Source organism: Desertibacillus haloalkaliphilus (genome assembly GCF_019039105.1).
In the GTDB taxonomy this organism is placed as follows: domain Bacteria; phylum Bacillota; class Bacilli; order Bacillales; family KJ1-10-99; genus Desertibacillus; species Desertibacillus haloalkaliphilus.
Genome location: NZ_JAHPIV010000015.1, coordinates 1 through 57,671, shown reverse-complemented (window position 1 = coordinate 57,671; position 57,671 = coordinate 1). Strand labels below are relative to the sequence as shown.

Genomic DNA, 57,671 nt, shown 5'->3' with positions numbered 1-57,671 from the left:
GAACTATCCAAGAACAGTCGGCTCACGATGAAAGAATTAGGTGAGAAAGTTCATTTGACTGGGCCAGCTGTTTCAACTAGAGTGGCGAAATTAGAGGATCAAGGAGTTATTGAGGGTTATTCCATTAAAGTTAACCAAGTTAAATTGGGATTTTATATACATGCTTTTCTAACGATTATTATACAAAGTACTAACCATCAGCCATATTTATCATTCGTTAAAATGCAGGAACAATATCTTGTTCGTAACTATAAGATCAGTGGAGATGGTTGTTATCTTCTAGAATGTAAGTTTCCATCCAATGAACGGATGAATCAATTTTTAGAGGAATTAAACGAGTACGCCAACTATAAATTATCCATTGTTATTGATAGCTAGTTATTAATTTAATAAGGTATTTATGAAGCAATGTACTTAAATTAATGGGAGCGTTTAATGAAACAATACATTAAAAATATCAATCTCTATAAGACCCTGTAATAAAAAGAAAACCAACATTCTGATCAATCTCTTTCAAAGTGTTGGTTTTATTATGGGCTAGTTTATAAGTGTTGAAGAAAAGCTTTTAATCAAACTAGGATACACTTAATGAATAAAGTCGTACCTACTTTAAAAATGAAAGAAGGTCATGGCTCTGAGATAGGGTGGGAGTGAATTCTCAACAATAACTGTCAGCAGACTATTGATTTATCATGAACAGTGTAAGTATTTTTCGTATAATACTTATTTTATGAATAATAGTTATTTAATATATGATACAATAAAAGCAGCTAAAATACTGAAGACTAGTGCTTTTAAAAATAAAAGGTTGCTTTTTTTAATAAATAACTTTCTAATATTGATCTTGTCAATGAGGTGAGGAGTTTGGAAGGACAAATCGAAAAAATACAAATCCCCCAAGATGCTAAGGCTATCGTTAGTACATCAAGTAAAGGTGACCAATCTAAATGGTAGTCAATAATAAATGGATTAAAGAGAATACGCGTGGATACGAAAATATGGCCGAATATGTGTCTTTTCTTATTTTAAAGAATTCAACGTTACCAAAGAATTCTTTTGTATCTTACACACCTTGTTTGATTGAAAAGCATGATGGTACTTGGACAGAAGGCTGCTATTCAAAAGATTTCCGTGGTTCTTTACAAGAAGTCACTCTTGAACGCTTATTTGAAGCACATTTTGAAACAACGGATGAAATTTTAACCAATGTACGCTACTCCACAGCTGATAAATTTAACGCCATTATGGATAAAATACACGATTTCACGGGGGTAAATGTTTCTCATCAGGTGGCACAAATGTTAGCTTTTGATGCATTTATTTTAAATGAAGATCGCCATACGAATAACATTCTGTTGCTATTTGACCCTTTAAAGGAAACTTGGCAGTTGGCTCCAATATTTGATCATGGGTTAAGTTTATTATCGGACATAAAAGATTACCCTCTTAACAAACCTATGAGCATTTTAAAAAGAAAAGTAAAATCAAAGCCTTTCAATTCTTCTTTTACAAAGCAACTTGATTTATATCAAGGGGAGCCTTTTATTAAGCGATCGGCACTTCTTAAAGATTTAGAAGACGTTCCCTACGATTTAGGTAGAGCGAAAGATGTTGTCTTATCACAATTACGCGATGTTCATTTGCAACGATTAATCATTGATTAAAGAAGGTGTTTTCATGATTGACTATATGAAATTTGATGTCATGCTATTTGATGACGTTATTGCACGTGTTGATTTAAAGCCAAATGGCAGTGATAATCCCTACGTGATTAACTATATTAAAGGGTTCAATAAACAATTTTCACCTAATCCAGAGGGATATATTACGAAAGATGAGTTAGAAAAATGGCTAAAGTGGCGTGTATTTCCTAAAACAAGAGCCAACGCGGATGAATTATTAGCTGCTCTTGGGTTAAACAGTTACAATCGTTGGGCCATTGTTCGGAAAACTCATGGTGTAATGGCTGACGATGAAATTTGGTTGCGTTTTAAAGGTGAAACATTGCGTCATCGTGATGTGACTCTACGCAAATCTCTTTTCTATCCTGACCAAACGGACTAATCAACAATATGATTTTCCTTGTCAGCGATACTAGTTTTCAGTTCAACTAACGAACATTGGTTCGTAAAAATTACATTATACGAAAAATAGGACAATAAATCACGGAGGTCATTATATGTCATCAAAACAACATGAATATTATGAACAGCGATTAATCAATCTAATGAACATCATGCCCCCGTATGTTGTTGAGTTTCTGGATTCAAGGTTAGATTATAGGTCCCCCCTCACCCTTTTTAGTTATGCTAGAGATTATCAAGAGTTTTTTAACTGGTTGATTTCTGAAGGTTTAACAGATGCAAAACAGATAAAGGATATACCGGTTGATGTACTTGCTACTCTATCATTAAAGGATGCTGAATCGTTCTTTAAGACGATGTTACGAAAGAAATATATCGTTTCTCGGAAAACCAATGAACAGAAAAAAGTCCAAGAACGTACGGTTAATCGAATGAAATCAGCTCTACGCAGCCTTTTTAAGTATTTAACCGTTGAAGCGGAAAATGAACATCATGAACCTTACTTTCATCGAAATGTGATGCAAAAAATCCAAGTGAAAAAAGTATCAGAAACCCTAAACGAACGTGCAAAAAACATCACAGATAAAATCTTTATAGACAACGCAGACAACGATTTCCTTCATTACGTTCAACATGAATATGAAAATACCCTTTCTAAAGGTCAATTAAGATATTACAAACGTGATAAAGAGCGTGATTTCACCATTCTCTCTTTATTTTTAGGCTCAGGTATCCGGCTAAATGAGTTATCAAACTTAAAGATCGGGGATATCGATGTTAAAGGCGGTGAAATTAGTGTGATCCGTAAAGGGAATAAAAAAGATTCCGTTGCCGTAACCCCGGAATCTTTAAATGATCTAGATGCCTATCTTGCTATTCGAAGTGAGCGTTATCAAGCTGATGATGATCCAAATGCTTATGTTTTTGTTACAAAAGGGAAAAATGGTTACTCTCCCCTCTCAAATCGTGCTATTCAAAAGATCGTTGAGAAGTATACCGAATCCTATGATAAACGGATGTCAGCCCATAAACTTCGTCATACGTATGCTACCAATCTAGCTGAACAAACGGGTGATATTCCATTGGTTATGACACAACTAGGACATACTTCACCTGAGACGTCATTACTCTATATAAATACTAGCAGAGAAAAAGCGCGAAAGGCTGCCGAACAATTAGGTAAACGTAGGAAAAGATAATGTAGGATACAATCTACATCATGACGAGACGTAGATAAAGAAAGTAAATAAGAATAATGGTACGCAGACAATTTTTAACTTCACATATAGGGAGTGAATCCAAAGGAGTTACAAAAAATCGAGTTGCAGAAAGTAAAAAAACAAAGTATGCCTGTTAACTAATAACATAATACATACTTTGGCTTTAAGTACCATTAGCACCCTAGACCCTACCTAACCTCATAATCCTTGCTGATGCATTTTATGTGTCAACGGATTACCTTCTTGGACGTAACAACGACCGTCCTGATCCAACCATCGGTTACTATAACAAAAAAGGCTTGAGTGACGAGGATATTGAGGATATTAAGAAATATATCGATTATATTCATTACAGATCGGGGCAAGAGAAGGAACATTCATAAGTAACAAGCACAGCTACATGGGGGCTGTGCTTGTTACTTAATGACAAAACTATAAATGGATTTCTAGGGTTTATCACCTAACGCAACGATTCTGACCGAGCGAATCTTTACATATCCCAAAAGTCACTCATTTTCTTATTCGGGTCAATTTTTCTTATAGCATTTAATATTTTTCTCATTGTTGATGGACCAGGTATGTAATCCTTATCATTGCAAACTTTTGATATCGTATTCTGACTCACTTTAGAAGCTTTAGCTAAATCCTTTTGCTCTAGACCTTTTTTATCAATCCACTTCCCTAACCGACTTCGTGGCTTTCCGATTCCCCACATCTCCCTAATCCTCCTTAAGTTTTTTAACCAGTTTGTCCACGAATCCAAATTTTATTCAATTGAATCTAAATTAATTTGTAATAGTGGACAAGCAGTATTCCATATCATTTATTAGACGTCGGACAGACGTCAATAACTAGGGGGGGAATCCGTTATGACAAAAGAATTAGCTATCTATCTACTAACAAGTAAGGACGTCTACCTGACGTCAGAAGGTAGGAGAATGCTTGAAGATATGATTCTTAAAAGGAAGGGGGGTGATGTCTAACTAATGGTTTATCGTCCAACGGTTAGATATTCAGAGGTTTATCGCGATTATGTAAATACACTTTTTCATAGTACTACTTTAGACCGTAACCAAATTATTAGAGTAGCATTATTCACTGCAGCACTGTCAGAGGAGTTTCAACAACTATTAAAAAGCTACCAAAAGAAAGACGTCCCTCTTCCCCTTCCTTTATGGGGACCCACTCAGCATGAACTATGGTTAGAACTGTCGGATAGAGGTGAAGGGAGGGACGTGAATCATGTCAAACCAAAAGGAGATCGAACAAGTAAAACAATTGTTAAAGCGGCTAGAGAAAATAACAAAGGAGAAAGACTCAGGTTTAGAAATCAAGGAGGAATCAGACTCACCATCCAATGAATCTGGTGAAATTGTTGAATGGGTTCCAGTAAAAGGAAGGGATCATGTATTGGAAAGAAGAACAAGAGAGCGATTTAACGTGGTAGATGTCTTAGTAGCTTGCAGCATTGCTTTCATAATATTTTTAGCAGTCACTTAGTGCTCCTATGTTTGTAGGAGCACATTTTATTGATTGAACTGTACTTGAGATTCACTCCCCTAAAGGGTCAAGCTGACTAATGTCTTTCCTAAAACAATAAAATCCCCCTCATCAATAGATGAAGGGGAATCCGAAAACTCTTGTGTGTCGACAAGGGTTTTTATTAAGTTAATTTAATTATAACCTCATCGTATACCTTAGTCAACTAGTATTTTAATAAATAGTATATTTACCAAATCATTGAATATATGATAAGATATTATTGTGTCGAAAGGGTTCGGGATAACTATATCCTCTTTAGGGATAAGTGTATCCATCTACCTTTATTTGACGCACACGCCTTCTACAGTGATGCGTTTTTTATTTTGAATTTTCACAACCGACACAATAAAAAAAGTTGATCGCTACCAACGACCAACTTTGAGATTTCAAAAAAATTGCCCGACAAAACTACCAATTTTGTTGGACATTTGATATAAGATCTACCAAATCTTATATCAAGGATAATAGTTTTTAAATCAAAAAACAAAACCAAAAAACTAACACAAAAACTAGCCCAAAACTAAATGAAAACTAACAACCAAATAAAAAATAACTTTCGAAAAAAATTTATTGTTCGAAAGCGTCTTTAGTATTGCCTTATTTAGTTATTATTATAGATTGTTTTCACTAAAATCGCAACTATACAATCGACTTATTTTCATTTCTTTAATAATTTAAGACAGGAGGGAATGTCGTATGAATCCAGGAATTAGATTACATAAAGCTACATTTAAAATGGACGGATTTCGCTTTTTTGTGCAGCATTATAAACGTTTAAAGCAGTGCGACCTTCCCTCGTCGGCTTGGACAGTTTTCTTAACCATGCTTTCAGAAGCTGATAGCAAAGGCGTGTTACGCGAATACTCTCTTTCCGAGTGGTCATCAGTATTAGGAGTCTCCTACCATACCCTTTATAGCGGCTTAAAATGGCTTGAACGCTGTCATTTTGTGGAGGAGATCATTATAAATGACATGCCGTACTATCGTATTTGCGAATATGAAGAGTTAAACTCGTCTGAAACGAAGTTTAACTACTTCAGAGTACCTCGTGCAATTTTAGACTCAAATGTATTCGCTAGATTTGTTCCTAGCAACAATGTGCGAGGTATCATTTTCATGCTTAATCTGCTCGATCGTTTTCGAGTCATGGTTTCACGAAACAAAAATAAGGATCAAAATGTTCTTCGTTATACAATGGGGACATTAAAAGAGAAGTTATACAAACGTGAAGCGAAGGCTGTTCGTGAAATGATAGATGTATTACAACCAATTTTTCATATTGAAGAAGTAGGCAAAGAAGTACGTGGAAATCAAGTCCGTGTAGCTAAGTATGATTTTAAACTAAGAACGGAATACCTAATTGATGTAGAGGATTTCAGTGTTCGCCAAATGATGGCAAAGTATGGGGAATCGCTCACTCAATTTTTAGATGCTATAAAAGTTCCCCATAAGAAAAAAGATACGAGGGATGTATTAGTTGCATTCCGACAAGAGGTTATCCGAAAAGTAGCCTTCTTAAATGAAAAGAAGAGTAGTCGCATTATCAGAGATGTGTTTATCGATTCACTTCAGAACATCGAGAAGCAGTATAAGGAAGTTCCAACATTTAAAATGAAATCAATTGGTGCTTACTTCCGAACAACCATGCGAGATCGGATTAAAACGATTTTCAAAGCGTCTACTACACGCGAAGAGCGTATTAATGCCTACGTTGATGAGTACAACCAAACGAAAAAGCAGCCTGATCTTTCTTTATATGAGCTAGATCAATACAAGCCTTTTTAAAAATCACGATAAAAAGGCTTATTCGTCGTTCTTTAAAAATGATATCATTTATAAATGAGTAAGAAGCAAAGTTGATTCTTTGCTTCTTTTTTTGTTTCTGTATAACTTTTAAGCAAATGCTAGAAAATAACCCGAGACTTCAAACTTATAGACTTTTATATGTATGGCTGTGAATATGTGTAATCTTTATAAAAACTCTTGTTAGTTTCTTAATTCTTTTAAATCATGGTGTATAGATGTTAATTATTGAATTAGCTAGAATGTGTATTGTTAATTATTTGATCTTGCCGGTTCTTAAAAACTCTCAAAACCCTAGTAGAAATAGTCTCTACAAAGGCTTTGAATTTCTCTTTATATTTATTGAATTCTTTATCTAAAATTGATCTTTTATATTTAATTAATTGATGTCTTTAAGATATATATGAATCTTTTATTATAAAAATGGTGAAGAAAAATTTATAATTTCATAAAATAAAATCTTCTGCTTCTAACATACAAACTGACCTTTTTAAAATCAAGTCTAGTAATCATTTGTATACAATGTTTACAAATGATTACTTAGTATACAAACGGTTACAATGTAATCAAACGTAATCAAATGATTACGTTGTAAACATTTGATTACACCTTCTTAATATATTTACCTTTGTTCTTTACTAATTTAACTAATGCTTTCGATTGCTTCTTCGTTACACCAGCACTCTTAGGTTTACTGAATAAACCCATATGGTAACCCCACCTTCATTTTTAAATGTTCGTTCTATTATGGTTATTATCATTATTAATTTCTCCCTATCTCGGTCATGCATCCCAAAAGTCATCAAAATCCACATCATAACCATTTTTCTTCAATGCTTTGATAATCTTTGAACCATTTTTCATTGAAGGTCTGTTTTCGTTTGATTTGGCAATACGACTTAAAGTATTTTTATTAACTCCACTCTCTTTTGCCATTTCTACCTGTGATATTGAATGTTTATCTAAAAATTTACCGAACTTTGAACGTGGTTTCCCCAATCCAAACACGTTAAATCCCTCCTCTTAAACTCTGTTAGGACTCCAGTATTGCCATTTTCCTGTCTATTAATCACAAAAGCGGTACTTTGTATAAAAAGTGTGGAATAGTGGACAAGCAATCGTCCATATGCTTTATCAAAGACGTCGAGGCGGCGTCCAAACAACAAGGAGGAAGGAGGAAGGTACAATGACTAAAGAAATAGCACTTTATTTGCTAGAAAGTAAGGACGTCTACCTGACGTCAGAAGGTAGGAGAGTACTTAAAGATATATTGAACCTAGCTGATAAGGCGGTGACGTCACAGTAATGGTGTATAGGCCCACGGTTCGCTACAATGAAACATTTCGCGAGTACGTAAACGCGTTATTTCATGCGACCACCCCCCTGTGGTCGCGGTAGGCACCGCACATGAAATCAAGTGGTGTCTACTTTTGTTTCGTAAATAAGAAGCTGTTAACCGCTTTTAATAATGCTAAAAAGCGAACCATTATGCACCAGGCACAACGGTTCGCTTTTCTAGTTTTGTTGGCTTTCCTTTATAAAGAAATCACTCAAATCCGGGTCATCAAATGGGTCATGGGAATCTGAATCATTGTCTTTTTCCTCAGGTTCGTTTGTAGCCACATGCTCAATATTTGATTGGTTTACTTGCTCATGATGGGAATCATCGGACTCAATCTTATGAGCGACTTTAACATTTCGTTCGTTATCCTCGTTTGTTTCTTCTACTTGTTTTGGTGAGAGGTGATTCGTTTCAACTTCATCGAATTCCTCTTTGTCGATCTCCACGCTTTGTGTTGCACTTACTTGTTGAGAAGGGGTTTGTTCACCTAAATATTTTTCATAAAGGTCATGAATGGCAGCATCTAAAATAGATTTTCTGCTAACATCCCCAATTGTATTTTCGTTAAAGTGATTAACTAAATGATCTAATTTATTTAATGTTTGTACCGGGAGCCTAGCCGATATAATTTTTGTTTTAGACATCTCCGTCTTCGAACCTCCTTTCAACACCGGTCCTTCTAGTTCAGTAGAAGGTAGCTAAGAGCTGTTTAGAATCTAACTTTTCACAGCATGATCGTGATGCTCTTTTAAGTCTTTAAAAATCTTGCTTGTGGTAAAGACATACAATCCTTCAGCATTTAAAGTGACAGCGTACTCAGTTGGTGTATAGAAGAGTTTAATCCCTCGATCTTCAACCATATCCTTTATATCTTCATAGAACGTTTCTACGATCTTTCTCATTAGAATACTTCCACCGCCATAAACACAAACAACATCTAGTTCATTTTTGACAGCATCGAGTTGTCTTTCTAAGAAGTCTAAGACATTCTCACATTCACTTCGCAGAAATGGTAGCATGCAAGTGACCGCGGAATCATGATATCTACTTGATGGATCTTTTAAATATCTGCTATAATCCTGTCTCGAGATTTTATCTAAACCTGGGTTGTCTTGTTTAAACTTCCCAAATGCTTCTTCAATCGCGTGTCCAGGACCGATTTTTTCTCCGTCTACTAATGATGATAAAAATTTAAACCCATCTAAAACGGGAGCTTCTGTTGTTCCATCCCCAATATCAAGTGGAATGACTCGTTTCTTTAAAAACCACTTTCCATCAACGTCATGAAGGTTGTACGTTTTAGCAAACTCGCTAAACATATCACTCTTTCTTACTTCACCATTGATGCCTTTTTGTAATGCAAAGACATAAGGGACACCCTCAGCTTGTACATAAACATATTCAAAGATGACTTTTACGTGAACAGGTGTATTATTCAAATGAACGGTCACCCTGTGTGAACCATCCATAAAGCGCTTTGCAAAGGATTCCGCATTTTCAGGGTTCCATTGCATCGCTGGCAAGGCCGTCGTCATATCAACTTTGACTGTAATATCCTCAACGATTTGATTCTTTTGCTGATAAGCGTCAATGACAGCTTGGCCACCAATTACACCAAGCGTATTAATGATTGGTAGCAATTCTCTATACTTTTTCCCTCTTCGGACTCTCATTGAAGTTGGATTCGCATGTTCTTTCATTGCTTTTTCTCCAATGACAAATGTTCCGCTTTTTCCACCATACACTTCGCTTGATTGCACAGTTACAATTAAGTTTTCTAGTAAGTTCGGTATTAATTCTTCAGGTGTTTTATTATCAACATATGGAAGCTGGTTTAGTTCTTTATAAACATTCGGCTGCTTAATTAAATGTCCATTTAGAATGATGTCATGCTCACTATTCCCATTGTCATTACCAGCTTTATAATTTAGTTCTACCACGTAAAATCCCCCTAAACATTCGTTTGTTTGTCTTTATATGCTAATATTTGTTCACCGTAATTAGTGAGGTGATAATAAAATGACCGATTATCCAGTGGATTTCTTTCTGTCGTTATTAAAACCGCACCTTCTAATCTTGCAATCTCCTTATGTACAAGGTTTTTAGAAATTGATAACAACTCTAGCAACTTCAAATAAGTTACGTTTTCGTTTCGATCAATCACATCTAATGTCTTCCAGCTTATTTCATTTAAATGCTTAGCTACATCCTTCATGTACTCTGAATCCACTAGCACTACCCCCAACTTGGTAAAATCAGCTATGTTAACCTTATTTTACATGATAGGACAGAAATATTCAAACTAGTTCAGAACTATCCTATATGATTGTATACAGATATTGAGTGCTATTTTATGTTTACAATGTAAACATTTGATTACGATGTTTACATTCGTATACAACATAATCGTTTGTATACAAATCATTCACTATGTTTTTATGGATGGTGTTTAGTAAATCTGAAGGTGGATCAACTCATTAATATCAGTATTAAAAACGCTATTATTATCAATGTTGCTTGCAACATTGATAATAATAGCAATAATAATAGCAATAATAATAGCAATAATAATAGCAATAATAATAGCAATAATAATAGCAATAATAATAGCAATAATCAAATAGCAATAATAATAGCAATAATAATAGCAATAATAATAGCAATAATAATAGCAATAATAATAGCAATAATAATAGCAATAATAATAGCAATAATAATAGCAATAATAATAGCAATAACAATAGCGATAATGAAATCAATATTAATATTGATTTCATTATCGCTATTAACACCCTTTACCCCCTTGAAATGAACGAGATCTTGAAGAGTTCAACATTTCATGACAAATACTGAATGATTTAAGTAAAAGACATGGAAATTAGTCATCATATTGAAGGCATGATTCACCAAATCTAGCAGTCAATCTATGCTATAGTTAAGGCAATAAATTAGTAGATTTTTCATTATATATTAGACTTCTTTTTAATAACCAAATGTTTGTCTATTTTAAAGTAAAGATATGAAAAGGTAAGGAGGTTTTTAAATGACGAAAATTATCACGGTAGGGTTACAAAAAGGCGGTGTTTCTAAGACAACAACGAGTGGCATCTTGTCATACATATTAAGTCAAAATCACAATGTGTTAGCGATTGATATGGATAGTCAAGGAAACTTATCACAGTTTCTAAGTGACGTTGATGATGTCTTTGAGGAGTTTGAAGATCAAACCGTATTAGAAGGAATCAAATCTGGGGATGTTAGGCCATTCATTCATAAGCTATCTGATACGATGCACCTTTTACCTGCAAATGATTACCTAGCAACTATTAGTCAATTTTTATATCGGAAGTATGAAGGAAACCCATCACTTGCACTTAAACAATCGCTTCAACCCGTTATGGATGACTATGACTACATCATTATTGATACTCCTCCTTCTTTAAGTGAACAAACGATAAACGCATTGTCAGCCAGTACACATGTATTGATTGTAACCGAAGCTTCTCAGTTTTCTTTTCGAGCGATTGATCGATTTTTAGATATGGTTGAGGGGGTAAAGGAACGTACAAATCCAGATCTAAAAGAATTAGGAATCCTAAGAACCCTAAATGATTCTCGACGTACAGACTCTAAAGCCATTGTTGAAATAATTGCTGAAGAATACGATGACCTATGCTTTGATACCATCATTCAGCGTCGTGCTGCTACAGGAAGGTTAGCTGTCTATGGTTTTTTTGATAATCCTGAACTTTCTCAGGCTATTAAGCAATACAAAAATTTTGTGAAGGAAGTGATTGAACGTGTCTAGAGTTGATGATATGAAGGAAAAAATGAAACGAAAAAGTCGGAAACGCCCTGTAGATGCTCTCATGGATGAAATGGAGCAATCAACGATTAATAATAGCAATATCGATAGCGAAATTGATAGCAATAAAAATAGTAATATTGATATTGATAATAATATTAATAATGATAGCAATATCAATATCAAAAATGATAGTGATATTAATACTGATAATAATAGCAATATTAATAACAATATCGATAGTAATACTGATAATGATAGTAGTGACGCTATCGATGACTTATTTGAAAAGAAAGATGAGCCCATTTTTAGAGGTTTTTACTTAGATAAAGATGTCGTGAAAGTGCTCGATAAAGTATCGAAGAGAGGTTCAAAAGGGATCAAATCTCAACTTGTGAATGAAGCGTTACGGAAGATTTTTATTGAAAAGGGATGGTTAAAATAATAGCGTAATTTCCATCAGTTATCTTTACTCGAACAGAATAATATTGACAACGATATCAATATTAATAGCAATATTGATATCGTTATTGATAGTAAGAATAATAGCATTAGCAATAGTATTAATTTCAGTAAATGATTGATCGTCGTCAATCTTGGTCTGATACGGGCCAACTATTCACTTAATACTACCTAAAAAGGTCAAAAGGATAAAATGATATTAAAGGTTGTAAAGTAATACAGTAATTCCTTTCATATCCTCGCACTAATAGAAATTAATTCATATGGTTTCATACATTGGACTTTCAATAGTTGTTTGGATAAACTATTAACACTTTAAAATTTTAATACTCTAAATTTAGAAACACATATAGTTTAAAAACAATATAATGTATAATTGAACTAACTGGTATACCAAATTGGGGAGGTAATGAATATGAAAGGTTGGTTTGAAGAAGAAATTATCTCGATCAGGGAACGAGCATATTTACATTTGAAGAACATGATATTAGAAGGCGATTATAAAGCTGGTGACCGTTTAGTGGAACGAGAGCTAGCAGAAAAAATGAAGATCAGTCGAACACCGATTAGAGAAGCCCTGTTTCGCTTAGAGTCTCAAGGATTTGTGAAAACAGTACCACGTAAAGGTGTTGTTGTCTCAAAAATTTCAACAGAGGATGTTATTGAAGTATTCACGATTTTATCTTCTCTCGAAGTGCTCGCAGCGAAGCTAGCCGCTCAAAAAATGGACGATCAAATGAAAAAAGAATTTGATAAGTGGATTGAAAAAATAGAGAGTGTATTAAACGGTGAGAAAACAGATATTTCACAGCTGCATGTAGAAATAAGTCATGTGCTTTATAAAGCTGCTAAAAGTCCGAAATTATATGAGATGCTTACGGATTTAATGGATTACATTCGTGCGTTTGCAAATACGGGTCATAAATTAGAGGGACGAATGGAAGAGTCAATGAAAGAGCACCTCGATGTGTTAAAGGCAGTACGGAACCAAGAAGTAGAAATGGCTGAATATTTAACGAAGATCCATATTGAAAACTCTAAAAAAGCTTATGTAGATGCGATTAAAGGTAATAAACAACAAGTAAATTAAAGGTTATGCAACCCACATAGCCTTTTATTTCCACTATAAAGATAGTTAAAAATCAAATTTTCTGAAAATTAGTTGTCTCACCCCGGGTGTTATTGGTATACTGTATACCAATAACACCCGGGGTTTTTATATTAATATCTACATGAAAGAAAGGTGGAGATATAATGATTTGGGTTTGTGAAAATCATGTTATTGATGGTGTGAAAATGCTATATGTCCCACATATTAGAAAAAACCAAAGTGAAAACCCATGTTTGTTTTGTGAGGAACAGGCTAAGTTTGAGGTTTATTACCACAAATATATAACAAGTCCGAGAAAATCTTTAAGTACAGATAAACAAAAGGTTAGGGGGTAAAGGATTTGATGCTCGTAACAGATATTGAACAGCGTTTATCTCAGTTAGGATGGATCTTACCAGAACCTCCAAAACAATCAGGAAATTATGTATTAGCGAAAAAGGTTGGAAACTTACTTTATATAAGCGGGGTTACTTGTAAATTTAACGGAGTTATTAAGTTTCAGGGGAAAGTCGGACATGACATAACGATTGATGAAGCTTATGAAGCTGCAAAGGTATGTGCGTTAAATCATCTATCATTGATAAGGTCTGTCACTGGTGATTTAAATAAAGTAAAGAATATCATCAAAATGGTAGGTTATGTTAACTGTGATCCGGATTTTGCCGATGTACCTAAAGTGATTAATGGTGCGTCGGATTTATTGATTGAGCTCTTTGGAGAAAAAGGAAAACATGCTCGATGTGCTGTAGGGGTAGCCTCCTTGCCCGGATTAGCTTGTGCGGAAACGGACCTAATTGTAGAAATTGATAGCCATTAAATATAAAATCGACCTTTCAAATGAACGTCTCATGAGAAGGTCGATTTTATTATTGTAATCAAATTATACTTTCTTCATTAAGTTTCTCTAAGCGTGCATTGTCAGAATCTGGCCCTGTGATCTCATCTAGCTCTTCGTGAGCCCCTTCAATCGTTTCGTATACTTCAAAGAATTTAACTGGTATGTTATTAATATATTTTTTTTCGTCTTTTTCTTCTGTCAATGTTATTTTAATATCATTCTTTGTTACCTTTGCAATTGTATACTTGGCTCTTAACTGATTAAAAAAATAATATTCATAGGTTTCAATTACTTCTAGACCTTCTGTGTGAATATTTGTTTGATACTCATCTTTATTTGTTAAAATAATGTAATTACCTTCCATGTGTATCCTCCTCTACATTTAATAATTTTTAAAAGTGCCGCTTAATATCATCCCTATTTGACGAATTGGTTCAGACCACCTCCAATGTAGCCTTTTTACCCATTTGTATTTTGTATACCATTTCTAATCAGTGTAAACAATCCTGAAAACTAAATCAATAACTTTTTATAAAAATTTAAAATATTGAAAAAAATCTAACAATATTGTTGATTTCTAAAACTATCGTAACTTATAATGTTAAGTAATATTTTCACTATGAAAACGATTTTATGAAGGGGGGTACTGATTTTGCCAAAGGTTAAACTTCAACAAAATGATCTTGTCTATGAGCAACAAGTGGAAGAGAATAGTAATCTAGTAGTTTTAGCGGGGATAAAAAAGTTTCCGCATTTAAAGTATGGCTGTGGAATGGGGAAATGTACAAAATGTGTATCAAAAATTGTTAGTGGTGCCGATCAACTAGGAGAACCGAATTGGAAAGAAAAGAAGATGTTAGGAGATAAACTTGAAGAAGGGTATCGCTTAACCTGTCAGCTAACCATTACAAGTGATATAGAGTTAACGCAGGAATAATTTTAACTTTTATGGTATACAGTATACTCTTTATCTATGTTAAGGAGTTTCCATGAAAGAAAGTTCAGTAGGTTTTATAACGAGATGATTAACAAAGTCTGAAGTTTCTTTTAAACTTTGTTGTATATTTAATACCAGATAAAGGATGTGATTGCTTGGAGAGATATGATTTAACAGAAATGACGTGGGAAGAAGTACGAGCAGCATTAGAAGAGGTTAAAGTTGCTATAATACCTGTTGGAGCTCATGAGCAACATGGTCCTCATATGGTCGAAAGTTGCGATGCTGTGCTGGCTACTGAAATGGCTAAAAGACTTAGTGAAAAGTTATTTCCTCAAGTGATGATGACCCCAACAATAAACATGGGTGTATCTCCACACCATCTTAATTTTCCAGGGACAATTTCTCTAAAATCATCGACTCTTATTGCAGTGATCCGAGATGTTGTTGAGTCATTACAACAACATGGGATAAAAAAGTTCCTATTATTAAACTCACATGGTGGAAACCAATCCACTTTAAATGTGGCAAGTACCTCTCTATCAAATGAATTAGATGTCGAGGTTTATTATGCGAAAACAACCGCGTCAGCTAAAGAATCTATGGAAACAAATATTCATTCGACTTTATTTGGACATAGCTGTGAACGAGAGGTATCCGAGGCTTTGTACCTTGCACCCTATTTAGTTCGTTTAGACCGAATAGAGAAAGGTGATATTCAACCAGGTAGATGGGAAATGTTACGACCAGGAAACCCAATTCAAGGACCGTACAAGTATGAAGAAATGACTAAAAACGGCTGTATTGGAGATGCGACGAAAGCAAGTGAAGAAATAGGTAGACAAGTTGTTGAAGAGGCTTTAGATCATTTAGCAACTTCTATCCAGAAGCTATTAATCAAAGAGACAGTGAGCAATAGCTAAGTCATATTGTGATGAATTCCACTGAAAAGGATACGATGTCATTAGTAGAGTGATCCTAATTCATGTTGAGGAGGATACAATTAATGGAAGAAGTTGTATTGACGGGTTCCCATTGGCTTTTCTTACTAGTCATTGGTACGATCTTTACGTTTATGATTTTTCGACGAGATGTTGTATTACCATCAATATTAGGGATCTTCTTAATAGGATGGATGTTTAATACCGGTAATGGGATAGTAGACACTAGTATCGGGGCATCACAAGCTGTCTTTACATCCTTTTTAAATGCGGGGATTGAACTATTTGATATTATGTTAGTTATTGCCCTAATGGTTGCAATGCTTAAATCACTGCAAAAACAAGGTGCAGATGTCTTAATGGTTTCACCAATGAAAAAGCTAATGGTGAACCCGACAGCATCATTTTTCGTTCTAGGTTCTACAATGTACATTGCTGCTACATTTTTTTGGCCAACACCTGCGGTAGCATTAGTTGGTACAGTACTAATTCCAGTAGCGATGAAAATGGGACTTCCGGCAATGGGTGCCGCTGTTTCGCTTAACTTGTTTGGTCATGGGATGGCTTTATCAGGAGACCTAGTGATCCAAGGTGCGACACGGTTAACTTCAGCGGCAGCAGGGGTAGAGTCGACTGCCATTCTTCCCTATACTGCTTTGTTCTCTTTCATTACAGGGTTTGTAGCCATTGGGATTGCTTTTTTTACTATTAGACGAGATATGAAAAGCGGAAAATTAAAAAGTGAAAACACTGATGAATTTTTTGATAATCAGAAGAAAGCGCTTACAAGCAAAAAGGATGACTCTGAAAACGAGGAAATTGCTGCTACTGTAGAAGCCGAAGAGCCAAAAGGGAAACATGCAAGGTTTTTATCGTTATTAGTTCCCATTACGTTACTAACTATTGTTTCAATTATGTTAATTAGATCATTTGGTGATAGTGATAATGCGATCAATGGGGGCGATGCCACTGCACTACTAGGAGGAACAGCAGTCGTACTGTTGATCATTTCTACTCTATTAAGTGAAGGAAATAAAGCAATCGAGGGGATTGTTAGTCATTTAAGAGAAGGGTTTTATTTTGCAATAAAGATCTTTGCACCTGTCATTCCGATTGCTGCTTTTTTCTTAATGGGACATCCAGATCATGCGGCAGCTGTTTTAGGAGAAGGAGCACCAGGTTTTTTATTTGATTTAGGTGGAGCCGCTGCTCATTACATCGATGGTAGTCAAATCAGTTTAGCATTTGGTATGGTTGCCATTGCGATATTATCAGGTATGGATGGTTCAGGTTTCTCAGGTCTACCTCTCGTAGGTGCTTTATCTGCAGGATTAGGGGATGCAGTAGGTGTCGATGTTGCCGTCTTAGCAGCATTAGGTCAAGTAGCAACGATCTTTGCTGGTGGAGGTACGCTTGCCGCATGGGCGTTTGGTGTTGTCGCAGACGCTGGTATCGCAGGTGTAAAACCTATTGATCTAGTGAGGCGAAACTTCTTTCCTGTCATGATTGGTTTATTTATCGCAACAATTGTAGCGATTTTACTGATGTAAATAAGTTATTTGTTATTAATTATTAGAAAATTTACAAAATACTATTGACACAGTAATTATATTCTATTAAGATGAACTCAAATAAATAAATGGTATACCAAATACCGAATACAAAATACAATTAACTATTGATGCAAAGAAATTAAGAAAATTAGGTTTTCTTTAAATTAAAGGAGGAGATTTGGATGGCAGAACTATTATCAAAAGAGGAATTTCGTAGACAATTAGAGGAAGCAATTAAAGGGAATCATAGTGAGGCAGCGCCATTTACAGTCGCTTGGGCAAATGGAGAGCTTAAAAGAGAACATTTTGCTAGATGGGCAGAAAACCATTATCACTATGTTGGGCCTTTTGCAGATTACCTAGCGTATATGTACCACAACACACCAGAAGAGTATTCAGATGCTAAAGATTTCATCCTTCAAAACATGTACGAAGAAGAAATTGCTGGTGACCGCCATACAGATCTTTTAATCCGATTTGCTGAAACATGTGGTACGACACGTGAGCGTGTGGAAGATCCGAAAAACATGGTAGCTACAACATTAGGTCTACAAAGCTGGTGTTACACGGTTGCAGCTCGTGAGAACTTTGTTGTTGCAACAGCAGCACTTGTTGTTGGACTTGAATCACAAGTACCAGCGATTTATCGAAAACAAACGCCAGTACTTCGAGAAAAATATGGATTCACAGATGAGGAAATTGAATTCTTTGATCTACACATTGTATCTGATGAAATCCATGGTGAGCGTGGGTATTCAATCGTTCTTAAATATGCTGATACGCCAGAACTTCAACAACAATGTTTAGATATTGTTCGTAGAGGTGCAGAGATGCGTCGTATGTATATGAATGGTTTATATGAAGCTTACTTAAAAGATGACCTCGGAGAAACTGTCCAATCATAATTTATAAATAAAAAACTATCGGCAGTTTCCGATTTTGGAAGCTGCCGTCCTTATTCATACTACTGGTAGAGAGGGTGCTTCAATTTGTTACAAACAAGTGTAAAAAGCTATGAAAATTATATAAATGGCAAATGGGTTTCAAGTGTAAGCAATGAAACGTTTGAGAGTATTAACCCTGCAGACACGAGTGATGTTCTTGGGAAGTTCCAATCATCTACAAAAGACGATGTTGAAACAGCGATCAAGGCCGCTAGCGACGCGTTTCCAAGCTGGGCAAGTACCTCTCCTTCAAAGCGTGCAGCGATCTTAAATAAAGCAGCTGATATTTTAGAAAGCCGTGTCGAGCAATATGGGGAAGAACTCACTCGAGAAGAGGGGAAAATCCTTTCAGCTGGTAAAGGTGAAGTGAAGAGATCTGCTCAAACACTTCGCTATTATGCAGTAGAAGGTTTAAGTTTTACTGGAGAAACATTCCCTAATGACGACCCAAACATGGATGTTTATACAGCAAGAGAACCATTAGGAGTGGTTTCTGTAATTACTCCATGGAATTTTCCGATTTCAATCCCGGCCAGAAAAATTGCCCCTGCTCTTATGACAGGAAATACTGTTGTATTTAAGCCATCCTCAGACACTCCATTAATTGCTCTTCGTCTAGTAGAAGCTCTTCATGAAGCTGGTATACCAGAAGGCGTCATTAACTTTGTAACCGGATCGTCTTCAAACGTTGGGGACCCTTTAGTGAAGCATCCTGCGATTCGAGCGGTGACATTTACTGGTTCTACTGGTGCTGGTGAGAGCATCCATAGCAAAGCTTCTTTGACTACTAGAACACAAATGGAGCTTGGAGGGAAAAATCCGATTATTGTAATGGATGATGCTGATATCGATAATGCGGCACAATTAACAGTCAATGGTGGGTTTGCACTTACGGGGCAAGCTTGTACGGGTACAAGTAGAGTGATCGTGATGAAATCAGTAGAAGAAGCATTTACAGCTAAATTAATTGAAAAGACAAAAGAGCTCGTTATTGATAATGGTTTAGTTGATGAAACAAAAGTTGGTCCCTTAGCCAATGAGAAGCAACTAAACAATGTACTAAACTATGTTGATATTGGTAAAAAAGAAGGGGCGAACCTCGTTTATGGTGGTAATCGTTTAGAAGGCCCTAAGTACGATCAGGGCTATTTCGTAGAGCCAGCGATCTTTACGGATGTGAAACCAGACATGCGTATTGCTCAAGAAGAAATCTTCGGCCCTGTCATTGCAATCATTGCAGTAGATAATTACGAAGAAGCCATTAAGGTTGCTAATGATGTTGAATACGGATTAGCGGCATCAATTGTAACGAATGATATAAAACTAGCGAAAAAGTTCACACAAGATATTGAAGCAGGAACAGTAAAAGTAAATCGTACAACAACGGGTAACTTAATTAATGCTCCATTTGGTGGCTTAAAGAAATCGAGTACATCGACATTCCGTGAATCAGGAAGAGTTGGATTAGAATTTTTCACACAAATTAAAACAGTTTATGTCGGTTACTAATAAAGGAGGAATCTTTACTATGAAACAAGCATTAAAGCTAACGTTAGAAGAAGCACATATCATGATTGAAGCCGCTAAACAAAAGGCAGAAGAAATTAATGTCTTAGAGACAGTTGCCATTGTTGATGAAGGCGGTTATGTAATCGCTCTTGATCGAATGAATAATTCTCGGGTGACGGGACCAGAAATTGCAATCGCGAAAGGATTTACAGCAGCAGGACATAAAAGGTCAACACATCTTTTTAATAAAGAACCAAATGGTCCTGCACTACCAGGAAATGAAGCTTTCGGTATTCAACATATGATTCCAGGAAAGTTTGCGATTTTTGTAGGTGGATTTCCAATTGTTGTGGATGGTGAGGTTGTTGGTGGTGTTGGTGTAAGTGGTGGAAATGGTGAGCAAGATACTGCTGTGGGCACAGCTGCACTACAGGCACTTGAACAACACTTGAAAGAGCAAGGACATAGTGTTGTGACAGATGCCGATATTAAATTATAAGTCTACTATTTAGTTTCCTATAAATTATCTCTCCCTTATTGTATAAAATGATTGGCGTCATGACGTTCTAAAAGTACAGGACGTTGTGACGCATTTTTAAAATGAAGTTTTAAATGGAAAAATACAAACATTGAAAGAAGGTGAGTGTGTTGAATGTATACTTACAACTCACAATTGGATTGGCGAGATCAGGGGTATTAGGATACGGGGGCGGACCGTCAGTGATCCCTTTAATTGAGCATGAAGCAGTAAAAAAATACAATTGGATGACAAGTGAGGAGTTTGGTGACACGTTAGCGCTAGCAAACACTTTACCTGGTCCGATTGCTACGAAAATGTCGGCGTACATTGGATATAAGGTAAAAGGATCAATGGGGGCTTTTGTTGCCATACTAGCCCATATCTTACCGTCGATCGTTGCTATGATAGGTTTATTAAGTTTTCTTTATTCCTTCCGAGATTCGGCGATTGTTAGCGGGATGGTTCAGGCCGTTACACCAGTTGTGGCTGTTATGCTTGCTGTTATGGCTTTTAGTTTCTTAAAAAAGGCATCTAATGGTCTTGGAACAAAGGGGATGCTAGCAACAGCACTTCTTTGCTTAATTTTATTAGAATTATTAGTCATTCATCCTGGAATTGTGATTGTTATTTTTTTAACCTCAGCTTTTGCCTATGCTACGTACCTCAACCGAAAGAAAGGTCGACAGGAAACTGAGGAACAAAGGAAGGATGTTGGGTCATGATTTACATTGAAATCTTTTGGGCATTTTTTATAGCGAATTTACTAGGTTATGGTGGTGGTCCTTCAACGATCCCACTTATTCAAAATGAAGTTGTGGATCAATATGAGTGGATGAGTTTACAGGAGTTCGCTGATTTACTTGCAATTGCAAATGCTCTTCCTGGTCCGATCGCTACAAAGATGGGGGGATTCATTGGCTATGAGATTGGTGGCGTGTTTGGTGCTGTATTAGCTTTAATCGCCACGGTTGCTCCATCAGCGATTGCAGTCATTATCCTTTTTAAGTTTGCCAATAAATTTAAAAGTGCCTTACAAGTTAAGTTTATGACAAGATCTGTTCAGCCAGTAATTGCTATTCTATTAGCTGTACTTGCATATCAATTCTTTTTAACGACGTTTGAACAAAGTGGCCTTTTTCAATTAGTCCTACTAACAGTTGTAAGTTACTTAGCGTTAGAAAAATTCAAAGTACATCCGGCATTTGTGATTCTAGGTTCTTTATGCTATGGGGCCCTTTGTCTTTCAGGACTAGTCACTTAGACCATTGTCAAAACGCCTTAGTTTCATGAGGCGTTTTGACATGAAAAAGCACACCAATCATATGAAAGGTGTGCTTTCTAGCATTGTATGGGAATTAAACACCAAGGACAACTGGGTTTGTGTAGCTATTTAACACTTTCGCGATACTCATGGCTACAATATATCCTGTTTTAGGGTTGTCTGGTGACGGTGTATTTTGAATTTCAATCTTTGTTTGTCCAAAATGTCCTGAAATGAAGACCTCATGGGTATTTCGATCAATACTTGGGTCGATATAGACTTCAACTTCTGTTCGATCGAACCCAATGCCAGCTAAACTTAAGGCTGCTGATACATTTACGTTTTCAGGAAAGATCTCTGCTGATTCACGGGCCTTACCTTTGAAGATGCATGTTGGCTCTTTAATTGATTCTAAATCAAATTCTTTCTCAACCTTTGTTCCATACCAAGCTTTCGGCTGTTTTCGAGTTATTTGTTTCACTTGATCAATGTCACCGATCGAACCAGATGCTACTCGATCAAGCCCACCAATTGCTGCTGAAGGAATAATGATTTGCTTTTGAACTTTTTCTGCAGCTTCTTTTATTTCATTTAAAAAAGAGTCATCAGCAAGTGAACCTACCGAAACAAGTATTAGATTACTACCGTGTACAAGAGCTGTCTTACCATATTGTCGTACAGCTTCATGTCCCGCCGCTTCAACAATAAAATCTAAATCTTGAGAAAAAAAGTATTCAGGATCGTCCGTAACATTGATCCGATTATTACCTAATTGGTTGTGAACTTTTTCTATGTTCCGTACAAGGATCGATTCTACTTTTGTGTTTACTAGCTTTTTATCTTCGATTAAATCTAGTAATTGTTGACCGATGGTTCCAAACCCTATCATTCCAATTTTCAACATTAAAAACACCACCTAAGTTGTATATTGTATACCAAATAATATAACCTTATTACTCAATCATTGTCAAATAATTCACAAATAACGAATACAGCGCTACTTTGAGAAACTTTTCACTTTGGTATTGTCAGAATATTATCGATATGGTATATTGTATACAATATAAATTTGAGGAGTGTTTTACAGCGAAATCCATAAAAAATATTACTGTGAAAATTGCTGTGGAGCATGTCATAGCACAATATTAAGACTTTTTAATGATCAAAAAGGAGGAATTAAGAATGGCGAATATTCACATAAAAAACACGGATAGAACAATTGAAGTAGAAGACGGATCAAATATTTTGCGAAACTCTTTGCGATATGACGGGGAAGTACCAAACCGTTGTGGCGGAGGATACTGTGGAACTTGTTTAGTCAATATTGAAGAAGGAAGCGAAAACTTAGATAAACGAAAGCCTGCAGAAATCAAAAAGCTCGGAGAGGATATTTTAAATAAAGGTTATCGTCTTGCTTGTCAAACATTCATTAACGAAGGGGATATTACAATTTCATGGGATAAAGATATGACAAAACAAGTTCAAAAACGAAAAGTACAACCTGTGAAATCTTAATACTAATTTAATTGATAGGAAGTGAAAAAAGGTGATTGTCGAGCAACTTGTTGAAATGAAGGAAGTTTTATCTGAGGAGATAAAACCTGGGTACTGTGTTGTCTATGAAAAGTTTATTAATAATCATGTTGAGGTAAAAAAAATCGGTATTAAGCAGGGGCGCTTTGAAACTAGTGAGTTATTACAGGTACTAAGAGGGGATCGTAGTACAGGATATTCGTTTCAAAGTATAAGAGATTATACACTTGAAGATGATTCATTAGAGGGCACACTTTTAAAAATCAAAGAAAATCATAAAGAACTTTTTAGAGATTAAAAACTTCCTTATTACAAGGCCTTTTTTTAAACAGCTTTTTGGTATACAATAAACCATTAGAGAGAAGATCATAACGATAGAAAGAAGTTGAAGGCTATGTTTAACAAAATACCTAAACAATTAAACTGGTGGGAGCATTTATTTGAAGAGAGAATAGAGCCTGTGTCGGATGAAACGGTTAGATGTGGACTTCACGGAAAGGTTTGTGTCTCCCAGTGTAAAGAATGTACATGGTTAACGCATTATCAAAATAATGATGGGCACGAAGCGGTTGTTTGTAGACCTCCAGTTGTTTAATTCTTATCATACTATATTTTAAAAGGAAAGTGTAAAACCGAGTATGAATTTCGATCATACTCGGTTTTTGTATTAGATTATAAAGAGCAATAGCCAACAGAGACTACCTCTTTTCTGTTGGCTATTGCTTTATAGAATATATTGCAAGGTTAAGATAAACACCGTTAATAATAAAAGATATGAGCCTGTAAATACGAAATTCCAGTTTGATATTTTATATGGACTTTCATTAATAATGTTCGACATGATTCCTAAAGTTGCATTATATGGCCCCATTAGAAAAGCAGGTACAGCGCCACCTAGCATCGCTACAGTAAGTATTTGTGGTGAAATGTTAAGAACCGATGGATCTAGAGCTTCTGCGATCAGCGCTAATGCAACAGCAGGATGTAACCCAATAAACGCTAAAAGGAGTGGGATAAATGGAAGAAGAACTAAAAATAATTTTATCCCAGTGATATCGACGACATGTATAATCCAGGTATTTACTGTCTGATCCACCCCTGATAGGTTTACTGCTGAAATGAAAAAACCTGCTGATAGGAAGATGAAAAATTGGTCCTTCATTTTTAATAAATGGGTATTAAAATGATCCTTTAATCCATATAGAAACTGTTTTCCTTTTTTAATAAACATCGACCATAGAAATGAAAAAGGAATCACAAGCAACGTCACAAGAAAAAGAAAGCTGAATTCAAAAAACACCTCAGAGAATGTGATAACCACATTTAAAAGTAAAATAGCAGCGATAATATGAATTAATTTCTTCGGTCTTGCAGGTTGGGTAGCACCTTCAGTTGATGCAGCCATTTCTTGTTGTGCTTGATCAAGCTCCCGGTGCTGTGTTAAATCCTTTCTCTTTGAGAGAAAATACCCTGTAAGCCAATCTAGGAGCAATCCTAGAATGCTTAAGGGGATAAGGATTGGTAGCATTCCTCCCCAACTAACCCCGGTCATTTCAATTACAATACCAACGATTGGTGTAACGGGTGTCCATAACAAAGGCATTGAAAATCCATGTGTAATGGATCTGCTCAAAAAGCGCTCTTTATGTTTAATGATAAACAGATCCATCGAAGGACGAATTGAATAATAAGTCATCGGTAACGCAGCTAAATTCATAAAAGAGCTAAGGAAGTATGAAATTCCTGACGAAACCATATATAGATGACCTGTATGCTGAACTTTTTCTTTAATGATGTGTTGAACCTCTTGAGCGTAGTTTCCTAATTTAATCGGTAGAGCTAATATCGGAACTAATGCAAATAAACTCAGTAAGTTTAACATCGGACCGAATGAAAGCAAGTATTGAACGAAACTTGTCCCACTCATAACAAGCATCACGACTCCCAAACTCAAGAAGCTTATTCCAAAGATGAGCACAAACCTACTAACAAAAAATAATGTTGAAAGAACTGCAAATAAGGATACTGTGGAAACAACCAATTGAATCCCTTGATGTTGAAATATATTAGAGACGAGGTACATACATATTGCAATAGCAAAAAGATACTTTAACATAATGTCACCAACCAATTAAAAATATAGTAGTCATATATATATATTCATAGCTTCTATTGTATACAAAATGCCAATATGATTTCAGTAATGTTCATATTGTATCAATATAAGTAGAATTTTTCCAAAAGTTAAGATAGAAAATTTGCACATGAATAGGAGGATTTTTGCTTTTATGAGCTTAAAGGAATCTGATCCACTTATTTGGAATCTAAACTATCGAAAAAGCTATTTAAAAGGTGACATAACCGCAGGGATTACTGTCGCTATCATGTTAATCCCTCAAGGGCTCGCTTATGCGATGTTAGCAGGATTACCCCCAATTATTGGCTTATATACAGCAACAATACCATTGCTCATCTATGCTCTTCTAGGTTCATCCCGCCATTTATCTGTAGGCCCCGTTTCAATCGTCGCTTTATTGACGTTCTCTGGGGTATCGACCCTAGTACCACCTGGATCTGAACATTTTTTTTCATTAGTAATTATATTGACGTTTTTAGTGGGGACGATTCAAATTCTTTTAGCTATTATAGGTGCCGGAACTTTAGTGAAATTTATTCCACATAGTGTAATCAGTGGTTTTACTTCTGCAGCAGCGATCATTATTGGTATGAATCAACTTGAGAACTTAATACAAATCAATATGGATAACGGAGGGACTGCTCTTCAATTATTTTTAGAGTTTCTACGTAAATTACCAGAGGCTCATGTAATCACAACAGCAATTGGTATTGGGAGTATTGCTATTCTTATTACCTTAAAAAAGAACTTTCCGAAAATACCCGGCCCCCTTTTTGTTGTTGCAGGAAGTATGTTGATTGTTTCGTTCTTTCAATTGCACCATAAAGGAGTAAGTATAATCAAAGATGTTCCTAGTGGCTTTCCTATGATTACTGCCCCTATGTTAAATGTTGATGTCATCCTTTCGTTATTACCTACTGCAATAACAATTGCGCTCATTGGATATGTCGAATCGATCACGATTGCAAAATATATTGCAAATAAGGAAAACTATACCCTAGATACAAATCAAGAACTGGCAGGTCTTGGTTTTGCTAATTTTATCGGTTCTTTATTTTCATCTTTCCCTGTAGCAGGGGCGTTTTCAAGGACGGCTGTAAACTACCAATCAGGTGGAAAAACAAAGTTCGCATCTATCGTTACAGTAATTATCATGATCCTAACACTACTATATTTAACTCAATTATTTTACTACTTACCAGATGCCGTTTTAGCAGCGATTATTATCGTCTCTATCTATAATCTCATTGATGTTCGAAAAGCAGTTGAATTGTTTTCTGCGAATAAAACAGAAGGATGGTCCCTTGTTATGACATTCATAGCTACATTAACGTTTGGCGTTGAAAAAGGGTTGTTAATCGGAGTAGGCTTCTCATTAGCTGTTTCGCTCTTTAGCTTAAAATGGTTGTATGTGACACGATAACCCGAACCTAGTTGGTTGAAAATTCGCACTATTTAGTGTATTGTATACAGTATACCAAATATACTGAGGGGTGTTAAGTGTATGGATCGAAAAGTAGTGTTATGGAGTTCTTATACATGCCAATTGTGTACAGAGTTAAAAGATTTCTTTGAAGAGAATAATATTCAATATGAAAACAAGGACATGAAAAAAGATGATCATTTGCGAGATATAATTGAAGAAAGGTACAATGTTCGAAAAGCTCCAGTTGTAGAGATCGATGAAGCAGTTGTCGTTGGTGGAGGACGATGGACACCTGAAAATTGGCGTACGTTAAAGCAGCTATTAAATGTGAGTGAAGCTGTAAAATAACCAACGCTCGAAGAATGTATTCAGTTAGAAAATAATTATTAAAAAGGGGATGGTTCAGTGTTAACCATTCTTTTTTGTGTGGATTAACTCAATATATTAATATTGTTATTGATAGCATTATTTTAAAATTGATAACCATTAAAGAAAAGTAAAAGAGAAAAAATGACTCAAAGCATTCGTCAAAATACCTTGAGTCACCTTTATTATTATCGATTTATACATTTCTAATTAGTTTCTTTGAGTGATCACGGTGTTCATTTTGGCCTTCATCTCTCCAGCGGATGTATTCAAAAACGCTTTTGCAATCGTTACAATAAAACTGTCTGACGAGCTGTGCAGTTCCAAATGGGGCCATGATTCTCACATTTTCTGATTCACAGAAGGAACAGAAGGGTGCTTCAGTTTTAGCCGACATTCGTAACCGCTCCTTCACCTTTTACTTGTTCAATTGTTTCTTGAAACCTTTTAACAAGGTTGTTTTGGACAACAAAGTTGCTTAACTCACTGTTTGATTCTACGTCTTTGATCCACTGTTCGACTTCAGGAAGAGCTTGGTTTAAGTCTTCTTTAAATTTCTTTGGTACACCACCTTCATCATTGATTAATTTTAGTGCCCATCCTTCAGAGAAGACACAATGCTCTTTATGCTCTAAATATAATTTGTTAATATTCGCTGCGATGTCCGCATCGCCTGAATCCATCATCGCTTCCATCACTACATCCATAGCCACGTTTACGGTATATAAATTGGCAATTAATTTAACCCAGCCATCAATCGCTCGAACTTCACTAAATGATTTTCCTGTTTCATTTGTGATTTCTGGCTTTTTCCCTTTAATTCCGTTTAAAGTAAATCCCCAATTGTATAATAAGCGTGCATGACCTAATTCACCTTGTGCCATTGCGACTGAGGCAAGTGTAGACTCAACGTCCGGACCACTAAAGCCAACCTCAACTAAGCGATCCCCTAAAACATATTTATTATCTGCGATTGTTTCAACCAATTGAATTAATGCGCTGTTACTCATACCACTTCAGCTCCTTTTACGCGAGATTGATAGTTCATAACCCCATCTGATAGTTTCACTTGTAAGAAATCGTCTTTTTTGACAACGAACATTTCAAACCAATCTTCTTCGTCATAGGTATAGTTGGCATACACTTTTGCTAAATTGTCTGAGTCAGCGTCGACAGATCCGATGAATAAAAGGTCATCCCCTCGTTTAATTCTTGTAAATACGTAATATTCAGACTTTTGATTTATCATTTCGTGCTTACCCCCCAATGTTTCAGCTGTTCTTTTGCTTTATCACTTAAACGGTCAACAGTCCAAGCCGGCTCCCAAACGACATTAATATTGACGCTTTGAACATCATCTTCTTCTAAAATGCGGTTTTCGATATCGCTTTCAATCCATTCCATACATGCACAAGAGGAAGCAGTGTAGGTCATTTTGATATCAACAGTTCCCTCATTTGCTTTAATATCGTAAATCAGACCCATATCGACGACACTAACTGGGAATTCTGGATCCATCACTTCAGTAAGCGCTTTCCAATATCTTTCTTCTGGTCTTGTTGCTGTTTCTGTCATCCTAAACCACTTCCTTCCTTAGATTTTCTAGCTCTAAATGTCCCTTTCTAACTCGTTCAACAAACTCTTTGTTTTGCGGGCCGCGTGCTTTAAATCGTTTGATTACGCCCTCCCAAGTATCTGGTTTATCAAAGTTCCATTTCTTGTTCTCAACATCAAATTCACATGGGAATGGTACTTCTAACACATACTTTTCTTGTTCTTCATCATAATGCGCTGGCACTTTGACGCCGATCTTTTCACAGAATGGTACGGCAGTTGATAACCAGACTTGACGCAGTTCATCATTTGTTTTTCCTTTTAAACTATAGTCTAATTGCGCTGACCGACTCTTCATTCCATCTGCAACACCGAAGAATTCAAGAGCCATTAGGAACATCCAATCAACCGCTTCTTGAACTTGTTTAGCAGTTTCAGGTTTCTTCATCGCATTTCTCATAATCACTTCACCATTACGAAGGTGGAATAGTTCTTCCTTATCTACTTTTACAAGTGCTCGTTTCCAAGGTCCGTATGTTGTGTGTTGGTATGCATCACCAAGAAGGGTATAGCCTGCACGGTCAAAAAATGCATTAAAGACACCTAGTTCAACCCAGTTATCAAGTTTGAAATCAAATGCATATGGATTTTTCCAACGGTTTGGCTCACGTCCAAACATTAAGCTTTGAACATCTTCCCCTAGGTCTTGTAATAAACGCCAAGCAATATGAGCATGACCAATTTCGTCTTGCATGACGGCAAGTGCTGTAATCTTCAAGTTTAGGCTTGGCGCTTCTTCATAGACCGTTAACAGTGGAGGAACACTTAATAATTCAGTGTCAGCTACGATCGTTAACGTCTGTTTTAGTGCCTGAAAATACTCATCATTCATATCTTCTTTTCCTTCTAAAATAAATCCCTTGTCAATTTTTTCTAATAATTCTTCCCTGTTCATAACATTACACCTCATTTATATGAATTTTATTATGTTTTTTATATGTCCGTCTGTATAACATAATATAAAGTAGTTCAAATATTCTGTCAAGTGAAAATATTAGATTTAGGCTTATCCTTTTTTGGATAAAGACTATGACTTAAGAAAACTGGGGTCCCTTTTTTTCATTTAAACCGTCTTTCTTCTTATATGGAGGTAGAGCGTAAATCTTACTAGAGAAATTAGATTTGCTATCTAAACAAGAAAATAGGTGTCTATTTTGTTAAAGAGTCTGTTCAAAAAGGGGTATTTTTTCCTTTTTAAACACTCACTTAAATAAAAAAATATCCAGTGTTCGGGATCGGTAGCTTCTTATATATAATCCCTTTTTTCATGATGACGAGATAGTTAACAACAAAAAAAAGTTATTAATATGAAAAACAAAGATAATGGAAGAAAAACAAAGGTATAAGGGTGTTAACCTCAGATAATCCCCTTATTTGGATATTTGAAAATTTTTAGAACATTATGTATATTATGTATAACAGACGAAAGAAAAAAAACCATAATACAAATTATTAGGAGGAATTTAATATGACAACAGCATCTTTAAATACGAAAACGCTTACGGTGAAAAAAGCAAATGGGATCGCAGAAGTGCATTTACATGTAAACAAAACAAACTCTTATGATTTGGAGTATTATCAAGATTTAAATGCAGCGATTGATGATATCCGTTTTGATAACGACATCAAAGTTGCGATTCTTATGAGTGATGTTCCAAAATTCTTCTCTGTAGGGGCAGACATCAATTTCTTAAAATCAGCTGAACCACGCTTTAAAACACAATTCTGCTTATTCTGTAATGAGACGTTAGATAAGATTGCACGCTCTCCACAAATTTGGATTGCATGTCTTGAAGGACATACAGTTGGTGGCGGATTAGAAATGGCACTTGCTTGTGACCTACGCTTCATGGGTGATCAAGCTGGACAAATCGGACTTCCAGAAGTAAGCCTTGGGGTACTAGCAGGTACAGGTGGTACACAACGTCTTGCACGTCAAGTGGGTCATTCAAAAGCATTAGACCTAAACATCACAGGTGAAACGGTATCTCCTCAAGAAGCAAAAGATATCAACCTTGTAGACCGTGTCTTCCCTCAAGAGGAAACACGTGAGAAAACGCTTGAATATGCAAGAAAGATTGTAAATAGCGCAACGTATGCAACATCAAATATTAAGCTATCGATCATGAACGGTAAAGAAATGCCATTAAACGTAGCGATCCGCTATGAAGGTGAACTTCAAAACTTATTATTCCGTTCACAAGACGCTCAAGAAGGTCTAAGTGCATTCATTGATAAGCGTCAACCTGAATTCAAAGGCGTGTAATTCGTTAAGGTTCATACTTAAAAGAATGGCGATATCGGTCAACAACTGGTATCGCCCTTTCTACTAGTTACAGCTGCAAAAAATGAAGCAGATAGGAGAGGGGGAAAAGTAGTGAGAAGCAATGAATTTCAACTACGAGTGAACTGGGGCGATACAGACAAAGCGGGGATCGTATACTATCCAAATTACTTTAAATGGTTTGATATCGCGGGCCACCAATTTTTTAGAAGCTGTGAGCTATCTCCGTTAGATTTAGAAGAAAAGCACGGAATCATTTTGCCACTACTTGATGTTCATTGTACATTTGAAAATCCATTATTATATGATGATATCATTACGATCAAAACATCTGTGGAAGAAATCAATAATAAAACCATTAAGTTATCCCATCAAATCTTTAAGGGCGATACTAGAACAGGTGTCGGTCATGAATTAAGAGGATGGGTGAAACAACAGGATAACGACATTAAGGCCGTGCCGATCCCAGAAGATGTGATTAGTATTTTAAATGAAGATATACAGAATATAAGTAGCAAAAATCCTTGGTTAAGCGCCTAGTTCCTCCTGAAATTTCAATTTAATAACTTTTATAAGAAAACAATTGCAAAACATTGAAAATTCATCTACGTTTATATCAGTGATAGAAATGAACTTAGTTTGGAGTGAAGACTGTTGAAGCCTAGGTCACTGATGTACACACTTTATGGGGAATATATTCAATATTATGGAGGAGAAATTTGGGTTGGAAGCTTAATTCAGTTAATGAGTAAGTTCGGTATCTCTGAATCTTCTGTTCGAGGCGCCATTTTTCGTATGGTGCAAAAAGATCTATTACAAGTAAGGAAGATCGGAAATAAAAGCTATTATACGGTTACTGAGATTGGAAATCGACGAGTGGAAGATGGGGTTAAAAGGGTTTATTCGATTAAGAACCATTATTGGGATGGCTATTGGAGAATCTTAACGTATTCGATTCCAGAGGAGAAGCGTGAATTACGAAACCAAATCCGAACAGAGTTGAACTGGACTGGCCTGGGGATGATTGCTAATAGCACATGGATTAGTCCAAACCCAGTCGAAAACCAAGTGCTTGAAATGATTCAAACATATGGTCTACAGGAATATACGACACTGTTTACGTCTTGTTCTATTCTTACACATGATAATGAAGATATCATCAGTAAAGGATGGGATTTAGATAGTATTGCCCGGGAGTACGATTCTTTTATTGACAAATACCGACCTATATTTGAAGAGTTACGTGAAAAGGGATTAAATAATGAATTAACCGATGAAGAGTGTTTTGTCAAACGGACAGAGCTTGTCCATGAATACCGTAAATTCTTATTTAAAGATCCAAGTTTCCCAAGTCAACTTTTACCAGATAATTGGTCGGGAACCAAAGCTTCTGAATTGTTTTATAATATTCATCAACTGTTATCAGAGCCATCCGTTCGCTTTTTTGAATCTTTATTTGAAGCTGCTCCTGATAAAGAGGTTCAACCAGATCGAGAAAAAGCGTTAAATCCTTTTGTTGCTATCTATTAATACCAGTGAAAGGAGAGACGATTATACAAACGAAAGTAGAAGAAAATGAACAGACAAATGTATACCTACCGCTATTTGCAAATGGCGGGATCGCATGGCTCTTTGGTGTCACAGGACCTTTACTATTAGTCATGCAGTCAGCGGAAATGGGGAATTTAAGTAGTGAGATTACAACATCATGGATTTTCTCTATTTATGTGGTCGGCGGATTCCTGACAGTTATTTTATCAATCTATTATCGTCAACCAATCGCTGCGGCCTTTTCTATTCCTGGGGCTGTCCTTGTGGGTACCTCTTTAATGAACCATTCTTTTTCAGATGTGGTCGGTGCCTACTTAGTTACGGGAATCTTCATATTGATACTAGGCTTATCTGGCGTGATTCATAAGGTGATGGAACGACTACCAACACCGATTATGATGGGGATGGTGTCTGGAGTTTTACTCCCCTTTGGAATTGATATCTTTCTATCCATTTCATCTGAACCAATAATAAACGGGATAGCATTTATCGTATTTTTAGTTATTTCTTATTTTAGTACATTAGCCAAGCGTCTCCCACCTATATTAGCTTCGATGATCGTAGCGGGTATTCTCGTATGGTTAGTTGAGCCGTTTCCACTCCATGATGTTTCGGTACATATCTCTCAACCCCAATTCTTTTTGCCTACATTTAATCTTCAGGCTATCGGAGAATTAGTGATTCCGCTCGCCTTAACAGTGATTGCGATCCAAAATTCACAAGGCATTGGGGTTTTAAAAAGTTTAGATTACACGCCACCCATCAATGGCATGACCAATTGGAGTGGTATTGGTTCGATCATTAATGGTTTTTTTGGTGCTCATTCTGCCTGTATTGCAGGGCCAATGACAGCCATTATCGCTGATGATTCCTCAGGAGCAAAAGAAAACCGTTATAAGTCAGGTGTGATTATGGGCGTGATGTGGATCATTTTTGGATTATTTGCATCCGTAGCGGTAGCTGTCATCAATATGATTCCAATTTCAATTATTCAGTTATTAGCCGGATTAGCCTTACTCAGCGTCTTAAAGAAAAGTCTAGAAATGAGCTTCGCAAATCGTTACAAAATGGGCGCTCTGTTTGCGTTTATGATCACCATGTCAGGTGTGACCTTCTTAAATATCGGTGCACCGTTTTGGGGGATTGTTGGGGGCGTTCTAATATCATTAATCTTTGAGAAGAATGATTTTAAACAACGTGCACTATCATAATTCAGAATATTCTTAATTTTATTTGTTTATTAGTGTTGAGTAACTAGATGTATTCGGATAAAAGTGGCTTCGAGGAAAACTAAGACAGTGAGGTGAATGCTATGATAATGAATCGAGTTTCTGACCTATTAGGTGTTCGGTACCCGATTATTGAAGGCGGGATGGCCTATGTCGGTAATGGAGAATTAGCAGCAGCTGTTTCAAATGCTGGTGGATTTGGACAAGTCGCAGTGTCAGGACGAAATCCCGATAATTTTAGAGAACAAATAAACATTGCTGCAACAAAAACAAAAAAGCCATTTGGCGTAAACATCCCGATTAGTGGCTATTTCTCCCACTACAATGAATACTTCGAGATTATTAAAGAGAATAAGGAACACCTTCATGCTGTTAGCTTAGGTTCTGGGGACCCGCGGCCGTTTATTCCATTTTTTAAAGAACTAGGGCTGAAAGTGATCGTCATTGTTGGGACGGTGAAACATGCCATCAATGCCGAAAAAGCTGGAGCAGACATCATTGTATGTGAGGGATTTGAGGCCGGTGGCAGAAATAGTCCTTATGAGCTAACCTTATTCAGTTTAGTTCCACAGGTGATAAAGGCAGTCAATGTACCTGTTGTCGCAGCTGGTGGGATTTCAGATGGATCAGGGATGGTGGCTGCGATGGCACTAGGAGCTGAAGGTGTACAACTAGGCACAAGATTTATTGCGACGAAAGAATGCCAAGCGCACGAGGATTATAAAAAGCTTTTAGTTGAAGCGAATGATCAATCAACGACTGTCATTGAGCGGAGCGTCGGTGGGGCCAATCGCGTGATCAAAAATGAGTATGTTCAACAAGTAGCTGAAGTTGAAAAAGGAAACCTCACTCCTGGAGAGCTCTACCCATATATTAGTGGATTTAAAAATAAAATCGCTGCGTTAGAAGGAAAGTTGGATGATGGTTGGGTTCATGCTGGCCAATCCGTCGGACTAATCGGTTCAATTGAAGGTGTTGAGGATGTCATTCAACAAATGGTACATGAAATGCAAGAAACAAAAGAGCGGCTTCAAGGATCTCTAGATAAACAACTTTTATAGATAACCAATGGAGGGAAAAGAATTATGAAAACGTATCAAAATATTAGCTTTGCTGTTGAGGAGAACATTGGATTTTTAACACTCAATCGACCACCATTAAATGTGTTAAACATGGAGATGATGGAGGAGATTGTTGATGTATTAAAGGATATCTGCGATCAACCTGGATTAAATGGGCTAGTGATTCGTGGGGAAGGAAAAGCGTTTTCAGCAGGTGTTGCGGTGGAAGATCATCTCGGTGATAAAGCGGAGCCAATGATCCATGTCTTCCATAAAATGTTTCATCTTCTCCTAAAAGTTCCATGTCCGACCATCGCTGTCGTTGAAGGCGCAGCACTCGGAGGAGGATGTGAAATCGCGACATTCTGTGATATTTCCATAGCGGCAGAAGAAGCCAAGTTTGGGCAACCAGAAATTAATCTTGGTTTATTTCCACCTGTCTCGGTTGTCGTCTTCCCATGGTTAACAGGGGTCAACAAGACCATGGAGTTGTTGTTAACGGGTAAAACAATAACCGCTCAAGAAGCTCAAGCATGTGGGCTTATTAATCAAGTGAAAAACAGAGACGAGCTAGAGGGAGAACTAGAGGAGTTACTAGCAAACCTACGAAGTAAAAGTCCATTGGCTCTACAAGTGACTCGACAAGCCGTACGTGAAGCGATGGCCACAACATTTGCAGCCTCATTAGGAAAGGTCGAGCAAATTTATTTAAATGATTTAATTGATACAGAAGATGCACAAGAAGGATTACATTCATTCTTAGAAAAAAGAAAACCTCAATGGAAAAACGCATAAGGGGTGAGAGCCTTTGAACATTCAAGAGATTAGGAAAGGGTTATATCGAATCGGTATTCCTGTTCCATTTCCAATGAAGTATGTGTATTGTTACCTCTTTCGATCGGGAAACGAGGCTGTCCTTCTTGATGTTGGTTTTAATTATCCGAAAGCCAAAGAAGCTTGGAATGATATTTTTCATGAGTTAGACCTTACGCCAACACAAATTAAAACGATTTATTTAACCCATTTTCACCCCGATCACTCGGGCCTTGCCGGATGGATGCAAGAGTTAACAGGGGCGCCCATTTATATGCATCTAATCGATATCGCGATGTTTAAGAGGGTTTGGGAAGAGGATAGTACGCAATCCATAAAAGTAGGTAATATGTCACTAGCCAACGGTGTTCCGAACCAATTATCAAAAGATATTGTCAAACATATGGATGACCTTCAAAAACACGTTCGTCCGCTTCCTATATTAACACCATTAAACGATTCACACGTAGTGATCGATGGAGATACTTGGGAAGTCATTCATACACCAGGACATAGTGATGGGCATATATGCTTTTATCAAAAAGACGAGCAGTTATTACTTGTTGGCGACCATATTTTAGATAAAATCACGCCGAATATTAGTCTGTGGCCAGAGTCAGATCCAAATCCTTTGGTGCACTATCTATCTTCCTTGGAAAAAGTAAGGCAGTTAGATGTGAGAATCGCATTATCTGCTCATGGCGATATCATTGAAGACGTATCTACACGTATCGATGAGTTAATTCGTCATCATCAATCCCGTTTAGACGGCATGCTAGGTGCGGTTCAAAAGTCGACAGCCTATGAAGTAGCTAAGGAAACCTTTGACTATAAAACGTTAACACCACATCAATGGCGATTCGCAATGGCTGAAACGTTAGCCCATCTTGAATACTTAGTGAATGACGGGAAGCTTACAAAGCACTATGTTGATGAATCTGTTAATGATCAAAATGAACCAATCCATTACTATGAATGTGTCTAATGGATAACTAATCGCTGATTTGTAACCCCTATATAACAATATAAATAACTTTTATGAGCATAGGATTGCTATTTCGTTGCCAATTCTATGCTTATTTTAGAGCAAATAACTTTTTAGTTCCGACCTATTTTAAAAATGTTATGACCTAGTTTACAGCCAGATAAACAACATTATAAACGTAAATAATATGCGGTCGTCAAAAAAACATAACAAAACCAATTGACAGAAAATTTATAATATTGTATATTTGCAATTGTAGACGAAAGTTTAAAAAACGTAATAGGATTTTCGTTTTGAGGTAACGATCTGTTAGGTGTCAACCGAACACGTTGAGAGGTGTAGGAGAAAATGAATATTACGACGATTGGAGTTATTGGATCGGGGACGATGGGAGCTGGGATTGCACAATTATCAGCACAGCAAGGATTTCAAGTGGTTCTTTACGACTTAAATCAAGAGATCCTTACCCAATCCCTTACGATTATATTTAAACGCTTAGATCGGTTGGTCGAGAAACAAAAGATTTCCGATGTGTCTTGTACGGCGATGAAAGAGAGCATTCGAACAACAACGGTGATTGCAGATTTGAATGAATGTCAGGTTATCATCGAAGCTGCCCCTGAGAAAATCGAGATCAAACGAGACATTTTTAAACAGTTAGAAGAGCATTGTTCACCCGAGACCATTTTTGCGACAAATACGTCATCCTTATCGGTGACTGAAATTGGAAGCCATGTCGAATCCCCTAGTCGGGTTGCGGGAATGCACTTTTTTAATCCTGCACCTTTGATGCCGTTGGTAGAACTTGTGAAAGGTATTCAGACATCACAAGAAACCATCGACATTCTTAAGGAACTAGCGACGTCCTTACATAAAAGCCCAGTCATCTGCGAAGATACACCTGGTTTTATCGTCAATCGAGTTGCTCGACCTTATTACAACGAAGCACTCAGAGTGATGAAGGATCAAATCGCATCCGTTGAGCAAGTCGACAACATCATGAAAAAAGCTGGGAAGTTTAAGATGGGACCGTTTGAACTGCAAGACTTAATCGGAATCGACGTGAACTTCGCAACAACGAAGACCGTTCATGGCAGCTTTTTTAATGAAAGTCGTTTTCGCCCTCATTATTACCAGGAACGAATGGTTCAATCGGGGCGGTTAGGTAGAAAGGCCAAAGGGGGATTTTATAGCTATGAGTCTTAATCTGATGATTCTAGGCGACAACCATTTATCTGAGGTACTAACTGATAAATTCTCAGAGATTGAGGATGTTCAAGTGATTGATAGCACTTCCCCTTTAGAAAGCAATATTGATGTTGTCATTGAAACAACAAATCTAGATATTGAAAAGAAAAAGCAACAATTACAATCGGTTGAACGTCATGTGTCTGCAAGCACTTTGATCCTCACAACAGTATTAGGAGTAACCGCAACTGAGGCGGCTTCTTGGTTAGAAACCCAAGAACGATTGGTAGGGTTTGCGACATTTTCCAACCTTGATGACATTGATTTAATTGAAATAACTCCAGCTTTACAAACAAAAGCAGCAAGCGTTGACCACGCTAAAGAAGTATTTGCGCGGATAGACAAAGAAACGGAAGAAGTTGAAGATGGAGTTGGACTTGTTTTCCCAAGAATTTTAGCGATGATTGTAAATGAATCAGCCTTTGCACTTGCAGAAGGAACGGCTTCCGCAAAAGACATAGACATCGCGATGAAACAAGGCACAAACTATCCGTTAGGGCCATTAGAGTGGGCTGAAAAAATAGGGATCGATGACGTTTATGCCATCCTTGTTGGCTTAAATCGAGATCTTGGTGAAGAAAGGTATCGTCCCGCTCCGCTGTTGAAAAAGTTAGTGCTTGCTGGTTGGACGGGTGAAACAGCCGGACAAGGGTTTTATTCCTTTCAAAACAGGGGCGAAAAGGAGAAAGTCAGATGAGCGAAGCAGTTATTGTTGATGCAGTACGAACACCCATCGGAAAATATATGGGGTCGTTAAAAGATACGCGAGCTGATGACTTAGCCGCCCATGTCATTCAAGAGATTTTAAAAAGAAATCCGATCAATCATGGTTTGATTGAAGATGTGCTCTTTGGTTGTACCAATCAGGCCGGTGAAGACAATCGAAATGTGGCACGTATGGGATTGTTATTAGCAGGTTTACCTGAAGCAGTTCCTGGTGTGACTGTCAACCGCCTATGTGCATCAGGATTGGAAGCAGTTAATCAAGCGACCGCAGCGATCAAATCGGGAATTGGTGATATATTTATCGCTGGTGGTACAGAAAATATGACGCGTGCCCCTTATGTCATGATGAAACCACAATTAGGTGGCCCAAGAGGAAATCAAACATTACATGATACAACCATAGGCTGGAGATTGGTTAATCCTAAACTGGCAGAAGCTTATCCACCCATTAGTCTAGGTGAAACAGCTGAGCTAGTGGCAGAAAAGTATCAGGTTTCAAGAGAAGAGCAAGATGAATTTGCTTGTATGAGTCAAGAAAAAGCAGATCAAGCGATTAGAAATGGCAAATTTACAGATGAAATTGTGCCAATTGGGGTCAAAACAGGGAAGAAAGAGTGGGGCACGTTCGAGCAAGACGAACATGTCAGAGCCAATACGACACAAGAAAAACTATCAACCTTAGCGCCCGCCTTTAAAGAAGGCGGTACAGTGACGGCTGGTAACTCCTCAGGAATTAACGATGGTGCAAGTGCATTGTTGATGATGAGCGAAGAAACAGCCGAACAATTAGAGTTAAAGCCTCTAGCAAGAGTCGTAACGTCAGCGGCAGCTGGTGTTGATCCGTCCTATATGGGGATCGGTCCTATCCCGGCGACACAAAAAGCTTTAAAAAGAGCAGGACTCTCAATAGGTGATATTGATTTAGTTGAAATTAATGAGGCCTTTGCCTCTCAGTCTATTGCTAGTGTTAGAGAATTAGGAATCGACCCGAACAAGGTGAATGTGAATGGCGGAGCGATTGCATTAGGTCACCCATTAGGGTGTAGTGGTGCAAGAATCGTGACGACTTTAGTTCATGAAATGAAGAAGACCGATTGTCGATATGGGTTAGCCACAATGTGTGTTGGAGTCGGTCAAGGTGTCGCAACAATTATTGAAAAGGTATAGGTGGGAGAATGATGTTAAAAGATACGTATCAATTATTAATCAATGGTGAGCACGTTGAAAGTAGTAACGGAGAGTTTTTTGAAGCGTATAACCCCGCTACAGGAGAAGTACTAGCACAAGTCGCAAAAGCAACAAAAGAAGATGTTGATAAAGCAGTTTCTGCTGCGAGAACAGCCTTCGATTCAGGTAAATGGCCAAAACAAACAGCAGCTAAACGCGCTCGTCTCTTAAATAAAATTGCAGACATTATGAGAAGTCGTTTTGAGGAGATTGTTCGCATCGAAGTGTTAAATAGCGGAAAAACAGTTGCTGCTGCTCAAGGGCAAGTAATGCAAGCGATTGAAGATTTTGAGTTCTATGCAGGTGTCGCTATAACTAGTGGTGGGAAAACAAATCCTGTCCCTAACGGATTCTTTAACTACACGTTAAAAGAACCTGTAGGCGTCTGTGCTCAAATTATTCCGTGGAACTACCCAATGATGATGGCTGCATGGAAGATTGCACCGGCATTAGCTGCTGGTTGTACAGTGGTCTTAAAACCCGCAAGCCATACACCAATTACCGCTTACATTCTAGCAGATATTTGTCATGAAGCGGGAGTACCTGCGGGGGTTGTCAATGTACTAACAGGTAGTGGCTCAGAAATTGGTCCTTACTTAACAGAACATGAAGACGTAGATAAAGTGGCCTTTACCGGGGAAACCGAAACAGGAAAAGACATTATGTCTAGGGCTTCAGATACATTAAAACGTGTCACACTAGAATTGGGTGGAAAATCGCCAAATATTGTTTTTGATGACTGTGATATTGATGGAGCTGTTGATGGTTCATTATTCGGTATCTTCTATAATACAGGGCAGTCATGTGAGGCAAGGTCTAGATTGTTTGTTCATGAAGATATCTATGATGAGTTTATGGATAAGTTTGTTAGCAAGGCGAAACAACTCCGTGTTGGTGATCCTTTTGATAAAAATACCCACATTGGGGCAGTCATCTCCGAAGGACACGAAAAAGTCATTGATGATTATGTGAAACTAGCAGTTGAAGAAGGCGGAGAAGTTGTTTATGGAGGGAAACGTCCAGAGGGTGAAGAATTTAAAGATGGTCATTGGTATTTACCAACGATTATTACAAATGTCACCAATGATATGAGAATTGCCCAGGAAGAAGTCTTTGGCCCAGTGGTTGTTGTGATGACATTTAAAGATGAGAAAGAAGTGCTACAACGTGCCAATGATTCTATTTTCGGCTTAGGATCAGCCGTCTGGACAAAAGACCATGGAAAAGCTCATCGTATAGCTGCTGGTTTAAAAGCAGGTATTGTCATGGTGAACAATCCAATCTCTGCGTTCCCAGGTACTCCATTTGGAGGCTATAAACAATCAGGGTTTGGTCGCGAGCTTTGTGTCGAAACTCTTGACCTTTACACGGAAACAAAGAGTGTACTCGCATATACAGGTGCCAAGCCAGTAAATATGTTTGGTTTATAAAATAAATCTGTACGTCGTTAACGAGCCTTTATAGCGTTACTATTTTACTTTTACCATTTAACAATATACACATATTTATAAATTTTCTTAAAGTCACAACCAGTTCAAGGGGTTAAACAACTGGATCTGGTTGTGATGCTCTTATAAATTATTGGAATATTTACAATAGTATCATTATTGATATTTGAATAAATTTTTATACATTTAGGAGGAATTTATTATGACAACAGCATCTTTAAATACGAAAACGCTTACGGTGAAAAAAGCAAATGGGATTGCAGAAGTGCATTTACATGTAAACAAAACAAACTCTTATGATTTGGAGTATTATCAAGATTTAAATGCAGCAATTGATGATATCCGTTTTGATAACGACATCAAAGTTGCGATTCTTATGAGTGATGTTCCGAAGTTCTTCTCTGTAGGGGCAGACATCAATTTCTTAAAATCAGCTGAACCACGCTTTAAAACACAATTCTGCTTATTCTGTAACGAGACGTTAGATAAAATTGCACGCTCTCCACAAATTTGGATTGCATGTCTTGAAGGACATACAGTTGGTGGCGGATTAGAAATGGCACTTGCTTGTGACTTACGTTTCATGGGTGATCAAGCTGGACAAATCGGACTTCCAGAAGTGAGCCTTGGGGTATTAGCAGGTACAGGTGGGACGCAACGTCTTGCACGTCAAGTGGGTCACTCAAAAGCATTAGACCTAAACATCACAGGTGAAACGGTATCTCCTCAAGAAGCAAAAGACATTAGCCTAGTAGACCGTGTCTTCCCTCAAGAGGAAACACGTGAGAAAACGCTTGAATATGCAAGAAAGATTGTAAATAGCGCAACGTATGCAACATCAAATATTAAGCTATCCATCATGAACGGTAAAGAAATGCCACTGAACGTAGCGATCCGTTATGAAGGTGAGCTTCAAAACCTACTATTCCGTTCACAAGACGCTCAAGAAGGTCTAAGTGCATTCATTGATAAGCGTCAACCTGAATTCAAAGGCGTGTAATGATTAAGGTTCACCTTTAAAAATAGATGGCGATATCGATGATAACCTATCGATATTGCCTTTCATCCATCTATAAAACGGGGGGAGAATATGTTAAAAACTGAATTAAATGTGAGAGGAATAAGCAGACATTATAATGCGGCCTTCAACTTTATTGATGAAAACATTAATAAAGGATTAGGAGATAAGGTTGCGATTTATTATAAAGACGAAGAAATCACATATAAGCAACTGCAAAATAAAGTCAATCAGTTTGGGAACGCTTTAAAAAACTTAAATATCGAAAATGAAAACCGAATCTTACTTCTTTGCTATGACTCTCCAGAGTTTATCGTTTCATTTTTTGGTTCGGTTAAGGTAGGGGCTGTGCCGATTCCAGTTAACTCAATGATGCAGCCAACAGATTATGAGTATTTCTTAAATAATAGCCGAGCAAAAGTGCTTGTTGTTCACGAAGAATTATGGGAGAACATTAAACATCTTCGCGATCGATTCTATTTCTTAAAAGATGTTATCGTAATTTCTGAAAGCGCCATCACAGGTGTGGATGTGATCGACTATCATGAACTCGTAAACAAAGCATCGACAACTTTGTCACCGTTCTTAACAACACAAGATGATCCTGCTTTTTGGCTCTATAGTTCAGGTAGTACAGGCAACCCAAAAGGCGTTATCCACTTGCAGAAAAACATGGAATCTGCGTTTCAAAACTATGCGAAAAACATCATTGAAATGACGGAGGATGACATTACATTCTCAGCTTCAAAGTTGTTTTTTGCGTATGGTTTAGGTAATGGCATGTACTTCCCATTAGGAGCCGGGGGTTCCACTGTCCTGATGCCAGAACGACCACTGCCAGAGAATGTACTTGACGCCATTGAAAAATACAAACCAACGATCTTCTTTGGCGTGCCTACATTATATGGAGCCATGATTAATCATATTAAAACAAGCGATAAATCCTATGATTTATCTTCAATCCGAGTTTGCGTCTCAGCCGGAGAAGCACTTCCAGACACCTTCGTCAAGCAGTGGAAAGAGCTCTTTGGGTTGGATATTTTAGATGGCATTGGTTCTACTGAGGCCTTACACATCTATCTATCAAATAAAGAAGGGGCGATTAAAGAAGGAAGTTCTGGCAGAGCCGTACCTGGCTATGATGTAAAAATTGTAAATGAGCAATCTGTTCCTGTCTCCGATAATGAAATTGGTGATTTGATCATTAAAGGAGATAGTATTGCATCAGGATATTGGAACAATTCATCAGAATCGAAAAAGAAATTCAATGGTGAGTGGCTCTATACAGGGGATAAGTATTACAAAGATGAAGACGGTTATTATTGGTACTGCGGCCGCTCCGACGACATGTTGAAGGTAGGCGGTATTTGGGTATCACCGGTTGAAATTGAGAATTGCTTAATCAAGAATGATAAAGTGCTAGAAGTCGCAGTTATTGGTGTGAAGAATGATAATAATTTAGAGCAACCGAAAGCTCTTATTGTCTTAAAAGAAGGAATTGCTCCGACAGACGAATTAAAAGCGGAGCTGAAAGCGTATGTTAAAGAGCATTTAGCTCCTTATAAATATCCACGAATTATTGAGTTTATATCGGATTTACCGAAAACACCAACAGGTAAAATCCAGAGATTTAAATTAAGAAATTCGTAATTGAGACAACATTTTCTAACCCATGTTTATGGGTTCCTTTTTTTTAAAGGACTAGTTAGACAAAGAGGTGATTGATTTGACCAATGCGAAAGCAGTGATTAGTGGGGTCGGCTCGTATGTACCGGAGAATCGGTTAACGAACTTTGATCTTGAAAAAATTATGGATACAAGCGATGAATGGATTATGGAAAGAACGGGGATCTCTGAGAGGCGCATTGTCGGCCCTAATGAAACGACATCAGACCTTGCTTATTATGCGAGTATCAATGCCTTAGAAAGCGCACGTTTACAACCAGAAGAACTTGACTTGATTATCGTGGCTACGGAAACGCCAGATCATATGTTTCCTCCTGTCGCTGCCCGACTGCAAAAGAAGCTAGGGTGTGCGAATATCGGCGCTTATGATGTCCATTCTACGTGTGTAGGTTTTATTTCGAGTCTACAAATTGCCGAGCAATACATTAAAAGCGGTAAGTTTGCGAATATTCTCGTTGTCGGCGCAGATACATTATCACGCATTGTCGACTATGATGATCGCTCCACAGCGATTCTATTTAGTGATGGGGCAGGCGCCTTTATTGTTTCAAAAAGCGAGCAACAAGATTGTGAAGGAATTATTTATTCCTCCATTCATTCTGATGGAACCTATTATAAAGATCTTTATGTCACGAATGTTGATCATCAAGAAAATCCAACGTTTGAAAAGCAAAAAATCATCATGAATGGAAGTAAAATCTTTAAATTAGCAGTACAAGGAATGACAGATAGCATTCGACAAACTCTAGCTACAACAGGATCGAACATTACAGATATTGATTGGCTTATTCCTCACCAAGCCAACCAACGAATCATGCTCGCTGTTGCTCGTAACTTGGAGATGCCATTAGAAAAGGTCGTCGATAATATTAAAAACTATGGTAATAATTCAGCAGCGACGATCCCGTTAGCTTTTGATACTGCATTAAAAAAGAATAAAATCGAACGTGGGGATCGACTTATGCTAACTGCTTTTGGTGGTGGGTTACTTTGGGGATCATTATATCTCGAATTTTAGCAAATGGTATATGTTATTTTACGTGACGCAACAAAAGTAAAATTATGTGATATTAACGGCCGTTAAAATATTGAAAAACACTCCAACAAAAGTTATAATTATATTTATATTTGTAATATTCTCAAAATTTTAAAAACTATAGGTGGTGGTAGCTTACTGGGTTGTCTTGAGGGTTATTGGAAGCGTTGTCATTTTAGAGGGGGAAATTACGAGTTGAGGTGATGATCGTTGAGAAAGAGTAAAATGAAGGTTTTGTGGTTCGCACTATTCTGTTTGATTTTAGCGGCTTGTTCTAGTGAAGGATCGTCGAACGAAGCTGACGATGCAATCGATGCTGATGAAGTTAGTGAAGATGCCATTAAAGTAGGTGCACTTCTCCCATATTCAGGGGTATATGCTTCTTTGGGGGAACACCTTACAAAAGGGATGGAGCTTTATTTTGATGAAGTAGACTGGGAGGTTAATGGCAAAGAAATTGTTTTACTGAAGGAAGACACTGAAGCTGATCCACAGAACTCTTTACGAAGAGCGAGAAGGCTAATCGATCAATACGAAGTTGATATTTTAACCGGACCAGTGAGTACCGCTGTTGCCTATGCCCTTCGTGATGAGGTTGATAGTAATCAAGTACCTTTCCTCGTTTCTCACGCTGGAGGAGATGATTTAACAAGAGACATGCGCAGTGACTACATATGGAGATCTTCATTTTCTTCATGGCAAATTGGTCACTCTCTCGGTGAGTGGGCTTATGAAAACGTAGGAGAAAAGATTTACGTTGCTGCTGCGGATTATGCATTTGGGCATGAAGTAGCCGCTGCATTTATGACCGCATTTGAAGAAGCAGGCGGAGAAATTATCGGGGAAGTCTACCCGCCATTAGGCAATAATGACTACGCTTCACATTTAACCCAAATTAATAGCTCTGATGCAGATGCTGTATATGCCTTTTTCGCAGGAAGCGATGCTGCTCGCTTCGTTCAACAGTATGACGAGTACGGGTTAAAAGACGAAATCCCACTCATTGGGGCTGGTTGGCTTGTAGGAGAAGATGTTCGTCCTGCTCAAGGTGATTCTCCAGAAGGTGCGATTGTATCAATTTTCTGGGACTACAACCTTGATACACCTGAAAATATCGCCTTTGTTGAAGCCTATGAGGCGAAATACGATGAGCGTCCAAGTATTGAATCTTTAGAAGGCTATGATGCTGCCCGAATTATCGTAGAAGCACTTGAGAGTATTGAAGGAGACACATCTGACCCAGATCAAATCGTTGAGGCGATTTCACAAGTAGAAATTGACAGCCCACGTGGTCACATCAGATTTGATCAAGATACTCATCATATTATCCAAAACATGTACATTACCGAGACAGTCATTGAAGATGGTCAAACGGAAAACTACGTCATTGATAGCGTAGAGGAAGTTATCGACCCAGGTGAATAAACAAAGGAAGCGTCTAGCCACTCTAGGCTAGACGCGTTATCTATCAATCTCTAATACATAGTAAGGGGGGACCAAGCATTGGATATTTTTGGCGTGGTAATCGTTAATGGATTATCTTATGGATTGTTATTATTCATCATTACATGTGGATTATCATTAGTATTTGGAATTATGGGGGTTCTCAACCTCGCACACGGATCGATGTATATGTTAGCCGCATATATGGCATATACGATTACAACTGTATTTGCTCCTAACTTTTGGGTTGCTCTATTAGTCGCACCGATTTTAGTTGGAATCATTGCTTTTGTTTTAGAGATTGTGTTGTTACGACCTACCTACCATCTCGGACATCTATCACAAGTATTGTTAACATTTGGCCTTGCTTACATTTTTCATGATTTAGCTCATTGGATTTGGGGTTCAAACGTTTTATCATTAAATGTTCCAGAAGTTCTATCAGGTTCGGTCTCTCTATTTGGTCAAACGTTTCCATTGTATCGCATTTCATTAATTGGTTTTGGGATTCTATTAGCGATTTTATTATGGTTGCTACAAGATAAGACCCGCTGGGGAGCGATCATTCGAGCTGGTTTAACGGACAAAGAAATGGTCAGTGGCTTAGGGATAAATATCAAGCTAGTCTTTACGGCAGTCTTTATCTTAGGTGGAATCTTAGCTGGAATTGGTGGTGTTGTTGCTGCACCGATCTTAGGATTGTTCCCTGGGATGGAATTTGAAATCCTAATTCTAGCCCTTGTCGTTCTCGTTATCGGCGGGTTAGGATCGATTGCCGGCACGTTTGTCGCTAGTATCCTTGTTGGGCTAGTTGAAGCATTCAGTAGCTTTTACTTTCCGCAAATTAGTTTGTTCGTCATTTTTGCACTGATGGCTCTTATTTTAATTGTTAGGCCAAATGGTTTATTAGGGAAGAAGGTGAGCGGATGACACGAAATAAAACGACTGTATTTCTCGTTACGATCGGTTTGTTATGTATCGCGCCTCTATTATTATCAAACTTTCAGGTGAGTATTTTAACGGAAATTCTAATCTTTGCTATCTTTGCTTTAAGTTTGAATATTCTAGTTGGCTACACTGGTTTAGTATCATTAGGGCATGCCGCCTTTTTTGCAGTCGGTGCCTACACCGCAGGAATCGTAGCAAAAAGTGTATCAACGAACCTAATTCTAACGCTACTCGCAGCTATCCTTATCTCAGTTATTGTCGCCGCAATTATTGGGTTTTTTAGTACAAAGGTAAGCGGTTTTTACTTCTTAATGTTAACGCTCGCGTTTTCGCAAATGATCTATTCGATCGTGCATCAATCATTTAACTTAACAGGTGGAACCAATGGTTTATCTGGGATTCCCAACCCGACAATTATCGGTGACGTGAGTTTCGCTAGTAACCTGTCAATCTATTTCCTTGTATTAGTTGGCTTTATTCTTGTTTGGCTATTCTTACGAACATTTTTAAAATCTCCCCTTGGTCAAATTTTAGTTGGGATCAGAGAAAACGAACCACGAATGAAAGCGATGGGCTATAACACGATGCTATACAAAAATTTAGCCTTTATTATCGCTGGTGGATTAGGTGGTGTGGCTGGTAGTCTCTATTCGTACTTTAATGGGTTTGTGGCGCCAAGTGAAGCGTACTGGACAATGTCTGGTCAAGTGTTGATTATGGTTTTAATCGGTGGAGCAGGTACCTTGATTGGCCCTGTATTGGGCGCAGCCTTTATTGTAGGTCTTGAAACGATTGTTAGTGCTTATACTGACCTCTTGATGCTCATTATCGGTTCGGTCTTTATCCTGTTTGTGATCTTTGCTCCAAAAGGAATTGTTGGAATTGCAACGAGCATTTACGAACGCTTTATGGAAAAAAGGCGAGCCATACACAAACAAACGCCTTCACCCAATGTCGTTAAAACGGTAGAAAAAGATTAATTGACTAATAAAGGTGGTGTGTTCTATGGATCTAGGTAATGCAACGAGCGTCGGCGGATTTCTGAATATTGATAAAATTGGTAAAAGTTTTGGCGGGTTAAAGATCTTAACAGATGTTTCCTTTTCTGTTTCAAAAGGGGAGAGAATTGGTATTATCGGCCCCAATGGTGCAGGGAAAACAACTTTATTTAATATGATTGCTGGTGAATTCCCACCTACGAACGGGGATATCTATTATGAAGGTGAGAACATTACTAAATTACCGAACTATAAGCGCGTTCGTAAAGGAATGGCACGAACTTTCCAGAAAAATAACTTACTGAATGACCTAACAGTACTAGATAACCTTTTACTCGTTTTACAAAAGAAAGTAGGGTTAGAAAAGGTTTGGTATAAACCGCGAACGAATAAGCGTTTTCCGGGTATCTATGACGAAGCCGATCGCTTGCTTGAAACATGGCAGCTTCAAGAACGCCGTGATACGGTCATCAATCGATTGTCATATGGCGAACAGCGACAGATTGAGATATTACTTGGGATCGCAACTGAGCCAAGAGTTTTGTTACTCGATGAGCCGACAGCCGGTATGTCCAATGCCGAAACCTCGTATATTTTAAATTTGTTAAATGACCTACCAAAGGACTTAACGTTATTAATCATTGAACATGACATGGATGTCCTCTTTAGTTTATCGGATCGCATCATCGTCCTCCACAATGGCGTTGTACTCGCAGAGGGAACCCCAGATCAAATTAAGAACGACCCAAGAGTGACGGAAGTATACTTTGGCAAGGAGGAGGTGGTCTAATGTTAAACGTCGATAACATTCATACGTATTACGGAGAAAGTCATATCTTGCAAGGTGTGTCTCTCGAGGTGAAAAAAGGCCAAATGTCAGTACTTCTCGGGAAGAACGGGATGGGGAAAACAACGACGATTCGTTCGATTCTCGGGTTCAATCCACCACGAACAGGTACAGTGACATTAGATCAACAAGAAATTCAAACAAATACGAGCTATCAAAATTCAAAACTAGGTGTAGGTATTGTCCCTCAAGGCAGGCGGATTTTTCCGAACTTATCTGTAAAGGAAAATCTAACGGTAACTGCAAGGCCAAGTGAGCATAGTGACTGGACGTTAGAAAAAATCTATGATTTATTTCCACGCCTAAAAGAGCGATCAAAATCAATGGGCGGAAATTTAAGTGGAGGAGAGCAGCAAATGCTTTCAATCGGGCGCGCTTTGATGACAAACCCGAAATTATTACTCCTTGATGAACCTTCGGAAGGGTTATCACCACTCATGGTTTCAGAAGTCATCCAAATTATTGAACGACTCAAGCAAGAAGGTCTTTCAATGTTAATGGTCGAACAGAACTTATCCATGGCCTTACGATTAGCAGACCATGTTTACATTTTAAATAAAGGTGAAATTGTCTTCGCTGGCACACCAGAAGAAGTCCACCAAGATGAAGCTGTACGAACTGAATACTTAGCATTGAGCTCATAAACCACTAGAAAACCCTTTTGCGCAAAAAGGGTTTTCTCCCTGTTCTTAAACAGTCTTCACATATAAGGTAAACAAAAGTCAATGCAGGATTTCCCAGAGGTTTATATAAACATAGCATTATGTTCATAAAAAAGGAGATGGGGATGTATGAAAACAAGGGTGACAGATATCTTTGGTATTGAATATCCAATCGTTCAAGGCGGCCTTGCCTATTTAGCTTATGCAGAACTTGCAGCGGCTGTATCAAATGCGGGTGGACTAGGGCAAATCACTGCCGCAACGTTAGGGACACCTGACAAGCTTCGTGAGGAAATACGCAAGGTCCGGACACTAACAAATAAACCGTTCGGGGTCAATTTTGCGATTGCTAGACATGACGGACGTTATAAGGAACTGCTTGAAGTTGCGATTGAAGAAAAAGTACCAGCGATCTCCGTGACCGGTGCGAATCCAAAACCAGTGTTTGAACGATTAGAAGGAGAGGATATTCGCACACTCGTGCTCGTTGCTGGCGTACGCCAAGCCGTCAAGGCGGAAGAACTGGGTGCGGATGCGGTGATGGCAGTTGGCCAAGAAGGTGGCGGGCACTTAGGTCGTGACGATATCGGAACGATGGTATTGATCCCACGGGTAGTTGATTCAGTTTCCATTCCTGTTCTAGCCAGTGGTGGGATTGGTGATGGACGAGGTTTATTAGCAGGGCTCTCTCTTGGAGCTGAGGGAATTGAAATGGGTACACGCTTTATTGCCACAAAAGAGTGCGTAGACGCCCATGAAGCCTATAAAAAAGCGATCCTTGAGTCAAAAGAGACGGATACCGTTATTATTAAGAGAACGTTAGGGGCCCCAGGACGCGTCCTCAACAGTGATTATGCGCAGACGATCATCGAGAAAGAGAAAAAGGGCGCGACTTACGAAGATCTTAAAGACTATATTAGCGGACAATCAAACTGTCGTTACATTTACGATGGCGATGAACACGAAGGTTTCGGTTGGGCTGGGCAAGTCATCGGACTCATCGATGAAGTCCCGACCGTTCAGGAATTATTTGATGACATGATTTCGACAGCAAAACAAGGGCAAAAGCGATTTTCGCAAATATTTGACTAAAAGTTAAAATCACCTACAGCTGGGGCTTCGTTTTGCCTGTTTGCTGTAGGTGATTTTTGATTTTTCAGCCTATATTTTTCTATAATTCTTTCAAATCTGACTCTTTTCTTCTCGTCCGCTTTCCGATATAATTAGTGTTAACTTAAAACGTTCGGAAAATGAAAAAAGAGACCCCCGCGTGTTATAGAGTGTTGGTAGCACTACTATAACCGTCAGCCGTATCTAGCCTACGGCAAACACCTGCGATAAGTCTCTTTTGATTTAGGTTTGTATAAATCTATTTTATACGATCCGTCAATCTAAATCAAGAGGGGGATTCTATCTATTATTAGCGATGTTTGCCAACTTCCTACGGTAAATGTCGCTTTTTTCGTTTCCAAAAAAATTGGAGGCGATTAGATATGACTGTTTTTATTGAGTCTGCTCAACTAAATGAAATGAATAGCTGTGAAAATCTAGCAAACAATGATAAAGAAAAGCAAGCTGTAAAACTTGTACTCTTACAATCCGTGAAAGAAGTCTATGGAGATATGTGGAACCGTCTACAAACAGGGACAAAGAAAGCGATCGACTTCATGTGTTGGTTCAGTTCAGAAAAAGGCTATGTTTTTGCGAGCCAAGAATATATCGCCAATCGTTACGGTATTAGCGATCGCACAATCCGACGTGTCATCGAAAAGTTGCATAAAAACGGTGTGATCGAAATCGCATACCGAAGAAATCCCAATGGGAACTCAAAAGGAAAGCCCATGTATTTCTTTACAACTCATGAGTATTACATGAGCGATTGGCACAAACTATTTACAGATGACCAAGAACATGTCCAAAAAGAAAATAGCGAAAAACCAGTGGTGACAAGGGATCAAGGCTCAAAAAAAGTTTCTACCAATCTATTACCTAAATCTATTATTAATAATCATTTAAATGTATTCACATCATTTATTAAATACGTTCCAAAGTCATTACAACGCTTTAAGAAGATCTTTGGTGAGAGTTTACGAGTACTTTGGCAGCGAGTTCATCGTGCCTACAAAAAGTTTGTGAAGTCTCATAACGTAAACCTTTCAAAAGAAGAAAGAGAATCTATTGGTTTAATATCTATTCAATCCTTAATAACCTACATAAAAAAAGGACAAGCACAGTCCCTGGAAGAACAATGCCGCCTTGTTTTTGCAATTGCAAGTAACCAATTTGAGCAGTTGATGTCTCATTCAAAAGCGCAGGAAATGACACCAGAAAAGGCCGATACATTTGAAGCTGCAAAAGAAAACGAACGCAAAAATCGCAAGAAAAAAGCGTCAAAGCGTGACAAGCTACCTAAATGGGTGACAGATGAGGAGAAGAATGACCCAGCCGAGGACAGTCAGTCGTTGCAGCAAGACAAAGAGCGGTTTGATCAGCTGATGGAGCAGTTACGAATGCGAAAACTAGCAGCGGAGAAGGGGTAAGTTTTACCGCTTACAAAGGGTAGAATATAGTACGAAAAGAATTGTTTATTTTGTTTATGTACTATTGAATTTATAAAATTTAATAGATCAACAACTCGTTTGATGGAATAGGTGACTTAATAGTCTGTTAATCAAAAGAGTCAGAATTTTGATTGACTTCCGAAATTTATTTAAATATAATGTGGTTATAGACGATATTAATAAACCTTGTTTTATATTATAGAACTAAGGTGAGGGTTTGTGAATCAAGTGATACGAGTATAGTTTTCGAGATAGTGCTATTGAAAAGTACCGAAATTACCATTTTGGAGGAGCGAAAGTGCCAATTATTCAATCTGTAGACCGAGCATTAAAAATTCTAGAATTATTTAATGAACATGAAACAGAATTAAAGATTACAGATATAAGTGAACGTTTACATCTTCATAAAAGTACTGTTCACTCTTTATTGAAAACGCTTCAATCCCACCGGTACATAGAGCAAAATCATGAAAGCGGTAAATATCGTTTAGGGATGAAGTTATTTGAACGTGGGAATTTTGTCTTGCAGACAATGGATGTTGGCAATCTAGCGAAACCTCATTTGCACACTATTTCAAAAGAAACTAGACAAACTGTTCATCTCGTGATTCTTGATGGTAAAGAAGGCGTCTATATCGATAAAGTTGAAGGACTTACCTCAAGTTCTCTTTATTCAAGAATAGGTCGAAGGATCCCAATTCATTGCAGTGCTGTTGGGAAAGCATTAGTGGCTTATAAATCAAAGAAAGTGTTAAATGAGATCTTAGATGACTATGATTTTATTCAACAAACACAGTATACGATTACATCGAATGAAGAGTTTTTAAAAGAATTAGAAACTGTTCGTCAAAAGGGATATTCTCAAGATAATCAGGAAAATGAGCTTGGGGTTCACTGCATAGCAATTCCGATTCGTAATCATACGGGTGAAGTTGTAGCGGCAATAAGTATTTCAAGTCCAGTGATGCGATTTAATGAAGAAGAGATGGCAAAGCATATTGAGATCCTTAAACGAGAAGCAAAGGCATTATCAAAAAAATTAGGGCATGGATTTGAGTAGTACTAAAATCCTTTAGGGATTTCTCTCCACTATTATCAAAACTGAGTTTTATATTATAAAACAAAATGGAGGTTACTATGAAAATTATACGATTTGAACAGAAACATTCTAATAAGACAATTCTTGCGGCAGTTACCGAGGACAGTAAAGTCTTTACTCTTCCTTATAGTACTTTACTAGAAGTGATAGAGGAAGCAAAAAGTAAAAGTATAACGACGGTTGAACTAATCACTGAGTTGATTAAAGATAGTTTACCTATAGATGAAAAATTAGAAGAGTTAGATCTTCTGGTTCCAATTGAGGCTCCAGAAGTTTGGGCGTCAGGTGTAACGTATCAAAAGAGTAAGGAAGCTCGAAATTTTGAGGCAACAAATGGAAAACTTGATGCTACAACTTTTTATGATAAAGTTTATGATGCAGAAAGACCGGAGATATTTTTAAAGTCAACAAAAGAACGAACAGTTGGCCCAAATCAAGACCTTTTCTTACGCAGTGATTCCGATTGGCAAATTCCTGAGCCAGAATTAGGACTTGTCCTAAATGGTGAAGGTGAAATTATTGGATATACAGTTGGTAATGATATGAGTTGCAGAGATATTGAGGGGGAAAATCCACTTTATTTACCACAAGCAAAAGTATGGGCTCGCTCTTGCTCGATTGGTCCAGCTATTCTTCTTTCAGAAAAAGTGAAAGATCCTTATAATTTTGAAATTATATGTAGAATTTATCGTAATGAAGAATTACAGTTTGAAGGAACAGCAAACACAGGACAATTAAAGCGTGGTTTTGAGGAGTTAGCAGGGTTTTTAAAGAGAGATAACATTCTTTTCCCTGGAACTGTTCTACTAACAGGAACGTGCATCGTCCCTCCAAATGAGTTTACACTAGCTGATAATGACCGAATTGAAATCGAGATTTCTGGTATTGGTGTACTAAAAAATGTTGTTAAAACTCAAGTTGCAAAATTGGCAAACTAAATAGTTAAACTATTAATCTTATATGTGATACTAGATCTTAATTAGGAGGAATATAAAAATGTCAACAAAAACAGACGTTAAAACATTTTTTAACTTTATAAACGGTTCATGGGTAGAGGGTTCTAGTTCTGAAGTGAAGGGAAGTATTAACCCAGCAAATAAAAATGAAGTAGTGGGTAATGTACAAATGTCTACTATTGAAGATTTAAACAATGCTGTAGATGCTGCTAGTGAAGCAAAGCAAGCATGGAAGGGACTTTCAGGAGCAGAAAGAGGTAACTACTTATTTAAAGTAGCTGATATTCTAGAGTCTCGCCTTGACGATATTGCTGAAACAATGACTCGTGAAATGGGAAAAACATTTCCTGAAGCAAAAGGTGAAACAGCTCGTGGTGTAGCGATATTACGTTATTATGCTGGGGAAGGGATGAGAAAGGTAGGGGATGTCATCCCATCAACTGATTCAGATGCACTGATGTTCACATCACGTGCTCCACTAGGCGTAGTCGGTGTTATTACACCATGGAACTTCCCAGTTGCTATTCCAATTTGGAAAATGGCACCTGCACTTATTTATGGAAACACTGTTATTATTAAACCAGCACAAGAAGCTGCTGTAACAGCTGCAAAAGTAATGGAATGCTTTGCGGAAGCAAACTTACCAAATGGTGTGGTAAACATGGTTACAGGATCAGGTTCTGTTATTGGTCAAGGTATTATAGATCATCCAGAAATTAATGGAATTACATTTACTGGATCAGATCAAGTTGGAAAACAAGTAGGTCAAGGTGCATTAGCTCGTGGAGCAAAGTATCAACTTGAAATGGGTGGTAAAAATCCTGTCATTGTTGCGGAAGATGCTGACCTAGATCTAGCGGTAGAAGCAACAATCAGTGGCGGACTTCGTTCAACTGGACAAAAATGTACAGCAACAAGTCGTGTGATTGTTCACAATGATGTATATGAAGAATTCAAAGAAAAACTTGTTGCTAAAGTAAAGGAAATCAAAGTTGGTAATGGGTTAGAAGAAGGTGTATGGATGGGACCTTGTGCAAGCGAAAGTCAGCTGAACACTGTTTTATCCTATATTGAAAAAGGAAAAGAAGAAGGTGCCCAGTTGCTAGTTGGTGGAAACCGTTATGTTGAAGGTGAATGCTCAAACGGATTCTATGTTGAACCAACAGTATTTGATGCTGTGGATAATCAAATGACAATTGCTCAAGAAGAAATATTCGGACCTGTTCTTGCGTTAATTAAAGCAGAGTCAAATGAGGAAGCTATTCAACTTGCTAACGACGTCAAGTTTGGATTGAGTGCATCTATCTTTACAACAAACATTCAAAAAATGCTTGATTTCATCGATGATATGGATGCAGGTCTTGTTCGTGTGAACTCAGAAAGTGCAGGGGTAGAGTTACAAGCGCCATTTGGAGGAATGAAACAATCAAGTTCTCACTCAAGAGAGCAAGGACAAGCGGCAATTGAATTCTTCACATCAATAAAAACAGTTTTTGTTAAAGGATAAAAAGATGCCCTTAGGGCATCTTTTTATATGAATTAAATTAAATATTTTAAATTCTAATTTGTTGAATTTTTATTAAATAAATGATAAATTGGGTTAGTGGTAGTACCATAATACCTATTGGTGTTATTAGATGGTTATTATATTCTATTGTTAAAAGCGCTTAAAAACTTGAAGGGATGAAATATATTACAAGGGAAAGTTCATCTAATAACTGGAGCAGATCCAGGAATTAGAGACGAGATTAGAAAAATAAAAGTGTTCTCTTTGCTAAAGTGTATTGAATTGAACATTATTCTCTGATTGCTTAACTACTGGTTGGAGGTAATTGAACATGAAATTTTTAACTTTTAAAAAAGGTGGCTTTTTGAAGTTAGGTATAAAAACAGATTTAGGTGTTTTAGATATTGAAAAAGCTGGTGCTTCATTTCAAACGGAATTACCAACTAAAATCGAAGATGTCATTAATAAAAAGGCTACATCCCTTGAAGACTTGGATGCTGTAAAGAAACAAGCCTTAGAAAGTAAAAATTGTGAGCTGTTTTTAGAGGAAGAGGAGTTTACTTTCGGTCCAGCTGTGACAAAACCAGGGAAAATCATCTGTGTCGGTCTGAATTATAAGAAACATGCACTAGAGTCTAATATGCCTTTACCTGAATATCCAATCCTATTTAATAAATTTGATAATACGATTTCAGCACATAACCAGGTAATTAATCTACCATTTAACTCAACAGAAAATGACTATGAAGCTGAACTTGCAATTGTAATAGGAAAAGAAGCTAAACGCGTCTCGACAGATGAGGCGTTAGATTATGTATTTGGTTATTGTAATGCCAATGATTTATCTTCACGAGATTTACAATTTCGTACCAATCAATGGTTATTGGGAAAGTGTTGCGATGGATTTAGCCCATTAGGTCCCTATTTAGTAACAAGTGACGAGATCGGGGACCCTAACCAATTACAGATCAAGGCTACTGTAAATGGCGAAGTTCGTCAACATTCTAATACATCAGATATGATTTTTAAGTGTAATGAAATCATTAGCTATATTTCTGATCATATGACGTTAAGACCAGGAGACGTCATTTTAACAGGTACTCCAGAAGGGGTAGCATTAGGCTTACCTGAGGGTGAAAGGGTGTACTTACAAAATGGTGACGAGGTTACCATTGAAATTGAGAAACTAGGTACACTTACAAATAAATTTAAACAAGAAGTGTAATCTGAAATGCCCTATTTTATCAATACAAAAGGCTGTCCAATGGGGACAGCCTTTTGTATTGTCAACTCTTATGCCAGTATTGTTTTACGGCTCTATAATATTTGTTGGGGTTTCGTGAAAATTTGGGCATAAAAAAACACGTAACTCTTACTGTCCTATATACTT

63 protein-coding genes (1 of these 63 running past the window's edge) are annotated in these 57,671 nt (G+C 37.5%); 50 read left to right on the top strand and 13 right to left on the bottom strand.

Going from position 1 to position 57,671, the window contains the following annotated elements; all coding sequences use genetic code 11:
- The 5 genes from KH400_RS16710 to KH400_RS16690 all read left to right on the top strand — a co-directional run.
- Nucleotides 1-378, top strand: partial view of an Lrp/AsnC family transcriptional regulator gene (locus KH400_RS16710; RefSeq protein WP_217226504.1) — the 3' portion only. The gene continues 33 nt to the left of window position 1, outside the view; the window shows 378 of its 411 coding nt (coding positions 34-411); the start codon falls outside the window, past its left edge; its stop codon occupies nt 376-378.
- 569 nt (nt 379-947) lie between these two features.
- Entirely contained in the window at nt 948-1,664 is a 717-nt protein-coding gene (locus KH400_RS16705) for a HipA domain-containing protein (protein ID WP_246589748.1), read from the top strand.
- Between the two features lie 13 nt (nt 1,665-1,677).
- Nucleotides 1,678-2,064, top strand: coding sequence for a hypothetical protein (locus KH400_RS16700; RefSeq protein WP_217226502.1), 387 nt, complete (start codon nt 1,678-1,680; stop codon nt 2,062-2,064).
- Nucleotides 2,065-2,179: 115 nt separating this feature from the next.
- Entirely contained in the window at nt 2,180-3,283 is a 1,104-nt protein-coding gene (gene xerS / locus KH400_RS16695) for a tyrosine recombinase XerS (RefSeq protein ID WP_217226500.1), read from the top strand.
- 245 nt (nt 3,284-3,528) lie between these two features.
- A complete protein-coding gene (locus KH400_RS16690) occupies nt 3,529-3,687 on the top strand; it encodes a hypothetical protein (RefSeq protein WP_217226498.1) in 159 nt (52 codons plus the stop codon).
- 107 nt (nt 3,688-3,794) lie between these two features.
- On the opposite strand, the gene KH400_RS16685 is transcribed toward KH400_RS16690, so the two are convergent.
- Nucleotides 3,795-4,019: a helix-turn-helix domain-containing protein gene (locus tag KH400_RS16685; protein ID WP_217226496.1), complete on the bottom strand. Its 225-nt coding sequence runs from the start codon at nt 4,017-4,019 to the stop codon at nt 3,795-3,797.
- A gap of 527 nt (nt 4,020-4,546) precedes the next feature.
- Between KH400_RS16685 and KH400_RS16680 the strand changes: the two genes are divergently transcribed.
- Entirely contained in the window at nt 4,547-4,804 is a 258-nt protein-coding gene (locus tag KH400_RS16680; protein ID WP_217226494.1) for a hypothetical protein, read from the top strand.
- Nucleotides 4,805-5,542: 738 nt separating this feature from the next.
- Nucleotides 5,543-6,631, top strand: a complete 1,089-nt coding sequence (locus KH400_RS16675; protein WP_217226492.1) for a hypothetical protein — start codon at nt 5,543-5,545, stop codon at nt 6,629-6,631.
- A gap of 801 nt (nt 6,632-7,432) precedes the next feature.
- On the opposite strand, the gene KH400_RS16670 is transcribed toward KH400_RS16675, so the two are convergent.
- The 4 genes from KH400_RS16670 to KH400_RS16655 form a co-directional block, all read right to left on the bottom strand.
- Nucleotides 7,433-7,657, bottom strand: a complete 225-nt coding sequence (locus KH400_RS16670) for a helix-turn-helix domain-containing protein (protein ID WP_217226490.1) — start codon at nt 7,655-7,657, stop codon at nt 7,433-7,435.
- A gap of 507 nt (nt 7,658-8,164) precedes the next feature.
- Nucleotides 8,165-8,635, bottom strand: coding sequence for a hypothetical protein (locus KH400_RS16665; RefSeq protein WP_217226488.1), 471 nt, complete (start codon nt 8,633-8,635; stop codon nt 8,165-8,167).
- A 72-nt stretch (nt 8,636-8,707) separates the two neighbouring features.
- Nucleotides 8,708-9,931, bottom strand: a complete 1,224-nt coding sequence (locus KH400_RS16660; protein ID WP_217226486.1) for a ParM/StbA family protein — start codon at nt 9,929-9,931, stop codon at nt 8,708-8,710.
- A gap of 11 nt (nt 9,932-9,942) precedes the next feature.
- Entirely contained in the window at nt 9,943-10,221 is a 279-nt protein-coding gene (locus tag KH400_RS16655) for a helix-turn-helix domain-containing protein (protein WP_217226484.1), read from the bottom strand.
- 234 nt (nt 10,222-10,455) lie between these two features.
- Between KH400_RS16655 and KH400_RS16650 the strand changes: the two genes are divergently transcribed.
- The 5 genes from KH400_RS16650 (at nt 10,456) to KH400_RS16630 (ending at nt 14,186) form a co-directional block, all read left to right on the top strand.
- Nucleotides 10,456-10,803 (top strand): hypothetical protein, encoded by a 348-nt coding sequence (locus KH400_RS16650; RefSeq protein WP_217226482.1) that lies wholly within the window; start codon nt 10,456-10,458, stop codon nt 10,801-10,803.
- Nucleotides 10,804-11,034: 231 nt separating this feature from the next.
- Nucleotides 11,035-11,799, top strand: coding sequence for a ParA family protein (locus tag KH400_RS16645; RefSeq protein WP_217226479.1), 765 nt, complete (start codon nt 11,035-11,037; stop codon nt 11,797-11,799).
- Complete coding sequence (locus tag KH400_RS16640) at nt 11,792-12,241, top strand: hypothetical protein (RefSeq protein ID WP_217226477.1); 450 nt, start codon at nt 11,792-11,794, stop codon at nt 12,239-12,241. Before KH400_RS16645 ends, KH400_RS16640 begins: the two co-directional genes overlap by 8 nt.
- A 432-nt stretch (nt 12,242-12,673) precedes the next feature.
- Nucleotides 12,674-13,348, top strand: coding sequence for a GntR family transcriptional regulator (locus KH400_RS16635; RefSeq protein ID WP_217226475.1), 675 nt, complete (start codon nt 12,674-12,676; stop codon nt 13,346-13,348).
- A gap of 364 nt (nt 13,349-13,712) precedes the next feature.
- Complete coding sequence (locus KH400_RS16630; protein ID WP_217226609.1) at nt 13,713-14,186, top strand: RidA family protein; 474 nt, start codon at nt 13,713-13,715, stop codon at nt 14,184-14,186.
- Nucleotides 14,187-14,244: 58 nt separating this feature from the next.
- Here the strand turns inward: KH400_RS16630 and KH400_RS16625 are convergent, their stop codons facing one another.
- Nucleotides 14,245-14,571 (bottom strand): hypothetical protein, encoded by a 327-nt coding sequence (locus KH400_RS16625; protein WP_217226473.1) that lies wholly within the window; start codon nt 14,569-14,571, stop codon nt 14,245-14,247.
- Nucleotides 14,572-14,859: 288 nt separating this feature from the next.
- Here KH400_RS16625 and KH400_RS16620 point away from each other — a divergent pair, with 288 nt between their 5' ends.
- From KH400_RS16620 to KH400_RS16585, 8 genes are all read left to right on the top strand, one after another.
- Entirely contained in the window at nt 14,860-15,144 is a 285-nt protein-coding gene (locus KH400_RS16620) for a 2Fe-2S iron-sulfur cluster-binding protein (protein ID WP_217226471.1), read from the top strand.
- Nucleotides 15,145-15,299: 155 nt separating this feature from the next.
- Nucleotides 15,300-16,067 carry a creatininase family protein gene (locus KH400_RS16615; RefSeq protein WP_217226469.1) on the top strand — a complete coding sequence of 256 codons (768 nt, stop codon included), beginning with the start codon at nt 15,300-15,302 and terminating at the stop codon, nt 16,065-16,067.
- 83 nt (nt 16,068-16,150) lie between these two features.
- Nucleotides 16,151-17,635 (top strand): hypothetical protein, encoded by a 1,485-nt coding sequence (locus KH400_RS16610; protein WP_217226467.1) that lies wholly within the window; start codon nt 16,151-16,153, stop codon nt 17,633-17,635.
- Between the two features lie 185 nt (nt 17,636-17,820).
- Nucleotides 17,821-18,543, top strand: coding sequence for an iron-containing redox enzyme family protein (locus KH400_RS16605; protein WP_217226465.1), 723 nt, complete (start codon nt 17,821-17,823; stop codon nt 18,541-18,543).
- A gap of 84 nt (nt 18,544-18,627) precedes the next feature.
- Nucleotides 18,628-20,091: an aldehyde dehydrogenase family protein gene (locus tag KH400_RS16600; RefSeq protein ID WP_217226463.1), complete on the top strand. Its 1,464-nt coding sequence runs from the start codon at nt 18,628-18,630 to the stop codon at nt 20,089-20,091.
- A gap of 19 nt (nt 20,092-20,110) precedes the next feature.
- A complete protein-coding gene (locus KH400_RS16595) occupies nt 20,111-20,590 on the top strand; it encodes a GlcG/HbpS family heme-binding protein (RefSeq protein ID WP_217226461.1) in 480 nt (159 codons plus the stop codon).
- A 149-nt stretch (nt 20,591-20,739) separates the two neighbouring features.
- Nucleotides 20,740-21,333: a chromate transporter gene (locus KH400_RS16590; protein WP_217226459.1), complete on the top strand. Its 594-nt coding sequence runs from the start codon at nt 20,740-20,742 to the stop codon at nt 21,331-21,333.
- A complete protein-coding gene (locus KH400_RS16585) occupies nt 21,330-21,872 on the top strand; it encodes a chromate transporter (protein WP_217226457.1) in 543 nt (180 codons plus the stop codon). The genes KH400_RS16590 and KH400_RS16585 overlap by 4 nt, the downstream gene beginning before the upstream one ends.
- A 94-nt stretch (nt 21,873-21,966) precedes the next feature.
- Here the strand turns inward: KH400_RS16585 and nadX are convergent, their stop codons facing one another.
- Nucleotides 21,967-22,776 carry an aspartate dehydrogenase gene (nadX, locus tag KH400_RS16580; protein ID WP_217226455.1) on the bottom strand — a complete coding sequence of 270 codons (810 nt, stop codon included), beginning with the start codon at nt 22,774-22,776 and terminating at the stop codon, nt 21,967-21,969.
- A 278-nt stretch (nt 22,777-23,054) separates the two neighbouring features.
- Here nadX and KH400_RS16575 point away from each other — a divergent pair, with 278 nt between their 5' ends.
- The 3 genes from KH400_RS16575 to KH400_RS16565 all read left to right on the top strand — a co-directional run bounded on the left by KH400_RS16575 (nt 23,055) and on the right by KH400_RS16565 (nt 24,000).
- Entirely contained in the window at nt 23,055-23,387 is a 333-nt protein-coding gene (locus tag KH400_RS16575; RefSeq protein WP_217226453.1) for a 2Fe-2S iron-sulfur cluster-binding protein, read from the top strand.
- A 31-nt stretch (nt 23,388-23,418) separates the two neighbouring features.
- Nucleotides 23,419-23,703, top strand: a complete 285-nt coding sequence (locus KH400_RS16570) for a hypothetical protein (protein WP_217226451.1) — start codon at nt 23,419-23,421, stop codon at nt 23,701-23,703.
- A gap of 96 nt (nt 23,704-23,799) precedes the next feature.
- On the top strand, nt 23,800-24,000 hold the full coding sequence (locus KH400_RS16565) for a hypothetical protein (protein WP_217226449.1): 201 nt from the start codon (nt 23,800-23,802) through the stop codon (nt 23,998-24,000).
- A 129-nt stretch (nt 24,001-24,129) separates the two neighbouring features.
- On the opposite strand, the gene KH400_RS16560 is transcribed toward KH400_RS16565, so the two are convergent.
- Nucleotides 24,130-25,359: a hypothetical protein gene (locus KH400_RS16560; protein ID WP_246589746.1), complete on the bottom strand. Its 1,230-nt coding sequence runs from the start codon at nt 25,357-25,359 to the stop codon at nt 24,130-24,132.
- A gap of 334 nt (nt 25,360-25,693) precedes the next feature.
- Here KH400_RS16560 and KH400_RS16555 point away from each other — a divergent pair, with 334 nt between their 5' ends.
- Together KH400_RS16555 and KH400_RS16550 are read left to right on the top strand one after the other, a co-directional pair.
- Nucleotides 25,694-26,965: a SulP family inorganic anion transporter gene (locus KH400_RS16555; RefSeq protein WP_217226445.1), complete on the top strand. Its 1,272-nt coding sequence runs from the start codon at nt 25,694-25,696 to the stop codon at nt 26,963-26,965.
- 81 nt (nt 26,966-27,046) lie between these two features.
- Complete coding sequence (locus KH400_RS16550; RefSeq protein ID WP_217226443.1) at nt 27,047-27,316, top strand: glutaredoxin family protein; 270 nt, start codon at nt 27,047-27,049, stop codon at nt 27,314-27,316.
- A 214-nt stretch (nt 27,317-27,530) separates the two neighbouring features.
- Here KH400_RS16550 and KH400_RS28490 read toward each other — a convergent pair whose 3' ends face one another.
- From KH400_RS28490 to KH400_RS16530, 5 genes are read right to left on the bottom strand one after another with little or no spacing between them, the layout of a single operon-like run.
- Complete coding sequence (locus KH400_RS28490; protein WP_438821125.1) at nt 27,531-27,671, bottom strand: hypothetical protein; 141 nt, start codon at nt 27,669-27,671, stop codon at nt 27,531-27,533.
- A gap of 49 nt (nt 27,672-27,720) precedes the next feature.
- Entirely contained in the window at nt 27,721-28,344 is a 624-nt protein-coding gene (locus KH400_RS16545) for a Phenylacetic acid catabolic protein (protein WP_217226441.1), read from the bottom strand.
- On the bottom strand, nt 28,341-28,583 hold the full coding sequence (locus KH400_RS16540) for a hypothetical protein (RefSeq protein WP_217226439.1): 243 nt from the start codon (nt 28,581-28,583) through the stop codon (nt 28,341-28,343). Before KH400_RS16540 ends, KH400_RS16545 begins: the two co-directional genes overlap by 4 nt.
- Nucleotides 28,580-28,909: a metal-sulfur cluster assembly factor gene (locus KH400_RS16535; protein WP_217226437.1), complete on the bottom strand. Its 330-nt coding sequence runs from the start codon at nt 28,907-28,909 to the stop codon at nt 28,580-28,582. The genes KH400_RS16540 and KH400_RS16535 overlap by 4 nt, the downstream gene beginning before the upstream one ends.
- A gap of 1 nt (nt 28,910) precedes the next feature.
- Nucleotides 28,911-29,843, bottom strand: coding sequence for a Phenylacetic acid catabolic protein (locus KH400_RS16530; protein WP_217226435.1), 933 nt, complete (start codon nt 29,841-29,843; stop codon nt 28,911-28,913).
- Between the two features lie 573 nt (nt 29,844-30,416).
- On the opposite strand from KH400_RS16530, the gene KH400_RS16525 reads away from it, so the two are divergent.
- From KH400_RS16525 to KH400_RS16405, 25 genes are all read left to right on the top strand, one after another.
- Nucleotides 30,417-31,214 carry an enoyl-CoA hydratase/isomerase family protein gene (locus KH400_RS16525; protein WP_217226433.1) on the top strand — a complete coding sequence of 266 codons (798 nt, stop codon included), beginning with the start codon at nt 30,417-30,419 and terminating at the stop codon, nt 31,212-31,214.
- A 111-nt stretch (nt 31,215-31,325) separates the two neighbouring features.
- Complete coding sequence (locus tag KH400_RS16520) at nt 31,326-31,772, top strand: acyl-CoA thioesterase (RefSeq protein WP_217226431.1); 447 nt, start codon at nt 31,326-31,328, stop codon at nt 31,770-31,772.
- Nucleotides 31,773-31,886: 114 nt separating this feature from the next.
- A complete protein-coding gene (locus KH400_RS16515) occupies nt 31,887-32,762 on the top strand; it encodes a PaaX family transcriptional regulator (protein WP_217226428.1) in 876 nt (291 codons plus the stop codon).
- Between the two features lie 5 nt (nt 32,763-32,767).
- A complete protein-coding gene (locus tag KH400_RS16510) occupies nt 32,768-33,994 on the top strand; it encodes a benzoate/H(+) symporter BenE family transporter (protein WP_217226426.1) in 1,227 nt (408 codons plus the stop codon).
- Nucleotides 33,995-34,095: 101 nt separating this feature from the next.
- Nucleotides 34,096-35,073, top strand: a complete 978-nt coding sequence (locus tag KH400_RS16505; protein WP_217226424.1) for an NAD(P)H-dependent flavin oxidoreductase — start codon at nt 34,096-34,098, stop codon at nt 35,071-35,073.
- 24 nt (nt 35,074-35,097) lie between these two features.
- Complete coding sequence (locus tag KH400_RS16500; RefSeq protein ID WP_217226422.1) at nt 35,098-35,868, top strand: enoyl-CoA hydratase/isomerase family protein; 771 nt, start codon at nt 35,098-35,100, stop codon at nt 35,866-35,868.
- 13 nt (nt 35,869-35,881) lie between these two features.
- The gene (locus tag KH400_RS16495; protein WP_246589744.1) at nt 35,882-36,871 is read left to right on the top strand and encodes an MBL fold metallo-hydrolase; all 990 of its coding nucleotides are present in this window, start codon (nt 35,882-35,884) and stop codon (nt 36,869-36,871) included.
- A 348-nt stretch (nt 36,872-37,219) separates the two neighbouring features.
- Nucleotides 37,220-38,077, top strand: a complete 858-nt coding sequence (locus tag KH400_RS16490) for a 3-hydroxyacyl-CoA dehydrogenase NAD-binding domain-containing protein (protein ID WP_217226420.1) — start codon at nt 37,220-37,222, stop codon at nt 38,075-38,077.
- Nucleotides 38,067-38,816, top strand: a complete 750-nt coding sequence (locus KH400_RS16485) for a 3-hydroxyacyl-CoA dehydrogenase family protein (RefSeq protein WP_217226419.1) — start codon at nt 38,067-38,069, stop codon at nt 38,814-38,816. The genes KH400_RS16490 and KH400_RS16485 overlap by 11 nt, the downstream gene beginning before the upstream one ends.
- Nucleotides 38,813-40,012 (top strand): thiolase family protein, encoded by a 1,200-nt coding sequence (locus KH400_RS16480; protein ID WP_217226418.1) that lies wholly within the window; start codon nt 38,813-38,815, stop codon nt 40,010-40,012. The genes KH400_RS16485 and KH400_RS16480 overlap by 4 nt, the downstream gene beginning before the upstream one ends.
- Before the next feature lie 11 nt (nt 40,013-40,023).
- The gene (locus tag KH400_RS16475) at nt 40,024-41,502 is read left to right on the top strand and encodes an aldehyde dehydrogenase family protein (protein ID WP_438821124.1); all 1,479 of its coding nucleotides are present in this window, start codon (nt 40,024-40,026) and stop codon (nt 41,500-41,502) included.
- A gap of 220 nt (nt 41,503-41,722) precedes the next feature.
- Complete coding sequence (locus KH400_RS16470) at nt 41,723-42,520, top strand: enoyl-CoA hydratase/isomerase family protein (protein ID WP_217226415.1); 798 nt, start codon at nt 41,723-41,725, stop codon at nt 42,518-42,520.
- 90 nt (nt 42,521-42,610) lie between these two features.
- Entirely contained in the window at nt 42,611-44,188 is a 1,578-nt protein-coding gene (locus tag KH400_RS16465) for a benzoate-CoA ligase family protein (protein WP_217226414.1), read from the top strand.
- A gap of 76 nt (nt 44,189-44,264) precedes the next feature.
- Nucleotides 44,265-45,242 carry a beta-ketoacyl-ACP synthase III gene (locus KH400_RS16460; RefSeq protein ID WP_217226413.1) on the top strand — a complete coding sequence of 326 codons (978 nt, stop codon included), beginning with the start codon at nt 44,265-44,267 and terminating at the stop codon, nt 45,240-45,242.
- A 228-nt stretch (nt 45,243-45,470) separates the two neighbouring features.
- Entirely contained in the window at nt 45,471-46,685 is a 1,215-nt protein-coding gene (locus tag KH400_RS16455; RefSeq protein ID WP_438821123.1) for an ABC transporter substrate-binding protein, read from the top strand.
- Nucleotides 46,686-46,763: 78 nt separating this feature from the next.
- A complete protein-coding gene (locus KH400_RS16450) occupies nt 46,764-47,633 on the top strand; it encodes a branched-chain amino acid ABC transporter permease (protein WP_217226411.1) in 870 nt (289 codons plus the stop codon).
- Nucleotides 47,630-48,631 (top strand): branched-chain amino acid ABC transporter permease, encoded by a 1,002-nt coding sequence (locus KH400_RS16445; protein WP_217226410.1) that lies wholly within the window; start codon nt 47,630-47,632, stop codon nt 48,629-48,631. The genes KH400_RS16450 and KH400_RS16445 overlap by 4 nt, the downstream gene beginning before the upstream one ends.
- Before the next feature lie 25 nt (nt 48,632-48,656).
- Nucleotides 48,657-49,439 carry an ABC transporter ATP-binding protein gene (locus KH400_RS16440; RefSeq protein ID WP_217226408.1) on the top strand — a complete coding sequence of 261 codons (783 nt, stop codon included), beginning with the start codon at nt 48,657-48,659 and terminating at the stop codon, nt 49,437-49,439.
- Nucleotides 49,439-50,140 carry an ABC transporter ATP-binding protein gene (locus tag KH400_RS16435; RefSeq protein ID WP_217226407.1) on the top strand — a complete coding sequence of 234 codons (702 nt, stop codon included), beginning with the start codon at nt 49,439-49,441 and terminating at the stop codon, nt 50,138-50,140. Before KH400_RS16440 ends, KH400_RS16435 begins: the two co-directional genes overlap by 1 nt.
- Nucleotides 50,141-50,287: 147 nt before the next feature.
- A complete protein-coding gene (locus KH400_RS16430) occupies nt 50,288-51,250 on the top strand; it encodes an NAD(P)H-dependent flavin oxidoreductase (RefSeq protein WP_217226406.1) in 963 nt (320 codons plus the stop codon).
- 401 nt (nt 51,251-51,651) lie between these two features.
- Nucleotides 51,652-52,698 carry a helix-turn-helix domain-containing protein gene (locus tag KH400_RS16425; protein ID WP_217226405.1) on the top strand — a complete coding sequence of 349 codons (1,047 nt, stop codon included), beginning with the start codon at nt 51,652-51,654 and terminating at the stop codon, nt 52,696-52,698.
- A 319-nt stretch (nt 52,699-53,017) separates the two neighbouring features.
- Nucleotides 53,018-53,779 carry an IclR family transcriptional regulator gene (locus KH400_RS16420; RefSeq protein ID WP_217226403.1) on the top strand — a complete coding sequence of 254 codons (762 nt, stop codon included), beginning with the start codon at nt 53,018-53,020 and terminating at the stop codon, nt 53,777-53,779.
- A gap of 77 nt (nt 53,780-53,856) precedes the next feature.
- Complete coding sequence (locus tag KH400_RS16415; RefSeq protein WP_217226402.1) at nt 53,857-54,756, top strand: fumarylacetoacetate hydrolase family protein; 900 nt, start codon at nt 53,857-53,859, stop codon at nt 54,754-54,756.
- Between the two features lie 58 nt (nt 54,757-54,814).
- A complete protein-coding gene (gucD, locus tag KH400_RS16410; protein ID WP_217226400.1) occupies nt 54,815-56,281 on the top strand; it encodes an alpha-ketoglutaric semialdehyde dehydrogenase GucD in 1,467 nt (488 codons plus the stop codon).
- 331 nt (nt 56,282-56,612) lie between these two features.
- Entirely contained in the window at nt 56,613-57,506 is an 894-nt protein-coding gene (locus KH400_RS16405) for a fumarylacetoacetate hydrolase family protein (RefSeq protein ID WP_217226399.1), read from the top strand.
- Nucleotides 57,507-57,671 lie beyond the last annotated feature (165 nt).

What these genes read in the sequence shown, in the direction of transcription:
- KH400_RS16505 (WP_217226424.1), top strand. Translation starts at nt 34,096, where the DNA reads ATGATAATGAATCGAGTTTCTGACCTATTAGGTGTTCGGTACCCGATT.
- KH400_RS16665 (WP_217226488.1), bottom strand. Translation starts at nt 8,635, where the DNA reads ATGTCTAAAACAAAAATTATATCGGCTAGGCTCCCGGTACAAACATTA.
- KH400_RS16645 (WP_217226479.1), top strand. Translation starts at nt 11,035, where the DNA reads ATGACGAAAATTATCACGGTAGGGTTACAAAAAGGCGGTGTTTCTAAG.
- KH400_RS16405 (WP_217226399.1), top strand. Translation starts at nt 56,613, where the DNA reads ATGAAATTTTTAACTTTTAAAAAAGGTGGCTTTTTGAAGTTAGGTATA.
- KH400_RS16470 (WP_217226415.1), top strand. Translation starts at nt 41,723, where the DNA reads ATGACAACAGCATCTTTAAATACGAAAACGCTTACGGTGAAAAAAGCA.
- KH400_RS16545 (WP_217226441.1), bottom strand. Translation starts at nt 28,344, where the DNA reads ATGAGTAACAGCGCATTAATTCAATTGGTTGAAACAATCGCAGATAAT.
- KH400_RS16445 (WP_217226410.1), top strand. Translation starts at nt 47,630, where the DNA reads ATGACACGAAATAAAACGACTGTATTTCTCGTTACGATCGGTTTGTTA.
- KH400_RS16700 (WP_217226502.1), top strand. Translation starts at nt 1,678, where the DNA reads ATGATTGACTATATGAAATTTGATGTCATGCTATTTGATGACGTTATT.
- KH400_RS16525 (WP_217226433.1), top strand. Translation starts at nt 30,417, where the DNA reads ATGACAACAGCATCTTTAAATACGAAAACGCTTACGGTGAAAAAAGCA.
- KH400_RS16625 (WP_217226473.1), bottom strand. Translation starts at nt 14,571, where the DNA reads ATGGAAGGTAATTACATTATTTTAACAAATAAAGATGAGTATCAAACA.
- KH400_RS16490 (WP_217226420.1), top strand. Translation starts at nt 37,220, where the DNA reads ATGAATATTACGACGATTGGAGTTATTGGATCGGGGACGATGGGAGCT.
- KH400_RS16585 (WP_217226457.1), top strand. Translation starts at nt 21,330, where the DNA reads ATGATTTACATTGAAATCTTTTGGGCATTTTTTATAGCGAATTTACTA.
- KH400_RS16555 (WP_217226445.1), top strand. Translation starts at nt 25,694, where the DNA reads ATGAGCTTAAAGGAATCTGATCCACTTATTTGGAATCTAAACTATCGA.
- KH400_RS16680 (WP_217226494.1), top strand. Translation starts at nt 4,547, where the DNA reads ATGTCAAACCAAAAGGAGATCGAACAAGTAAAACAATTGTTAAAGCGG.
- KH400_RS16485 (WP_217226419.1), top strand. Translation starts at nt 38,067, where the DNA reads ATGAGTCTTAATCTGATGATTCTAGGCGACAACCATTTATCTGAGGTA.
- KH400_RS16465 (WP_217226414.1), top strand. Translation starts at nt 42,611, where the DNA reads ATGTTAAAAACTGAATTAAATGTGAGAGGAATAAGCAGACATTATAAT.
- KH400_RS16675 (WP_217226492.1), top strand. Translation starts at nt 5,543, where the DNA reads ATGAATCCAGGAATTAGATTACATAAAGCTACATTTAAAATGGACGGA.
- KH400_RS16415 (WP_217226402.1), top strand. Translation starts at nt 53,857, where the DNA reads ATGAAAATTATACGATTTGAACAGAAACATTCTAATAAGACAATTCTT.
- KH400_RS16440 (WP_217226408.1), top strand. Translation starts at nt 48,657, where the DNA reads ATGGATCTAGGTAATGCAACGAGCGTCGGCGGATTTCTGAATATTGAT.
- KH400_RS16435 (WP_217226407.1), top strand. Translation starts at nt 49,439, where the DNA reads ATGTTAAACGTCGATAACATTCATACGTATTACGGAGAAAGTCATATC.
- xerS (WP_217226500.1), top strand. Translation starts at nt 2,180, where the DNA reads ATGTCATCAAAACAACATGAATATTATGAACAGCGATTAATCAATCTA.
- KH400_RS16705 (WP_246589748.1), top strand. Translation starts at nt 948, where the DNA reads ATGGTAGTCAATAATAAATGGATTAAAGAGAATACGCGTGGATACGAA.
- nadX (WP_217226455.1), bottom strand. Translation starts at nt 22,776, where the DNA reads ATGTTGAAAATTGGAATGATAGGGTTTGGAACCATCGGTCAACAATTA.
- KH400_RS16630 (WP_217226609.1), top strand. Translation starts at nt 13,713, where the DNA reads ATGCTCGTAACAGATATTGAACAGCGTTTATCTCAGTTAGGATGGATC.
- KH400_RS16540 (WP_217226439.1), bottom strand. Translation starts at nt 28,583, where the DNA reads ATGATAAATCAAAAGTCTGAATATTACGTATTTACAAGAATTAAACGA.
- KH400_RS16430 (WP_217226406.1), top strand. Translation starts at nt 50,288, where the DNA reads ATGAAAACAAGGGTGACAGATATCTTTGGTATTGAATATCCAATCGTT.
- KH400_RS16575 (WP_217226453.1), top strand. Translation starts at nt 23,055, where the DNA reads ATGGCGAATATTCACATAAAAAACACGGATAGAACAATTGAAGTAGAA.
- KH400_RS16565 (WP_217226449.1), top strand. Translation starts at nt 23,800, where the DNA reads ATGTTTAACAAAATACCTAAACAATTAAACTGGTGGGAGCATTTATTT.
- KH400_RS16425 (WP_217226405.1), top strand. Translation starts at nt 51,652, where the DNA reads ATGACTGTTTTTATTGAGTCTGCTCAACTAAATGAAATGAATAGCTGT.
- KH400_RS16635 (WP_217226475.1), top strand. Translation starts at nt 12,674, where the DNA reads ATGAAAGGTTGGTTTGAAGAAGAAATTATCTCGATCAGGGAACGAGCA.
- KH400_RS16610 (WP_217226467.1), top strand. Translation starts at nt 16,151, where the DNA reads ATGGAAGAAGTTGTATTGACGGGTTCCCATTGGCTTTTCTTACTAGTC.
- KH400_RS16480 (WP_217226418.1), top strand. Translation starts at nt 38,813, where the DNA reads ATGAGCGAAGCAGTTATTGTTGATGCAGTACGAACACCCATCGGAAAA.
- KH400_RS16475 (WP_438821124.1), top strand. Translation starts at nt 40,024, where the DNA reads ATGTTAAAAGATACGTATCAATTATTAATCAATGGTGAGCACGTTGAA.
- KH400_RS28490 (WP_438821125.1), bottom strand. Translation starts at nt 27,671, where the DNA reads ATGGCCCCATTTGGAACTGCACAGCTCGTCAGACAGTTTTATTGTAAC.
- gucD (WP_217226400.1), top strand. Translation starts at nt 54,815, where the DNA reads ATGTCAACAAAAACAGACGTTAAAACATTTTTTAACTTTATAAACGGT.
- KH400_RS16535 (WP_217226437.1), bottom strand. Translation starts at nt 28,909, where the DNA reads ATGACAGAAACAGCAACAAGACCAGAAGAAAGATATTGGAAAGCGCTT.
- KH400_RS16605 (WP_217226465.1), top strand. Translation starts at nt 17,821, where the DNA reads ATGGCAGAACTATTATCAAAAGAGGAATTTCGTAGACAATTAGAGGAA.
- KH400_RS16550 (WP_217226443.1), top strand. Translation starts at nt 27,047, where the DNA reads ATGGATCGAAAAGTAGTGTTATGGAGTTCTTATACATGCCAATTGTGT.
- KH400_RS16500 (WP_217226422.1), top strand. Translation starts at nt 35,098, where the DNA reads ATGAAAACGTATCAAAATATTAGCTTTGCTGTTGAGGAGAACATTGGA.
- KH400_RS16595 (WP_217226461.1), top strand. Translation starts at nt 20,111, where the DNA reads ATGAAACAAGCATTAAAGCTAACGTTAGAAGAAGCACATATCATGATT.
- KH400_RS16685 (WP_217226496.1), bottom strand. Translation starts at nt 4,019, where the DNA reads ATGTGGGGAATCGGAAAGCCACGAAGTCGGTTAGGGAAGTGGATTGAT.
- KH400_RS16530 (WP_217226435.1), bottom strand. Translation starts at nt 29,843, where the DNA reads ATGAACAGGGAAGAATTATTAGAAAAAATTGACAAGGGATTTATTTTA.